The sequence below is a fragment of the Enterobacter sp. kpr-6 genome (assembly GCF_900116015.1).
Taxonomy (GTDB): Bacteria; Pseudomonadota; Gammaproteobacteria; order Enterobacterales; family Enterobacteriaceae; genus Enterobacter_D.
In genome coordinates this window covers 1-57,671 of record NZ_FOYH01000014.1, presented here as the reverse complement: position 1 = coordinate 57,671, position 57,671 = coordinate 1, and the positions used below count along the sequence as shown (strand labels likewise).

Annotated in this window: 52 protein-coding genes, 1 tRNA gene and 2 rRNA genes (1 of these 55 running past the window's edge); 25 read left to right on the top strand and 30 right to left on the bottom strand. The window is 54.2% G+C overall.

The annotated features are described in order from the left end of the window. The 6 genes from nanR to BM373_RS20780 all read right to left on the bottom strand — a co-directional run. Positions 1 to 405, bottom strand: partial view of a transcriptional regulator NanR gene (gene nanR, locus BM373_RS20805; RefSeq protein WP_090465967.1) — the 5' portion only. The gene continues 381 nt to the left of window position 1, outside the view; only the first 405 of its 786 coding nucleotides appear in the window; the start codon lies at positions 403 to 405; the stop codon falls past the left edge of the window. A 99-nt stretch (positions 406 to 504) separates the two neighbouring features. Next, on the bottom strand, positions 505 to 2,574 hold the full coding sequence (locus BM373_RS20800) for an FAD-dependent oxidoreductase (RefSeq protein WP_090465964.1): 2,070 nt from the start codon (positions 2,572 to 2,574) through the stop codon (positions 505 to 507). Positions 2,575 to 2,583: 9 nt separating this feature from the next. After that, positions 2,584 to 3,822 carry an MFS transporter gene (locus tag BM373_RS20795; protein WP_090465962.1) on the bottom strand — a complete coding sequence of 413 codons (1,239 nt, stop codon included), beginning with the start codon at positions 3,820 to 3,822 and terminating at the stop codon, positions 2,584 to 2,586. 57 nt (positions 3,823 to 3,879) lie between these two features. Beyond that, complete coding sequence (locus BM373_RS20790) at positions 3,880 to 4,713, bottom strand: sugar phosphate isomerase/epimerase family protein (protein ID WP_090465959.1); 834 nt, start codon at positions 4,711 to 4,713, stop codon at positions 3,880 to 3,882. Positions 4,714 to 4,722: 9 nt separating this feature from the next. Further along, on the bottom strand, positions 4,723 to 5,874 hold the full coding sequence (locus BM373_RS20785; protein ID WP_090465956.1) for a Gfo/Idh/MocA family protein: 1,152 nt from the start codon (positions 5,872 to 5,874) through the stop codon (positions 4,723 to 4,725). 15 nt (positions 5,875 to 5,889) lie between these two features. Continuing rightward, positions 5,890 to 6,678: a 3-ketoacyl-ACP reductase gene (locus BM373_RS20780; RefSeq protein WP_090465953.1), complete on the bottom strand. Its 789-nt coding sequence runs from the start codon at positions 6,676 to 6,678 to the stop codon at positions 5,890 to 5,892. A gap of 166 nt (positions 6,679 to 6,844) precedes the next feature. Here BM373_RS20780 and BM373_RS20775 point away from each other — a divergent pair, with 166 nt between their 5' ends. Continuing rightward, positions 6,845 to 7,480 (top strand): TetR/AcrR family transcriptional regulator, encoded by a 636-nt coding sequence (locus BM373_RS20775; RefSeq protein WP_090465950.1) that lies wholly within the window; start codon positions 6,845 to 6,847, stop codon positions 7,478 to 7,480. A gap of 28 nt (positions 7,481 to 7,508) precedes the next feature. On the opposite strand, the gene sspB is transcribed toward BM373_RS20775, so the two are convergent. The 5 genes from sspB to zapE form a co-directional block, all read right to left on the bottom strand. Further along, positions 7,509 to 8,006: a ClpXP protease specificity-enhancing factor gene (gene sspB, locus BM373_RS20770; RefSeq protein WP_090465948.1), complete on the bottom strand. Its 498-nt coding sequence runs from the start codon at positions 8,004 to 8,006 to the stop codon at positions 7,509 to 7,511. Between the two features lie 5 nt (positions 8,007 to 8,011). Next, positions 8,012 to 8,650: a stringent starvation protein SspA gene (sspA, locus tag BM373_RS20765; RefSeq protein ID WP_090465945.1), complete on the bottom strand. Its 639-nt coding sequence runs from the start codon at positions 8,648 to 8,650 to the stop codon at positions 8,012 to 8,014. Positions 8,651 to 8,961: 311 nt separating this feature from the next. After that, the gene (gene rpsI / locus BM373_RS20760; RefSeq protein ID WP_003025138.1) at positions 8,962 to 9,354 is read right to left on the bottom strand and encodes a 30S ribosomal protein S9; all 393 of its coding nucleotides are present in this window, start codon (positions 9,352 to 9,354) and stop codon (positions 8,962 to 8,964) included. Between the two features lie 14 nt (positions 9,355 to 9,368). Next, positions 9,369 to 9,797 carry a 50S ribosomal protein L13 gene (gene rplM / locus BM373_RS20755; protein ID WP_024551131.1) on the bottom strand — a complete coding sequence of 143 codons (429 nt, stop codon included), beginning with the start codon at positions 9,795 to 9,797 and terminating at the stop codon, positions 9,369 to 9,371. A 309-nt stretch (positions 9,798 to 10,106) separates the two neighbouring features. After that, a complete protein-coding gene (gene zapE / locus BM373_RS20750; RefSeq protein WP_090465943.1) occupies positions 10,107 to 11,231 on the bottom strand; it encodes a cell division protein ZapE in 1,125 nt (374 codons plus the stop codon). Positions 11,232 to 11,424: 193 nt separating this feature from the next. Between zapE and zapG the strand changes: the two genes are divergently transcribed. The 3 genes from zapG to degS all read left to right on the top strand — a co-directional run bounded on the left by zapG (position 11,425) and on the right by degS (position 14,515). Next, complete coding sequence (gene zapG, locus BM373_RS20745; RefSeq protein ID WP_090465940.1) at positions 11,425 to 11,823, top strand: Z-ring associated protein ZapG; 399 nt, start codon at positions 11,425 to 11,427, stop codon at positions 11,821 to 11,823. Positions 11,824 to 11,992: 169 nt separating this feature from the next. Next, positions 11,993 to 13,360, top strand: a complete 1,368-nt coding sequence (degQ, locus tag BM373_RS20740; RefSeq protein WP_090465937.1) for a serine endoprotease DegQ — start codon at positions 11,993 to 11,995, stop codon at positions 13,358 to 13,360. Positions 13,361 to 13,447: 87 nt separating this feature from the next. After that, positions 13,448 to 14,515, top strand: coding sequence for an outer membrane-stress sensor serine endopeptidase DegS (gene degS, locus BM373_RS20735; protein ID WP_090465935.1), 1,068 nt, complete (start codon positions 13,448 to 13,450; stop codon positions 14,513 to 14,515). A 54-nt stretch (positions 14,516 to 14,569) separates the two neighbouring features. Here degS and mdh read toward each other — a convergent pair whose 3' ends face one another. After that, positions 14,570 to 15,508 carry a malate dehydrogenase gene (gene mdh / locus BM373_RS20730; RefSeq protein ID WP_090465931.1) on the bottom strand — a complete coding sequence of 313 codons (939 nt, stop codon included), beginning with the start codon at positions 15,506 to 15,508 and terminating at the stop codon, positions 14,570 to 14,572. Positions 15,509 to 15,930: 422 nt separating this feature from the next. Between mdh and argR the strand changes: the two genes are divergently transcribed. Further along, positions 15,931 to 16,401, top strand: coding sequence for a transcriptional regulator ArgR (gene argR, locus BM373_RS20720; RefSeq protein WP_090465929.1), 471 nt, complete (start codon positions 15,931 to 15,933; stop codon positions 16,399 to 16,401). Positions 16,402 to 16,779: 378 nt separating this feature from the next. After that, the gene (gene yhcN, locus BM373_RS20715; RefSeq protein ID WP_090465927.1) at positions 16,780 to 17,043 is read left to right on the top strand and encodes a peroxide/acid stress response protein YhcN; all 264 of its coding nucleotides are present in this window, start codon (positions 16,780 to 16,782) and stop codon (positions 17,041 to 17,043) included. A gap of 57 nt (positions 17,044 to 17,100) precedes the next feature. On the opposite strand, the gene BM373_RS20710 is transcribed toward yhcN, so the two are convergent. The 5 genes from BM373_RS20710 to aaeX all read right to left on the bottom strand — a co-directional run bounded on the left by BM373_RS20710 (position 17,101) and on the right by aaeX (position 22,059). Continuing rightward, a complete protein-coding gene (locus tag BM373_RS20710) occupies positions 17,101 to 17,373 on the bottom strand; it encodes a barstar family protein (RefSeq protein WP_090465924.1) in 273 nt (90 codons plus the stop codon). Between the two features lie 33 nt (positions 17,374 to 17,406). Further along, on the bottom strand, positions 17,407 to 18,861 hold the full coding sequence (locus BM373_RS20705; RefSeq protein ID WP_090465921.1) for an NAD-dependent succinate-semialdehyde dehydrogenase: 1,455 nt from the start codon (positions 18,859 to 18,861) through the stop codon (positions 17,407 to 17,409). 81 nt (positions 18,862 to 18,942) lie between these two features. Continuing rightward, positions 18,943 to 20,910 (bottom strand): p-hydroxybenzoic acid efflux pump subunit AaeB, encoded by a 1,968-nt coding sequence (gene aaeB / locus BM373_RS20700; protein WP_090465919.1) that lies wholly within the window; start codon positions 20,908 to 20,910, stop codon positions 18,943 to 18,945. 5 nt (positions 20,911 to 20,915) lie between these two features. After that, complete coding sequence (aaeA, locus tag BM373_RS20695; protein ID WP_090465916.1) at positions 20,916 to 21,848, bottom strand: p-hydroxybenzoic acid efflux pump subunit AaeA; 933 nt, start codon at positions 21,846 to 21,848, stop codon at positions 20,916 to 20,918. 7 nt (positions 21,849 to 21,855) lie between these two features. After that, on the bottom strand, positions 21,856 to 22,059 hold the full coding sequence (aaeX, locus tag BM373_RS20690) for a p-hydroxybenzoic acid efflux pump operon protein AaeX (RefSeq protein ID WP_090465913.1): 204 nt from the start codon (positions 22,057 to 22,059) through the stop codon (positions 21,856 to 21,858). 179 nt (positions 22,060 to 22,238) lie between these two features. On the opposite strand from aaeX, the gene aaeR reads away from it, so the two are divergent. Next, positions 22,239 to 23,168 (top strand): HTH-type transcriptional activator AaeR, encoded by a 930-nt coding sequence (gene aaeR / locus BM373_RS20685; protein ID WP_090465910.1) that lies wholly within the window; start codon positions 22,239 to 22,241, stop codon positions 23,166 to 23,168. Between the two features lie 123 nt (positions 23,169 to 23,291). Here the strand turns inward: aaeR and tldD are convergent, their stop codons facing one another. From tldD to csrD, 8 genes are all read right to left on the bottom strand, one after another. Then, the gene (gene tldD / locus BM373_RS20680) at positions 23,292 to 24,740 is read right to left on the bottom strand and encodes a metalloprotease TldD (RefSeq protein WP_090465907.1); all 1,449 of its coding nucleotides are present in this window, start codon (positions 24,738 to 24,740) and stop codon (positions 23,292 to 23,294) included. A 114-nt stretch (positions 24,741 to 24,854) separates the two neighbouring features. Next, a complete protein-coding gene (gene yhdP, locus BM373_RS20675; RefSeq protein WP_090465904.1) occupies positions 24,855 to 28,655 on the bottom strand; it encodes an AsmA2 domain-containing protein YhdP in 3,801 nt (1,266 codons plus the stop codon). A 46-nt stretch (positions 28,656 to 28,701) separates the two neighbouring features. Further along, positions 28,702 to 30,171: a ribonuclease G gene (gene rng, locus BM373_RS20670; protein ID WP_090465902.1), complete on the bottom strand. Its 1,470-nt coding sequence runs from the start codon at positions 30,169 to 30,171 to the stop codon at positions 28,702 to 28,704. Continuing rightward, entirely contained in the window at positions 30,161 to 30,754 is a 594-nt protein-coding gene (locus BM373_RS20665; protein WP_090465899.1) for a Maf family protein, read from the bottom strand. Before BM373_RS20665 ends, rng begins: the two co-directional genes overlap by 11 nt. A 9-nt stretch (positions 30,755 to 30,763) precedes the next feature. Then, positions 30,764 to 31,252 (bottom strand): rod shape-determining protein MreD, encoded by a 489-nt coding sequence (gene mreD / locus BM373_RS20660; protein ID WP_090465896.1) that lies wholly within the window; start codon positions 31,250 to 31,252, stop codon positions 30,764 to 30,766. After that, a complete protein-coding gene (gene mreC, locus BM373_RS20655) occupies positions 31,252 to 32,247 on the bottom strand; it encodes a rod shape-determining protein MreC (RefSeq protein WP_090465893.1) in 996 nt (331 codons plus the stop codon). The genes mreD and mreC overlap by 1 nt, the downstream gene beginning before the upstream one ends. Before the next feature lie 67 nt (positions 32,248 to 32,314). Continuing rightward, positions 32,315 to 33,358: a rod shape-determining protein MreB gene (mreB, locus tag BM373_RS20650; protein ID WP_006818047.1), complete on the bottom strand. Its 1,044-nt coding sequence runs from the start codon at positions 33,356 to 33,358 to the stop codon at positions 32,315 to 32,317. 305 nt (positions 33,359 to 33,663) lie between these two features. Further along, on the bottom strand, positions 33,664 to 35,604 hold the full coding sequence (gene csrD, locus BM373_RS20645; RefSeq protein ID WP_090465890.1) for an RNase E specificity factor CsrD: 1,941 nt from the start codon (positions 35,602 to 35,604) through the stop codon (positions 33,664 to 33,666). Positions 35,605 to 35,880: 276 nt separating this feature from the next. On the opposite strand from csrD, the gene msrP reads away from it, so the two are divergent. The 12 genes from msrP to BM373_RS20585 all read left to right on the top strand — a co-directional run bounded on the left by msrP (position 35,881) and on the right by BM373_RS20585 (position 46,865). Further along, complete coding sequence (gene msrP / locus BM373_RS20640) at positions 35,881 to 36,882, top strand: protein-methionine-sulfoxide reductase catalytic subunit MsrP (protein WP_090465888.1); 1,002 nt, start codon at positions 35,881 to 35,883, stop codon at positions 36,880 to 36,882. Next, positions 36,883 to 37,482, top strand: a complete 600-nt coding sequence (msrQ, locus tag BM373_RS20635; RefSeq protein WP_090465886.1) for a protein-methionine-sulfoxide reductase heme-binding subunit MsrQ — start codon at positions 36,883 to 36,885, stop codon at positions 37,480 to 37,482. Between the two features lie 234 nt (positions 37,483 to 37,716). After that, positions 37,717 to 38,169 carry a type II 3-dehydroquinate dehydratase gene (gene aroQ, locus BM373_RS20630; RefSeq protein ID WP_090465885.1) on the top strand — a complete coding sequence of 151 codons (453 nt, stop codon included), beginning with the start codon at positions 37,717 to 37,719 and terminating at the stop codon, positions 38,167 to 38,169. Between the two features lie 21 nt (positions 38,170 to 38,190). Next, the gene (gene accB, locus BM373_RS20625; RefSeq protein ID WP_090465883.1) at positions 38,191 to 38,661 is read left to right on the top strand and encodes an acetyl-CoA carboxylase biotin carboxyl carrier protein; all 471 of its coding nucleotides are present in this window, start codon (positions 38,191 to 38,193) and stop codon (positions 38,659 to 38,661) included. A gap of 11 nt (positions 38,662 to 38,672) precedes the next feature. Further along, the gene (gene accC, locus BM373_RS20620; protein WP_090465880.1) at positions 38,673 to 40,022 is read left to right on the top strand and encodes an acetyl-CoA carboxylase biotin carboxylase subunit; all 1,350 of its coding nucleotides are present in this window, start codon (positions 38,673 to 38,675) and stop codon (positions 40,020 to 40,022) included. A gap of 107 nt (positions 40,023 to 40,129) precedes the next feature. Beyond that, complete coding sequence (locus BM373_RS20615; RefSeq protein ID WP_090465877.1) at positions 40,130 to 40,372, top strand: YhdT family protein; 243 nt, start codon at positions 40,130 to 40,132, stop codon at positions 40,370 to 40,372. After that, positions 40,362 to 41,813: a sodium/pantothenate symporter gene (panF, locus tag BM373_RS20610; protein ID WP_090465874.1), complete on the top strand. Its 1,452-nt coding sequence runs from the start codon at positions 40,362 to 40,364 to the stop codon at positions 41,811 to 41,813. The genes BM373_RS20615 and panF overlap by 11 nt, the downstream gene beginning before the upstream one ends. Before the next feature lie 11 nt (positions 41,814 to 41,824). Beyond that, positions 41,825 to 42,706, top strand: coding sequence for a 50S ribosomal protein L11 methyltransferase (gene prmA / locus BM373_RS20605; RefSeq protein ID WP_090465872.1), 882 nt, complete (start codon positions 41,825 to 41,827; stop codon positions 42,704 to 42,706). Positions 42,707 to 43,029: 323 nt separating this feature from the next. Further along, positions 43,030 to 43,995 (top strand): tRNA dihydrouridine synthase DusB, encoded by a 966-nt coding sequence (gene dusB, locus BM373_RS20600; protein ID WP_090465869.1) that lies wholly within the window; start codon positions 43,030 to 43,032, stop codon positions 43,993 to 43,995. Between the two features lie 25 nt (positions 43,996 to 44,020). Next, complete coding sequence (gene fis, locus BM373_RS20595) at positions 44,021 to 44,317, top strand: DNA-binding transcriptional regulator Fis (protein WP_003855228.1); 297 nt, start codon at positions 44,021 to 44,023, stop codon at positions 44,315 to 44,317. A gap of 164 nt (positions 44,318 to 44,481) precedes the next feature. Beyond that, positions 44,482 to 44,646: a DUF2556 family protein gene (locus BM373_RS20590; RefSeq protein ID WP_090465866.1), complete on the top strand. Its 165-nt coding sequence runs from the start codon at positions 44,482 to 44,484 to the stop codon at positions 44,644 to 44,646. A gap of 161 nt (positions 44,647 to 44,807) precedes the next feature. Next, the gene (locus BM373_RS20585) at positions 44,808 to 46,865 is read left to right on the top strand and encodes a putative bifunctional diguanylate cyclase/phosphodiesterase (RefSeq protein ID WP_090465863.1); all 2,058 of its coding nucleotides are present in this window, start codon (positions 44,808 to 44,810) and stop codon (positions 46,863 to 46,865) included. Between the two features lie 47 nt (positions 46,866 to 46,912). Here the strand turns inward: BM373_RS20585 and BM373_RS20580 are convergent, their stop codons facing one another. Then, entirely contained in the window at positions 46,913 to 50,023 is a 3,111-nt protein-coding gene (locus BM373_RS20580) for an efflux RND transporter permease subunit (protein ID WP_090465860.1), read from the bottom strand. A 26-nt stretch (positions 50,024 to 50,049) separates the two neighbouring features. Continuing rightward, the gene (locus tag BM373_RS20575) at positions 50,050 to 51,213 is read right to left on the bottom strand and encodes an efflux RND transporter periplasmic adaptor subunit (RefSeq protein ID WP_090465857.1); all 1,164 of its coding nucleotides are present in this window, start codon (positions 51,211 to 51,213) and stop codon (positions 50,050 to 50,052) included. Between the two features lie 365 nt (positions 51,214 to 51,578). Here BM373_RS20575 and BM373_RS20570 point away from each other — a divergent pair, with 365 nt between their 5' ends. The 6 genes from BM373_RS20570 to BM373_RS20545 all read left to right on the top strand — a co-directional run bounded on the left by BM373_RS20570 (position 51,579) and on the right by BM373_RS20545 (position 57,161). Then, on the top strand, positions 51,579 to 52,259 hold the full coding sequence (locus BM373_RS20570; protein ID WP_090465853.1) for a TetR family transcriptional regulator: 681 nt from the start codon (positions 51,579 to 51,581) through the stop codon (positions 52,257 to 52,259). A gap of 126 nt (positions 52,260 to 52,385) precedes the next feature. Further along, positions 52,386 to 52,607: a putative periplasmic lipoprotein gene (locus BM373_RS20565; RefSeq protein ID WP_090465850.1), complete on the top strand. Its 222-nt coding sequence runs from the start codon at positions 52,386 to 52,388 to the stop codon at positions 52,605 to 52,607. A 384-nt stretch (positions 52,608 to 52,991) separates the two neighbouring features. Then, the gene (locus BM373_RS20560) at positions 52,992 to 54,017 is read left to right on the top strand and encodes an amino acid ABC transporter substrate-binding protein (protein WP_090465847.1); all 1,026 of its coding nucleotides are present in this window, start codon (positions 52,992 to 52,994) and stop codon (positions 54,015 to 54,017) included. A gap of 82 nt (positions 54,018 to 54,099) precedes the next feature. Continuing rightward, positions 54,100 to 55,281, top strand: coding sequence for an amino acid ABC transporter permease (locus BM373_RS20555; RefSeq protein WP_090465844.1), 1,182 nt, complete (start codon positions 54,100 to 54,102; stop codon positions 55,279 to 55,281). A 9-nt stretch (positions 55,282 to 55,290) separates the two neighbouring features. Further along, positions 55,291 to 56,394 carry an amino acid ABC transporter permease gene (locus tag BM373_RS20550; protein ID WP_090465842.1) on the top strand — a complete coding sequence of 368 codons (1,104 nt, stop codon included), beginning with the start codon at positions 55,291 to 55,293 and terminating at the stop codon, positions 56,392 to 56,394. An 8-nt stretch (positions 56,395 to 56,402) separates the two neighbouring features. After that, positions 56,403 to 57,161 carry an amino acid ABC transporter ATP-binding protein gene (locus BM373_RS20545; protein WP_090465840.1) on the top strand — a complete coding sequence of 253 codons (759 nt, stop codon included), beginning with the start codon at positions 56,403 to 56,405 and terminating at the stop codon, positions 57,159 to 57,161. Between the two features lie 166 nt (positions 57,162 to 57,327). On the opposite strand, the gene rrf (BM373_RS20540) is transcribed toward BM373_RS20545, so the two are convergent. The 3 genes from rrf (BM373_RS20540) to rrf (BM373_RS20530) all read right to left on the bottom strand — a co-directional run. Beyond that, positions 57,328 to 57,443 (bottom strand): 5S ribosomal RNA (rrf, locus tag BM373_RS20540). Positions 57,444 to 57,481: 38 nt separating this feature from the next. Continuing rightward, positions 57,482 to 57,557: transfer RNA gene (locus BM373_RS20535), tRNA-Thr, on the bottom strand. Between the two features lie 14 nt (positions 57,558 to 57,571). Beyond that, a 5S ribosomal RNA gene (rrf, locus tag BM373_RS20530) occupies positions 57,572 to 57,671 on the bottom strand; the annotation flags it as partial.

Genomic DNA, 57,671 nt, shown 5'->3' with positions numbered 1-57,671 from the left:
GCGTACCAGACTGGATTCAAAGAACAGGCGCAACTGCTCGAAATGCGCAATGCCGTCCGGGTGGGTCATGAAATCCTTCGCCATGCCGGAAAGCTCGCCAATGATGGTATCGGCGGAGGGACGGGAGACGCGGGCGCGCTCACCGTTATTGATCTGTACCAGGCCTTTGCGCTTCAGCGCGGCGAGCGCTTCACGCACGGAGGGGCGACCAACGTTAAAAAAGGTCATCAGTTCGCGCTCTGACGGAAGCTGTTCCCCTTCGGCAAACTCGCCACGGCGGATCATCTGCTCCAGCTCTTCTTCCACCATATCGGACAACTTTTTACGTGCCAGCGGGCGCTGACGCAGGGTTCGTCCAATGATTGCTGAGTTTTTTTCAGTCTGATCTTCGCCGGAATGACTCATAAGCGCCGTATTAAATGGAGTAACAGAACGAATTGCATAATAACACAATAAGCGGCGCGAAAAGCAAAACGGGCCCGTAAGGGCCCGGAGGGGTGCTGGTCAGTCGCGGCGGTAAATTTGCCCGGTGAGAAAATCAGGCCAGTTCTTTTCAAAGAAGATGCTTTGCAGATCGCCGCAGTTGCGCAGCGGTTTGCTGTAAATCGCAAATTCGTTGTTGCGCCAGGTTACGCACAATTGTTCTTGCCGCAGGCTGGTTTTCTCGGAGAGAAAACGAAATTGCCCGAGCGGTTCTTCCCGGCTCTCCGGCTGAACGTCGCCCTGTTCGGAACACATTACGCGCGCGCCGCGACTGCCGCCGCCCTGCCCGATGTAAGTCTCCAGCGCCGCCAGCATCGCTTCTGATGCCAGCGCCATTTGCCGCCACTGAAAGCTGAACGCCGCCTGATTCGGATGGGTTATCGCCACGCCGTCGCGGGCGATCCGCTGATTCAGCGCGCACGCCTCCTGACGCGCTTCCCCTACCCGGCTGGTATTGCAGATAAATCCTGCCCGATCGCTCATCCGCTGCTGCACCTGAGCGCGAACATCCTCAATGCGCAGGGCCTCCGGGTGGCGGCTGTCGCGCTGGATTTGCGCCAGCACCGCCGTCAGTTCGTTCTCAAACAGGCTGTTCACCGGCTCGCGTGGCGTGGCGGCAATGTGTTTGGCGCAGCGTAAGCCAAAAACCTGCCCGGCATTGAGCGCCGCGCCGCCTGGCCGCGTCACGCCGTGGGTCCCCGCCGCCTCGCCAACCGCGTAGCAGCCGTTCAGCGACGAGTGCCCCCAGGTGTCCACCGCAATGCCGCCGTTCATGTGCTGATGATTGACGTTAAACGCCAGCGGATGCTGCGTGAGATCGTAGCCGTGGTGTTTATAAAGCTCGATAGCCAGCGGATTCATGTGCCGCAGCCGGTCGATGGGCTGTTCCAGACAGGCGTTGTTGTTGCAAAGGTACTGGTAAACATCGTCGTCGAGATTATCGAGCGAAAATGGCGCATCCCCCGGCACGGGCAGCGGGTTGCGGTTGAAATCCATGTACACCGTGCGCCCGGCCTGCGACTCGTTATAAATCGCCAGATCCACCAGGCTTGAACCAAAGTTCAGCATCCGCGTGGCGTGGATCGGCCACTGGTAACCTTTGCGGAAAATGTTCGATACCAGCTCGCGGGTGGTGCGGTAATAGCGCGCCAGAAAGTTGTGCTCGTCGCCGTGATCATCCACTGAATAGATGTAAGGCATGCTTTGCACATAGGTGCCGGACAGATTCCACGGGAAATCGTCGCGGCGGGTGCCGATGCCAAACTGGTGCTCGGTTAAATTGACGGTTTCGATGCCCGCCTCCAGCGCCAGGCCCAGCGATCCGAAGCAGCGTTTCGGGTAGACGCTGTCGCGGAACAGTTCGCCCGGGCCGCCGGAGGCCAGCACGACGCTGGCGCTGCGCAAAAGGCAGAGTCCCCACGGGTTGTCTGTACCCCGCGCGCCTTTCACGATGGCAATGGCACCCACGATGCGACGGGCATCGCCCTCGCCTTCGGTGAGCAGGCGGATCACCGTGGCGTGATCGACAAAAGGCACGTCCAGCAGCACCGCCTCTTCTGCCAGCACTTTGACCATCAGGCGCGAGGTGCGCGGCCCGCAACTGGTGGCGCGCCCTACTTCATCATGATCGGTCTGATAGCGCAGCACCGCGCCGTATTCATCCTCCGGCAGCGGCAGGCCGATACTTTTCAGGCCGATAAAGGCTTCCACCGATCCCACCGCTTCCACGTAGGCGGTATCACCGTCCATCGCGCCGCCTGCGCCGATGGCGCTCGCCAGCCGGGTGAAATCATCACCGTGAAAGCTGGTGGAGGCGGTGTGCAGCGTTTGCTTATCGGACCCGGAACAGGCCGACGTTCCCCAGAACAGCGTTTGCGTGGCGACCAGCACATCCACACGACGGCGACGCAATTCCACCGCTGCCCGCAGTCCCGCCGCTCCGCTGCCCACCACCAGCGCATCGCTGTGGTACACCGGAATACGGTAGTCGCCCAGCGTCAGCGTGCTGTGCGCCTGCGCCGCCCGTACCGGGTGCGGCATGGTGACATTCGTGAGATTGTCGAGGATCGCCTGCGGGATCGTCGTTGTCATCGCTTACCTCTACTGTTTACTGGTGGAAATGGGGGATGCCAGCCCGGAAAGGGTGCGTTTTTCGGTGCTCTGCACGCTTTTACGCACGCCCAGCAACAGCACGCTGCTGACCAGCATCACGCAGGCGGCCACGAACCAGACCGTGCTCATGGAGTATTTGTCGGCAAAATACCCCGCCAGCACCGGCGAGATGCCGCCTGCGGTCATGCCGATGTTCATCACCAGCCCAATCGCCGAGCCGCGCAGTTGCTCCGGCACCAGTTCAGCAGTGAACGACAGCACCAGCGGCGTGATCGGATACCCAAGCAGGCCGAGGAACAGCACCAGCACAATTACCACGAAGACCGGCAGTTGCATCACCATCGCCGCCATCAGCAGGCTACTGAGCAGGGTGACGCCAATCAGCACCCGGCGCTTGCGGGCAAAGTCGCCCTTATCGCAGTAACGCCCGAGTAAGAATCCGCCCAGTGCGCCGGTCAGCCCCAGCAGGCTGGCGATGGTTCCCGCCACGCCGATGGAGAGTTGCTTCATGTTCATCAGGAAGGTCGGGGCCCACAGCAGCACGATCCACCAGCCGCTCAACAGCAGGAAGTAGTAGAAGGCGATCAGCATGACGGCGCGGTTTTTGAACAGCAGTTTTAGCGGCACTTTTTCTTTGTGCGCCACGGCGACGACTTTTTTCGGTTCCGATTTGACCAGCAGCGCATAGGCTAATGCCACCAGCAGACCGAGCCCACCCGCCACGTAAAACACCACGCGCCAGCCGTACAGCGGCCCGAGCATCGCCCCAAGCCAGGTACCGAAAAAGCCGCCTATCGGGTAGCCCATCCAGTACAGTGACATCACGGTGGTGCGTTGTTTCTCACTGGTGACGTTCGCCACTTCCAGCGAGGCCGCAGGCCAGAAAACCCCTTCGCCAATGCCGGTCATGACGCGGTAGAAAATCAGCGACGTCATGCTCCCCGCGATGCCCGTGAGCATGGTGGCCAGCGAGAACATCACCAGCCCTAAAATCAGCACCGGTTTGCCGCTGAGCTTGTCGGCGATAATGCCGGAGATAAACAGAAAGCCGATAAAGCCATAAAAGAAAGAACTGAGCAGAATGCCTGACTGCCCTTTTTCCAGCCCGAAATCGCTGGCGATAAGACCTATCGCGGATGAAACGGTCATACGGTCTACGGAGTACATCATGTAGCCTAATCCGCAGAGTATGGAAACCAGCACCATCCTTTTCGTATCTGTATGCATAATGCCCTCGACTAACCTGATGAGACTGACGAGAAATCAGATACCGCTTTATTCTGACTAACAGTGACTCTGGTGACGCGCTTTGCAGGTTTCCAGCACCTCGTCGGGATCGCGCTGCCACCAGTTGTGCGCAGAAAAGATCTCCACCTCGTGTGCGCCCGTAAAGCCGAGCGCTTCGACAGCAAGCCGTGCCGCGCGGATGTCGATGACGCCATCGCCCATCATGCCGCGATCGTTTAGCAGATCGCGCGTCGGCACCAGCCAGTCACAGAGGTGAAAAGCCAGAATGCGCTTGCGCCCGGCGCGTTCGAGCTCGGCGTAAAACTTCGGGTCCCACCAGGTGTGGTAGAGATCGACGGCGATACCCAGGCCGTCATCACCCAGTTCGTCGCAGAGATCGTTGGCCTGCTCCAGCGTGTTCACACAGGCGCGATCCGCGGCATACATCGGGTGCAGCGGTTCAATGGCCAGCGGCATGCCAACGTTTCTGGCGTACTCCAGCAGGCGTCCCAGCCCGTCCCGCACCTGGCTGCGCGCACCCGCTAAATCTTTCGATTCTCCGGGCAGGCCACCGACCACCAGCACCAGACAGGCGGCGTTGAGCGCCAGCGCTTCATCCACCGCGCGGCGGTTATCCTCATCCGCCGCGCGGCGCGCCTGCGCATCGACACCGGGGAACATGCCGCCCCGGCAGTAGCCGCTGACAAACAGCTCGTTGCTGCGAATACGCTGCGCGGTCTGTTGCAGGCCGAGCGCCTGCACCTGATCGCGCCAGGGAGAAATGCCGCGAATGTTGTGGCGGGCGCAGCCATCAATAATTTGTTCCAGGTTCCACTGCTGGCGAACCGTGGCGGTATTGATTGATAAACGGTTTTTATCCGGCGCTTGCATAGTTTTTCCTTAACGTAACAGGGAGGGAACATCGAGCCAGCGGCGCTCTTTCCAGCTTTGCAGCGCCAGTTCCACCAGTTGCACGCCTTTCGCGCCTTCCAGCAGGTTCCAGCGGAAATCGATTTCGCCATGCACGTGGCGCAAAAACAGTTCCCACTGCACTTTGAACGCGTTGTCATAGGAGGTGGTGTCCGGCACCGGCACCCAGTCGTTAAAGAAGTTATGCGTCTGGCGCACGTCCGGGTTCCAGATCGGTTTTGGCGTGTTGACGCGCGATTGCGTCAGGCAGTCGGTGAGACCGGCAACCGCCGAGCCGTTTACGCCGTCCACCTGGAAGGTGACCAGATCGTCGCGGCGCACGCGCACGCACCAGGAACTGTTGATCTGCACGATGGTGCCGTTGTGCAGTTCAAACGTCGCGTAAGCGGCGTCGTCGGCGGTGGCGGTGTAGGCGTTGCCCTGCTCGTCAAAGCGCTCCGGGATGTGGGTTGCGCCCAGGCAACTGAGGCTTTTGATTTCGCCAAACAGGTTGTCGATCACATAGCGCCAGTGGCAAATCATGTCGAGAATGATGCCGCCGCCGTCTTCCTGACGGTAGTTCCAGGAGGGGCGCTGCGTTGGCTGTAAATCGCCTTCAAATACCCAGTAGCCAAATTCGCCGCGTACTGACAGCACCTTGCCAAAAAAGCCCGCGTCGTTAAGCATTTGCAGTTTTCGCAGGCCTGGCAGCCAGAGTTTGTCCTGCACCACGCCGTGGCAGACGCCATGCTGCTCTGCGAAGTAATAGAGTTCCATCGCCTCGTCTAAGCTGACAGCGACCGGTTTTTCACAGTAGATGTGTTTACCGGCGGCAATGGCTTTTTTCAGCAGCGCCGGGCGCGCCTGGGTGGTGGCCGCATCGAAAAAGATGGTGTCACTGGGGTTGGCGAGCGCCGCGTCCAGATCGGTACCAAAGCGTTCAACGCCGTACTCTTTTGCCAGCGCAGCGATTTTGTCAGCGTTGCGGCCAATCAGGATTGGGTCCGGGATCAGGCGATCGCCGTTTGCCAGTGTCACCCCGCCCTGATCGCGGATAGCAATAATCGATCGGATCAGATGCTGATTTTTACCCATCCGCCCCGTTACACCGTGCATGATGATGCCAACTGAATGTGTCGCCATGTGCTTGCCTCTGCGTTAAAAGTGGGATTTCGTCAGGCCGCCGTCGATATCAATGATTTGTCCGACGGTGAAAGGAAGTTTGCCGCCCGCCAGCGCATCCACGGCGGTGGCGATATCTGCGGGCTGTCCCCAGCGTTTCATCGGCACCAGCCCGCCGCTGATCAACTGGTCATATTTGGGCTTCACGCCGCTGGTCATATCCGTTTCAATGATGCCGGGGCGGATTTCGTACACGCCGATCCCCTCTTCCGCCAGACGCAGGGCAAACAACTGCGTGACCATGCTGGCCGCCGCTTTGGAAACGCAATATTCGCCGCGCGAGATGGAAAGGCTGTAGGCGCTACAGGAGGTGATATTGATGATGGAGCGGTGCTGTTCGCCGATTTGCCCCTGTTGCAGCATGATTTGCGCAGCCCGCTGGCTGAAGAAAAACATGGCGCGGGTGTTCACATCCTGGCAGTAGTTGTAGTTTTCCGGCGTCACTTCCAGCAGGTCGCCGCGCTGTTTTGCCGCCGTCCCCGCATTGTTCACCACACAATCCAGTCGCCCCCAGCGCGCGATGACGGACTCAAGCATCGCTGGCTGACGGTCAAGATCGGCGACATCGCCCGGAATCGCCATTGCTTCAATGCCAAACTGTTGCAGTTCGGCTACCATGGCCTGCTGACGCGCCCGGCCTTCTTCACTGTCGCGGCCATTAATCGCCACATTAAATCCGGCCTGGGCCAGTGCCTGTGCGCAGGCTTTGCCAATTCCCCGGGTCGATCCTGTGACGACGGCGACCGGGCGTTGTGAATTGCTCATATACGGCTCCCTGACTGTGGACAGTCTGTTTCAACTACCTAGTTGATAACTACGAAGCAGTATAGAAAGTGCGCGATAAAAAAATAATGATCGACTTCTCAAAATCAACCAATTGGTTAATAATTAATTTATTGCCGAATAAGCGAATGATTTAAATGGAGAAATTATGAAGGATAACAAGGCGAAGCGCAGACATGACCCGGAGCTTACGAAATGCCTGATCCTTGCAGCAGCAAAAAAAGAGTTTGCGGAAAAGGGATTTGACGGTGCGCGCGTTGATGAGATCGCTGCCACCGCGCAGGTTAATAAGCAGCTCATTTACTACTATTTTGACAATAAAGACACGCTGTTTACCCATGTGCTTCAGGCCGCTTATCAGGATATTCGCGCTAAAGAGGCGGCGCTGGAACTGGATCATCTGCCTGCAAGAGACGCGATCCTCGCGCTGGTGGATTTTACCTGGCACTACTATCTGGCGAACCCGGAATTTATTCGCCTGCTCAACAGCGAAAACCAGCTTAAGGCGCGCCATCTGAAGGAGCTGGATAGCATTGTGCCGATCAACCGAAGCTGGGTCACCATCACTCAGCGGATTCTGGAGCGCGGGAAGGAGGATGGTTCTATCCGGCCAGACATTGATGCGATGCAGCTGAACATCAGTATTTCCGCGCTGGGGTTTTTCTATCTGATTAACCAGTCCACGTTGTCGATTCTTTATCAGCAGGATTTGAAGTTGCCGGAAGCGCTGGATAAGCGCCTGGTGGTGATGCGGGATACGATTGAAAGCTGGCTGAGGCCATAAAAAAACAGGCCCTAAAGGGCCTGTCAGATTATTTTACGACGCGCAATGCGGGACGTCCCCCGCGCGGTGGCGGTTCGTCGTCAGGATCGTTGTCATCCTGATGATCCGGTTTATCACCGTCGATCACCGACATCACTGTTTCGCTTTCTGCGGTGACAGTCTCTTCATCATCGTTAAGACTGACCGCGTCACCATCATAAGCCGCTTCCGGCTCAAACATGGTGCCAGCGCCATTTTCACGCGCGTAAATAGCCAGTACGGCTGCCAGCGGAACATAGACCTGGCGCGGTACGCCGCCAAAGCGCGCGTTAAAACGCACTTCGTCATTGGCCAGTTCCAGATTGCCAACGGCGCGCGGCGCGATATTCAGTACGATTTGCCCGTCGCGCGCGTATTCCATTGGCACACGCACGCCGGGTAACGTCACATCTACCACCAGATGCGGCGTGAGCTGGTTATCCAGCAACCATTCGTAGAATGCGCGCAGCAGATAAGGACGTCGTGGAGACAGTTGTGACAAATCCATACAGATTAACCCCGGCCAAGGCGCATTTCGCGTTCGGCTTCTGTCAGTGAAGCCAGGAAGGAATCGCGTTCAAACACACGTGTCATGTAGCCTTTCAGCTCTTTCGCCCCTGCGCCGCTGAGTTCGATACCCAGTTGCGGCAGACGCCATAACAGCGGTGCCAGATAGCAATCCACCAGGCTGAACTCATCACTCAGGAAGTAAGGTTTTTGCCCGAATACCGGTGCGATAGCCAGCAGTTCTTCACGCAGTTGCTTACGTGCGGTATCGGCCTGAGCGCCCGTGCTGTTGACGATGGTATTCATCAGCGTGTACCAGTCTTTCTCGATACGCAGCATGTACAGGCGGCTTTCACCACGCGCAACCGGATAAACCGGCATCAGCGGCGGATGCGGGAAACGCTCATCCAGGTATTCCATAATAATGCGAGATTCCCAGAGGGTCAGCTCGCGATCTACTAATGTCGGTACGCTTTGATTCGGGTTGAGGTCAATCAGATCCTGAGGCGGATTATCCTTTTCCACGTGCTCAATTTCGAAACTAACACCTTTTTCGGCCAGCACGATGCGGACTTGGTGGCTATAGATGTCAGTAGGACCAGAAAACAGCGTCATTACCGAACGTTTGTTGGCAGCGACAGCCATGAAAACCTCCAGGTATATTCAGAATATTACTACTGCAAGTCACACAGTGACGAGCCAGATGTAAGTAACCCATCCACCCGCGAACATTTCATTGTTCAACATTTAAACAAAAAATGAACTATCCCCGGCATTTGGGCAGAAAATTGGATGATAGTTTACCAGATTTTGCGGCCTTTGTGGTGAGGGTATTCCGGAAATGCTGAAAAAGAGGTGGGAATCAATCTATTACTGTGGATATCTTGATTTTTGTGCATAAAAAAACCCGCCGGAGCGGGTTTTTTCGCCAATCGTTCTGCGTAAGCAGAAACAGATTAACGTTTGGAGAACTGAGGACGACGACGTGCTTTACGCAGACCGACTTTCTTACGTTCAACCTGACGAGCATCACGAGTAACGAAGCCAGCTTTACGCAGTTCGCCACGCAGGGACTCATCATACTCCATCAGAGCGCGGGTGATACCGTGACGGATCGCACCAGCCTGACCAGAGATACCACCACCTTTAACGGTGATGTACAGATCCAGTTTCTCAACCATGTCGACCAGTTCCAGCGGCTGACGAACTACCATGCGGGCAGTTTCACGACCGAAGTACTGTTCCAGAGAACGTTGGTTGATAACGATTTTGCCACTGCCCGGTTTGATGAAAACGCGAGCTGCGGAACTTTTGCGGCGACCAGTGCCGTAGTATTGATTTTCAGCCATTGCCATAATCCCGATTAGATGTCCAGAACTTGCGGTTGCTGTGCCGCGTGGTTGTGCTCGTTACCCGCGTAAACTTTCAGTTTACGGTACATAGCACGACCCAGCGGGCCTTTTGGCAGCATGCCTTTAACCGCGATTTCAATCACACGCTCAGGACGGCGGGCAATCATCTCTTCAAAGGTCGCTTGTTTGATACCACCGATGTGACCGGTGTGATGGTAGTACACTTTGTCAGTACGCTTGTTGCCGGTTACAGCAACTTTGTCAGCGTTCAGAACGATGATGTAATCACCAGTATCTACGTGCGGAGTGTATTCCGCTTTGTGCTTACCGCGCAGGCGACGAGCCAGTTCGGTAGCCAGACGGCCCAGAGTTTTACCGGTCGCGTCAACAACATACCAGTCGCGTTTTACGGTTTCTGGTTTAGCTGTAAAAGTTTTCATTAAAAGCTTACCCAAATAATAAGTTACACGTTGGTGAACACCCAAACGTTTGTCAGTTGAGGTTCACACGACATTGTCCAGCAAACCTACCCCTTCGAATAGCCTATGCCGGCACATAGAAAGTTTTGGGAAAAAAACCTTCTCGTAACGTGGGGTCGCAAGATTATAGAGAAGTCGGGGCTAAAGATCGACCCCTTTATGTGATTAGCATAATAGTTTTCCCCTCACCCCGACCCTCTCCCGTGGGGAGAGGGGGAAAAGGCACGAGCGGTTCCCTCTCCCTGGGGAGAGGGTTAGGGTGAGGGGGCGTTACGCCAGATGCTCGCGCTTCAAATACTCCTCGCTTTGCATCTCCTGCAAACGCGACAGGCAGCGCTGGAACTCAAACTTCAGCCGCTCGCCTTTGTAAATCTCATGCAGCGGGGTCTGCGCGCTGATCACCAGCTTCACGTGGCGCTCATAGAACTCATCGACCAGGGCGATAAAGCGCCGCGCCTCGCTCTCCATCAGCGGCGTCATGACTGGCACGTCGAACAGCATCACCGTGTGGAACAGTTTTGACAGCGCAATATAGTCATGCTGACTGCGCGCATCGACGCACAGGGTGGTAAAGGAGACGGCCAGCGTCTGGTTCTCGACACCCAGTGTCGGCAGCGGACGGTGATTAATCTCAAGCTCAGGCTGATTTTCCCGCGTGGTGCCCGCCAGCGCCTGCCAGAGTTTTTCCATTTTCTGCGCGGTTTCATCGTTAAGCGGTGAGAGCCACAAATGCGCCTGCGTCAGGGTACGCAGGCGGTAATCCACGCCCGCATCCACGTTCATCACATCGCAATAGTGCTTAATGGCATCGATAGCCGGAAGAAAGCGCGCGCGTTGCAGCCCGTTGCGATACAGCTCGTCAGGCGGAATGTTGGAGGTCGCCACCAGCGTAATGCCGCGCGAAAACAGCGCTTTCATCAGGCCGCCGAGCAGCATCGCATCGGTAATGTCAGAAACAAAAAATTCGTCAAAGCACAGCACGTCGGTTTCCGCTTTAAAACGGTCGGCGATAATCTCCAGCGGATCGCTCTGCCCCTGCAGCGCGGTCAGCTCTTCATGGACGCGCAACATAAAGCGATGGAAGTGCAAACGCTGTTTCCGCGTTCCCGGCAGGCTTTGATAGAAGAGATCCATCAGCCAGGTTTTCCCGCGCCCCACGCCGCCCCACATATATAAGCCGCGCACGGGCGTCACCGCAGACTCTTCTTTTTTACCCAGAAACTGGCCCAGCTTCGCCATCAAACCACCGCGTGATGCGGAAGCGGGCCGGGTTTGCGTCAATTCCTGATAAATCGCATCCAGTCGGGTAACGGCTTCGCGCTGGACGTCATCCGGCTGGTGGCTGCCCGCGTCAAGGGCGTGCTGATAGCGCGACAGAGGGGTAGAGCTTTGCATGATGTCGTTGTTATTCCTTGAAAATCGGTATGCCGCAGGTCACGATTGGTGAAAAAAAGGCCGTTCTACACTACGTGATGCCGCGCCAGGATTCCACTTATACGGAATTAGCGGTTATAGTGGCATAATCAGGTACAGGCAAGGAGCCTCACCGCCAACACCCTACGGAACCACAAGACAACGGGAGATGTTCATGACCTGGGAATATGCGCTAATTGGTTTAGTCGTCGGCATCGTTATTGGTGCTGTAGCCATGCGTTTTGGTAATCGCAAATTACGCCAGCAACAGGCTTTGCAGTACGAGCTGGAAAAAAACAAAGCAGAACTGGAAGAGTATCGTGAAGAGTTAGTCAGCCATTTTGCCCGTAGCGCTGAACTGCTCGATAACATGGCAGATGATTATCGTCAGCTTTATCAGCATATGGCGACCAGCTCCACACAGTTGCTGCCAGAGATGTCAGCCGAGATGAATCCGTTCCGCAACCGCCTGGCTGAATCCGAAGCGGGCAACGATCAGGCACCGGTGCAGATGCCGCGTGACTATTCTGAAGGTGCTTCTGGCCTGCTTCGCGGCGCGTCAAAACGCAAATAATTGCCTCTTCGTCATAATTTTTACGGGCGTACCGGTTACGCCCGCCTCTTCTTATTTATCCCAGCTATTATTTAGTCAATATCCTCATTGTTACCCGGTTAAAAATTCAATAACATCAAATTGTTTTGGGCCATTTTTCCTACACTTCAGGTTACGAGAGCCAGCATCAATGAAGAAACAAACCCAGTTGTTGAGTGCGTTAGCGTTAGGTGTCGGGTTATCTCTCTCGGCACCCTTTCAGGCAACTGCGGCCCTGCCGTCGCAGGTTCCGGGCCAGGCGGCCATTCCCAGTCTCGCACCCGTGCTGGAAAAAGTTCTTCCTGCTGTCGTGAGCGTGCAGGTTGAAGGCACCGCCGTACAGGGGCAGAAAGTGCCTGAAGAGCTCAAAAAATATTTCGGTGAGGAGTTGCCTGAACAGCAGGCGCAGCCCTTTGAAGGCCTCGGCTCAGGCGTCATTATCGACGCCGCCAAAGGTTACGTCCTCACCAACAATCATGTGATTAACCAGGCGCAGAAAATCAACGTCCAGCTCAATGATGGTCGTGAGTTTGAAGCCAAACTGATTGGCGGCGACGATCAGAGCGATATCGCCCTTCTGCAATTGCAGAACCCCTCCAACCTGACACAAATCGCCGTGGCTGATTCCGATACATTGCGCGTTGGCGATTTCGCCATTGCCGTGGGCAACCCGTTTGGCCTCGGGCAAACCGCCACCTCGGGGATTGTTTCCGCCCTCGGACGCAGCGGGCTGAACCTGGAAGGACTGGAAAACTTTATCCAGACTGACGCCTCGATTAACCGGGGTAATTCCGGTGGCGCGCTGCTTAACCTGAAAGGTGAGTTGATCGGTATTAACACCGCGATCCTCGCTCCCGGCGGTGGCAGCGTTGGTATCGGGTTTGCGATCCCCAGCAATATGGCGCAAACACTGGCAAAACAGTTAATTCAGTTCGGTGAAATTAAACGCGGTCTGCTTGGGATTAAAGGCATGGAGATGAGCGCAGATATCGCCAAAGCCTTTAACCTGAACGTGCAGCGCGGGGCGTTCGTCAGCGAAGTGTTGCCGAACTCTGGCTCAGCAAAAGCCGGGATTAAATCGGGCGACGTGGTGGTCAGCCTGAACGGTAAACCGCTCAACAGCTTTGCTGAGTTGCGCTCGCGGATTGCCACCACCGAGCCGGGCACAAAAGTGAAACTTGGCCTGTTGCGCGACGGTAAACCGCTGGACGTAGAAGTCACGCTGGATAAAAGCACCTCGTCGTCCGCCAGCGCGGAAATCATCTCCCCTGCGTTGCAGGGCGCATCGCTCAGCGACGGGCAGTTGAAAGACGGAACCAAAGGCATCGTGCTGGATGAGGTGGAAAAAGGCAGCGCCGCTGCCCAGGCCGGTCTGCATAAAGAGGATGTGATCATTGGCATCAACCGCGAGCGCGTGCAGTCGATTGCGGAGATGCGCAAAGTGCTGGAGGCGAAACCGGGCATCATTGCACTGCATGTGATGCGCGGGAATGACTCGCTGTATCTGTTATTGCGTTAACGGTTACCATCCGGACATCATCACCGCGTGTGATGTCCGGATAACTCATGCTATGCTGCCCCTTCTCTTTTTAATGACGCCTGCATCATGCTTGTGAAGCTTCTACGCTCAGTTGCAATCGGTTTAATTGTTGGTGGCCTGCTTCTGGCTGCCATGCCTTCTTTACGTCAATTCAGCCCCCTGTCAGCGCCCCAGTTTGATAGCGCTGATGAAACGCCGGTTAGCTATAACCAGGCCGTGCGCCGCGCTGCGCCCGCGGTGGTCAACGTCTATAACCGCAGTATGAGCACCTCATCGAATAACCAGCTTGAGATCCGCACGCTGGGTTCCGGGGTGATTATGGACGAGCGTGGTTACATCATTACCAATAAACATGTGATCAACGATGCCGACCAGATTATCGTGGCGTTGCAGGATGGTCGCGTGTTTGAAGCGCTGCTGGTGGGGTCGGATGCCTTAACCGATCTGGCAGTGCTGAAAGTCAACGCCACCGGCGGTTTGCCGGTTATTCCCATTAACCGCAAACGGATGCCGCATATCGGCGACGTGGTGATGGCGATCGGTAACCCGTATAACCTCGGGCAGACCATTACCCAGGGGATCATCAGCGCCACTGGTCGCATCGGCCTGAACCCTTCAGGCCGGCAGAACTTCCTGCAAACCGATGCTTCTATCAACCATGGTAACTCCGGCGGGGCGCTGGTTAACTCGCTTGGCGAGCTGATGGGGATCAACACCCTCTCCTTCGATAAGAGTAACGATGGGGAAACGCCGGAAGGCATTGGTTTCGCGATTCCATTCCAGTTAGCAACCAAAATCATGGATAAGCTGATCCGTGATGGTCGGGTGATCCGTGGCTACATCGGGATCGGTGGTCGGGAAATCGCGCCTCTGCACACGCAGGGTGGCGGCATCGATCAAATTCAGGGCATCGTGGTCAATGAAGTCGCCCCGGATGGCCCGGCAGCCCGCGCGGGCATTCAGGTCAATGACGTGATCGTCTCGGTGAACGGTAAACCGGCTATATCTGCGCTGGAAACCATGGACCAGGTGGCGGAGATCCGTCCGGGCTCAGAAATTCCGGTCGAAGTGATGCGGGAAGATAAAAAGCTGTCGCTGAAAGTGACCATTCAGGAATACCCGGCCACCAACTAGCAGGCATAAAAAAGCCGGAAACGCATGTTCCGGCTTTATTAACTGGCGCTCAGATTATTTGTTCACAAACTCTTCGCCAAGCTGAATATCTTTACGCAGCGTATCCAGCATCCCTTCCATCGCCTGTTGCTCAAACGCACTCAGCGTGCCGATAGACTGACGCTCTTCCACGCCGTTTTTGCCCAGCAGCAGCGGCTGAGAGAAGAAGCGCGCATGTTCGCCGTCGCCTTCCACATAGGCACATTCCACAATGCCTTTCTCGCCTGACAGCGCACGAACCAGCGACAAACCGAAGCGCGCCGCCGCCTGCCCCATGGACAGGGTTGCGGAACCGCCACCGGCTTTCGCTTCTACTACTTCGGTACCGGCGTTCTGAATACGTTTGGTCAGGTCAGCCACTTCCTGTTCGGAGAAGCTCACGCCCTGAATCTGCGACAGCAGCGGCAGAATGGTCACGCCAGAGTGACCGCCAATAACCGGCACTTCAATATCGGTCGGCTGCTTGCCTTTCAGCTCAGCAACAAACGTGTTGGAGCGGATAATGTCGAGCGTGGTCACGCCAAACAGTTTGTTCTTATCGTAAACACCGGCTTTTTTCAGCACTTCGGCCGCAATGGCTACCGTGGTGTTAACCGGGTTGGTGATGATGCCAATACAGGCTTTAGGGCAGGTTTTCGCGACCTGGCTGACCAGATTTTTGACGATCCCGGCGTTGACGTTAAACAGATCGGAACGATCCATGCCGGGCTTACGGGCCACACCCGCGGAAATCAGCACCACGTCAGCGCCTTCAAGCGCAGGCGTCGCATCTTCGCCGGAAAAACCTTTGATGTTCACAGCAGTAGGGATATGGCTCAGATCAACGGCCACGCCAGGCGTTACCGGGGCGATATCATACAGCGAGAGTTCTGAACCTGAGGGCAATTGGGTCTTGAGAAGAAGGGCTAGCGCCTGGCCAATACCGCCTGCCGCGCCGAGGACTGCAACTTTCATCCTAAACTCCTTATTATGGTGAGGTAAAGATACTGAGACTCCGTTGCTGGCGACCTTAAAACATCAGTGAAGCGTAGCAATTCTCATGACAAAAGAATGCGGCTTAGCACACTTTTAGCATAATTCACTTCCTGTTGCCCTTTGAGGCGCGATGGTCATCTTTTATCATATACAGCAACTTAGGGACTGGCGCTTACAATACACCCTGTAAAGCCATCAAAACAACATCATTTTGATAACATTTAATTTACTTTTAACCTAATTATAGACACGTGACGCAGGCATGTTTATCGATAACGGATTTTGATAAAATTGCCCCCTTTCATCACATTATTTCAGCCTTTAACATGGCAGATCATTTGCATAAAAATTCATATATATGCATAATAATGTCGTTCAATTCGCCATTTCATGGGTGACTTATGCGAAGTTCAGCAAAACAAGAAGAATTAGTGAAGGCGTTTAAAGCCCTTCTCAAAGAAGAAAAATTTAGCTCTCAGGGCGAAATTGTTCTGGCATTGCAGGAGCAAGGGTTTGATAACATTAATCAATCCAAAGTCTCCCGCATGCTGACAAAATTTGGCGCAGTGCGCACACGCAATGCCAAAATGGAGATGGTCTACTGCCTGCCTGCAGAGCTTGGCGTCCCGACCACCTCCAGCCCGTTGAAAAATCTGGTGCTGGATATCGATTTCAACGATGCCGTGGTGGTAATTCACACCAGTCCTGGTGCGGCGCAGTTGATTGCACGTCTGCTGGATTCCCTGGGGAAATCAGAAGGTATTCTGGGAACCATCGCCGGTGACGATACTATTTTCACCACGCCTGCTAACGGCTTTACCGTTAAAGAACTGTATGAAGCTATCCTCGTGCTCTTCGAGCAGGAGCTGTAAGTTCTCTTCCCCCTCAGTCGATGAGGGGGAATCTTCTCCTTTTCACCCTCTTTCCCCCGATTATCCACCGGTAATTCTTTAACACTCCGTGCGATTTACGGCGTTTAACCATTCACCCAGTGAATATCACCAGTCAAAACCGCACAAAAAATCAAATTCACCTAATCCTTTGATTTATCTGCCTATAAACTAAAAATGTTACGCTTGAATGACCGTTTTTATGCATTTATGTAATAAGAGAGGGGAGTTTTTGTAACAGAGTGGCGATTGATATCATTAGCATGGTATTAATTAATCGCGTGATTAGTGTATACTTGATTTTGTGATGGCGGTCACGAAACAGGACCCCTAATAAAAGAATTCGACGAGGTAGATATCATGAAAATCAAAACCACTGTAGCAACTCTGAGCATCCTTTCCGTTCTGTCCTTTGGTGCATTTGCAGCCGACTCTATTGGTGCCGATCAGGCGCAAGGCCGTCAGGCTATCGGTACCGTTTCTGTTGGTGGCGTAAGCACTTCTCCAATGGATATGCGTTCCGCGCTGGATAAAAAAGCGCAACAAGAAGGCGCATCGTCTTACCGCATTATCGAAGCCCGTACCGGTGACAACTGGCACGCGACTGCAGAACTCTACAAATAATCCCTCGTCGTAGTCGTCCTACGACTTGCCCCTGCCATGCAGGGGCTTTTTTATATCTTAATGCCGGACATTAAAGCGCAGCATCCCTTCCAGCTCTTCCTCTGCTTCATCAAACAACAGAATGAGCGCGCCAAAACGCCGTCGCTGTTTCTCCGTCAGGTGAACAAACTCAATTTCCAGCGGTAGCGGCAGCGTCTCCCCCGTAACGACCTCCCAGAGCGAATCCAGATCGTTCACCGTAGCCCGCTCAATACCAAAAGCGATGGCAAATTCCCGATAGAAATCAGTCTGTTCTTCTATTTCGTCAAAATCAAAGGTGTAGATATTCATTGCCAGCCACCCAGCCTGAAGCGCCCATTATGTTTATAACCCGCCAAGGTGCAGGGTTTTCACTTCCAGATACTCTTCCAGCCCCAGAACAGATCCTTCGCGGCCCAGTCCCGACTCTTTCACCCCGCCAAACGGCCCCAGTTCGGTCGATACGGCGCATTCGTTAATGCCTATCATGCCGCTTTCGATGGCCTGCGAGACACGAAACACGCGCGCTAAATTCTGCGTATAGAAATAGGCGGCGAGGCCGAACGGCGTATCGTTGGCGCGTTTGATCACCTCATCTTCCGAGGTAAAGCGGAAACAGGCGGCAACCGGGCCAAACGTCTCTTCCTGCGCCAGCTTCATGCCGTCGCTACAGTCGCCAAGCACCGTGGGCTCCCAGAAGTTTCCACCCAGCGAATGCGCTTTACCGCCTGCCAGCACGGTTGCGCCTTTCGCCACGGCGTCTTCCACATGCTCCCGCACTTTATCGACGGCCGCCTTTTCGATTAATGGCCCGACAATCACGCCCTCGTCCATGCCGTTGCCCACTTTGAGCGCTTTTACTGCGCTGGCGAGCTTATTCACGAAGGTGTCGTAAATGGATTCATGAATATAAAAACGGTTAACGCTGACGCATACCTGCCCGGCGTTACGGAATTTGTTGGCGACCGCACCCTGCACCGCCGCGTCGATATCCGCATCATCAAACACGATATAAGGCGCGTTGCCGCCCAGTTCCATGGAAACTTTTTTCATGGTTTCTGCGGCGTTACGCACCAGCGTTTTGCCCACCGCCGTCGAGCCGGTAAAGGAGATTTTACGCACCGCGTGGCTGGCCATAATCGCGTCGCTGATTTCGTGGGTATTCCCGGCCACCGCGTTCAGTACGCCGTCCGGCACACCCGCTTTTTTGGCGAGCTGCACTAAGGCAAACGCACTGAGCGGCGTGTTGTTCGCCGGTTTAATGACGCCGGTACAGCCTGCGGCCAGCGCCGGGCCGAGTTTGCGGGTGAGCATCGCCATCGGGAAGTTCCACGGCGTAATGGCGGCCACCACACCCACCGGTTCACGGGTGGCGAGGATGCGCGATCCCGGTTTGGCGGGCACGATAATCTCGCCGTTGGCGCGTTTGGCTTCTTCCGCAAACCATTGAATAAAGCTGGCGGCGTAATCCACTTCGCCTTCGGCTTCTTTCAGCGGCTTGCCCTGCTCGGCGGTCATCAACTGACCAAGCCAGGTTTTATTTTCAATAATCAGTTCATACCAGCGATAGAGGATCGTGGAGCGTTCTTTCGCGGTTTTGGCACGCCAGGCGGGGAAAGCACGGCTGGCGGCAGCAATGGCGTCTTCGGTTTCTTTGGTACCGGCTTTCGCGACTTTTGCGATAACCTCGCCCGTCGCCGGGTTGGTGACATCAAAGGTGGTTTCCAGCGTTTTCCATACGCCATCAACAAAGTAACCGGTCTGAAAAAGTGCGTTATCCTGCAATGCCTGCGTTGCCATATGTCCTCCTGATCTTAGGGTTAGATCGACTGAGATAAGTATAGCTACAAAAAAACCGACGCTTTTGGCGTCGGCTTTATCTCAACTGTCGGTCAGCGCATGCTGGTATTTATGCAGCATCCCCACCAGCCGCTTCACCGGCTGCGTCACCTGATCAGAGGCATCCCAGATGCGCAGTTTCTCCTGATAGACATCGAGTTCTTCGAGCAACTGCGTGAAATAACGTCGCCGTTTATCGTCGCTGGACGCGGAGATCACATGATCGGCCGTGCGCCGCAACTGACGATGGAAAGCGGAGAGATCGTCATTCACCGGCACGGGCGCGTCGCGCAGGCGCTGGTGCGCGATGATAAGCGTCAGCGCAAGGCGAAACTTCGCCACGTCGCCCGGGAATTTGGTCAGCAATAAAAACAACTGCTGGTAGAGCGCAGGCAGGTGATTCTCTTTACGCCGGGCGCTGTTGGTAGTCATCGCCGAAACCGCAGCGGAAACGAACTGGTTTAACAGCGTCCGTCCGGTTCGCGCCCGCGAGTTATCGCGCACCACCACAATCACCGTTAAGGCCAGTAAACAGCCGACAATCTGCCCCAGCGCGCTGTCGAGAAAGCGGCTGAACTCAAAGGTCATCGGGTTATCCAGCACAATAATGTTGATGGTACTGGCCAGCGCCCCCAGCGAGCCGAGACGCCGTTTTTGCACCTCAATGCCAATAAAGAACGCCATCACCGCAAGGCTGATGCACAGCAATAACATGCTTTGCTGGGTGGCAGGGATCACCACCAGGAAATAGAACGCGCCAAGCGGCAGCGCGGCCAGGGTGCCGTAGACAAAATCAATCGCCACCATTTTCGGATTGGGCAGGCGCATCGCCAGTGCCGTCACCACCGCGATCATCACCATCGCCCCGTTGCCCGACGTCCAGCCCGTCCACAGCCAGAACAGCGTGCCGAGAATACAGGAGATCGTGGTGCGCCAGAAGTTAACCATCGCATGATGACGCTCCGCCGATTCAACTTTTACCACCGCCTCGCCGCGCAGCACGTCCTCTTCTGTGGCGCTGATTTTGGTATTGCTGATGACGCCGCGCTTGAGCAGCAGGTAACGCGTCGCCGCGCCCACCCAACTGGAGAGCGTCACGGGCGTATCACGTTCGCCCGTCCAGGCCATCACCCGGCGCATTCTTTTAAGCTGTTTATGCACGTCCTGCACGGTTTCGACCGGCGGTTCAAACAGCTCACGGAAGGTGTCGGTGATCAATTCCGGGCGGGAGTTTTGAATCAGATACGTCTCGCAGGCCTGGGTGATCAGCGTCAGTGACAGCGTGTTAAGCGCCTTCAGGCGGCGATTAGCCCGCGCCCAGCGCGAGGACTCCATGTTCAGGTTACTGCGCATCCCTTCCAGCGCCGTAGTACGACGCACCAGTGCGCCCCAGGCGTTGTCCACTTCTTCACTGCTGCCATGCTTAATGCAGAGCTGCATTAACTGGTATTGCGCCACCAGCAGGCTGTCCAGCTCGCGGTCAATCTCGCGCTTGATGGAACGCGGGGAAAACAGCAGATCGGCGACGATGGCACAGACAATCCCAAGGACAATTTCGCTACAGCGCTCCACGGCAAACTGCGGCGTTAGCAAAGGTTCGGTCTGGATGGTGATGACGATGATCAGCGCCGTATACCCGGCCAGTCCCCACGCATAAGAGTTTTCAACGCGTACCAGCGAGGAAACCCAGGTGCAGAACCCGGCCCAGATACAACAGACGATCAGCATTAACAGCGGTGCGCGGATCATCAGAATGATGATGGTGAGCGCGGCGATACAGCCGATAAAGGTGCCGACGATACGCAGCATCCCACGATAGCGGATCGCCCCCGACCAGGGCTCACCGCCAGCGGCAAACGCAGGACCTGCGGCGACCAGCGCCGCCGTCAGCACCGCCCAGCGCGGGGTTTCAAGCTGGAAATGAAAGCCAACAAACAGCGCAAGAACGATCGCGCACGCCAGTTTAACGGCAAAACGCACATGCTGAGTGGCGATAGTAAAAATGCCCATTACGCTTAACCAAACTCACGCAGGCGGTGGGCCAGCTTGCGGAAGAAGGAGTCCTGGCTTTCGTCGCGATCTTTCTCGCCGGTGATCACGACCGTGGCCGTGGTGCCCGCAGGCCACAGATTGCCCTGCTGATTATCCAGATGAATACGCACCGGCACGCGCTGCGCCAGTCGCACCCACTCCAGATTGGAATCAATCGTCGCCATGCCTTTGCCGTCAACGCTGCTGCTGGCATTGGTGACGCCCGCCGCCACGCTGTCCACCGTGCCCTTTAAGACCCGGTTACTGCCAAGCGGGGTGATTTCTGCCCGGAAGCCCGCGCGAACGCCTTCGAGCTTGGTTTCTTCCATATAGGCCAGCACGTAGAAGGAATCCTTTTTCACCAGCGCAACCGCCGTCGATCCCCGGGTAATAAACTCGCCGGTATAGACGTTAAGGTTGGTGACCCATCCCGCTGCCGGTGCGCGGATGATGGTACGTTCCAGATCGAGCTTAGCCAGATCCAGTGTCGCCTGCGCTTTCGCCAGTTGATGTAACACGGTTTGCAGCACGTTGTTGGCCTGGTCGATCTCTTCACGGGACATCGCCTGAATGCCTAACTTGTTACGACGTCCGGCTTCACGGCGCTTTTCGTTGGCCAGCGCCTGATAATAGGCCACGTCAGCTTCGGCTTCTTCTACGGCCTTCTGGTAGCGCGGCCTGTCGATGGTGAACAGCACCTGGTTTTTTTGCACCAGCTGGTTATCGTGCACATTTACATCAGTGATAAGCCCGGCGACATCCGGCGCGATGGCGACCACATCGGCGCTAAAGCGCGCATCGCGCGTCCACGGCGACTCGGTGTAATAGACCCATGCGCGAAAAATGGCGATAAAGGCCAGTAGCACCAGCACCAGGGTGATGGCCGTGCGGGAGATATTTCTTGTTAGCGTTTTCACATCAACCTCAAACAAACAGGCGCGACAGTAAATAAAATAAGCAGCAATAAAGCGCCGTATTAAACAATGCCGGATGCCAGACGAAGTCGTAAATCCCGGTGGGGACCAGCAGGCGGCGCACCAGCCAGAAAACGGCCAGCGATAAAAGTAATTCAAAGAATATCGGTGGGAACGATAAACCGAACACCACGATCACAGGAAACAGACTCATGTTGACCTTGTCAGAGCGGGTACAGGTGGTAATGCTTTATTCACGTCACCGCAGTAATAGGGGCCAGAAAGACCAGGCAGGAGTGACGTATCTCTTATTCAGCTAACAGTATATTAACGTAACTGTTATACTGTTATCTATATAATGTGATCTAAATCACTTTTAAGCCAGAGTGAACAATGGAACGATTAAAACGCATGTCGGTGTTCGCCCGCGTGGTCGAACTCGGCTCTTTTACCGCTGCCGCCCGCCAGTTACAAATGAGCGTTTCATCCATCAGCCAGACCGTATCAAAACTGGAAGATGAGCTTCAGGTGAAACTGCTTAACCGCAGCACACGCAGTCTGGGGCTGACCGAAGCCGGTAAAATTTACTATCAGGGCTGCCGGCGAATGCTGCATGAAGTGCAGGATGTGCACGAGCAGCTTTACGCCTTTAACAACACGCCTATCGGTACGCTGCGCATCGGCTGTTCTTCAACCATGGCACAAAATGTCCTCGCCAACATGACCGCGCAGATGCTCAAAGACTACCCCGGTCTGACGGTGAATCTGGTCACCGGCATCCCCGCGCCCGATCTGATTGCAGACGGGCTGGACGTGGTGATCCGCGTCGGCGCATTGCAGGATTCGAGCCTCTTTTCCCGGCGACTCGGCACGATGCCAATGGTGGTGTGCGCGGCAAAAAGCTATCTGGCGCAGTACGGTATCCCGGAAAAACCCACCGATCTGGCAAACCATTCATGGCTTGAGTATAGCGTGCGCCCGGACAATGAATTCGAGTTGATCGCGCCCGAGGGATTATCCACCCGGCTGATCCCGCAGGGGCGTTTTGTCACGAACGATCCGATGACGTTAACACGCTGGCTGAGCGCCGGAGCAGGTGTGGCTTACGTGCCGTTGATGTGGGTGATCGAGGAGATCAATCGCGGCACGCTGGAGATCTTATTCCCGCGCTACCAGTCGGATCCGCGCCCGGTGTATGCGCTATATACCGAAAAGGACAAGCTGCCGCTGAAAGTGCAGGTGTGTATTAATTATCTGACGGATTATTTTGTTGAGGTGGCGAGTCTGTTTCAGGAGATGCGCGGTCGGGCGAAGGAGAAGTGAGGCTGGTTGAGGATTACCCCCTCACCCTAACCCTCTCCCTGAGGGAGAGGGGACAGATCGAGCACGGACTTGCCCTTCCCCCTCTCCCTCAGGGAGAGGGCCGGGGTGAGGGTCACTAAAAACCTACGCCGTACCACCCACCGTCAAATTATCCACTTTCAGCGTTGGCTGGCCGACGCCAACCGGCAGGCTCTGGCCTTCTTTGCCACACACGCCCACGCCGCTGTCGAGTTTGAGATCGTTACCCACCATCGAAATCTGCTGCATCGCTTCAATCCCGGAACCGATCAGCGTCGCGCCTTTCACCGGGGTCGTCACTTTGCCGTTCTCGATTAAGTAAGCTTCTGAAGTAGAGAACACAAATTTACCGGAGGTGATATCCACCTGGCCGCCGCCAAAGTTCGGCGCGAAAATGCCGTACTCAACGGATTCAATGATCTCCTGCGGGGTGGATTTCCCGGCGAGCATATAGGTGTTGGTCATACGCGGCATCGGCATATGCGCGTAGGATTCTCGGCGGCCGTTACCGGTCGGCGCAACACCCATCAGGCGCGCATTGAGCTTGTCCTGCATATAGCCTTTCAGCACGCCGTTTTCGATAAGCGTATTGTACTGACCCGGCGTGCCTTCATCGTCAATCGCCACGGAACCACGGCGGTTGCTCATGGTGCCGTCATCCACCACGGTGCAGAGTTCAGAGGCGACCAGTTGGCCCATCTGTCCGCTGAATACCGAGGTGCCGCGACGGTTAAAGTCCCCTTCCAGGCCGTGACCCACCGCTTCATGCAGCAGTACGCCCGGCCAGCCTGCACCTAATACGACAGGAAGCGTCCCGGCAGGTGCCGCAACCGCATGGAGATTGACCAGCGCCATACGCACCGCTTCTTTCGCCCAGGCGTCAGCGCGCACGTCGCCGTCAACATCGGCGAGGAACCACTCATAGCCGAAACGACCGCCGCCGCCGCTGGAGCCACGCTCGCGCTTACCTTCATCTTCCACCTGCACACTCACCGACAAACGCACCAGCGGGCGCACATCGGCGGCCAGCGTTCCGTCAGTTGCTGCCACCAGAATCAGTTCGTACACACCACTCAGGCTGGCAGTCACTTCCTGCACGCGCTTGTCGGCCGCACGTGCGGCGCTGTTTACGCGACGCAGGATGTCGAGCTTCTCTTCACGGCTCATGCTTTGCAGCGGATCGACCGTGGTATACAGCGAGCTGTACTCCACCGCGCCAAGGGTTTTCACCTTGCCATCTCCCGCATCACGCACGATGGTACGCGCGGCCTGCGCGCTCTGTTCTAATGCCAGCAGGCTGATTTGATCCGCGTAGGCAAATCCGGTTTTCTCACCGCTGACTGCCCGCACGCCAACGCCCTGGTCAATGTGCCAGGAGCCGTCTTTAATAATGTTGTCTTCTAAAATCCAGGATTCGTGGTAGCTCGACTGAAAATAGAGATCGCCATAGTCAACCCGGCGCTCTGCCAGTTGACCAAGAATGGAAAACAGATCCTGATGATTCAGGCCATTCGCTGTTAGCAATTGTTCACTAACCAGATTCAAACTCGTCATTTTGCTACTCTTCGGTTGCCGCCAGATTAGCGGTAGAAATCTTATCTATTGAGAGTGAGGCAATTGTTCGCCCCCGTCAAATCATTGCGGAGCCTCTTACGGCTCCGCGTCTGCTTATTTGGCGTTTTCAGTGCGCGGCTTACGCAGCACTTCGTTGACCTGCGGCTTATCCATCGGCCCGGTAATGCGGTAGCGCAGAATGGAGACTTTATTCCACAGCGGCCCCAACACTTTGCTGGCGGCAAACACCGCCGCACCGACAATCGGGTTGACAGCAAACGCCGCGGCCACCCCAACCGTGGCGGAAATTTCCGGGGCGACGACCGCTTCAACATCGAGTTCGCGGCGCACCAGATTTACCGATCCTTTCATGGCGATATCTGCTTCGAGGCCATCCACCAGCGTATCGTCGGTATGCAGCACACCATCTTTAATCCACGCCGTACTTTTGATGGAGTCGAAATAGAACCCTTCGCTGAAGGTATCGCTGAAGTCAAAACGCAGCTTGCGCAGCAGGGCATCCACGCTCAACAAGCGCAGCAGTTGCCCGGCGCGACCGGTACTGACATCGATAATTTCGCCTTTACCCAGCCGGGTGTGCAAAATGCCGTTCAGCGTGGCTTCATCCGGGTCCCACGGCGGGTTGCGCCAGTGCAGATCGTAATCCAGATTCAGCGGAGCATCGCGTACCGGGGTTGAGACGCCAAAGAAATTCATCGCCGAATCAATTTTTTCGGCGTTGATTTTACCTTTCAGCGAGGTGCGTTCCGCCCCCGTCCGGTTGACCCATTCCCCACTGGCGGTCAGGCGGGCAAATCCGCTATCCAGCAGGCCGTTGCTCAGGCTCAGCGTATCGCCGTTAATGGCAAAATCGCCATCAATGCGCCCATATTTTTGCCCCCAGAACCAGCACTCTGCACAGCGGAGTTGCAGATCCGGCCAGCCGGTGAAATCAATCGCCCGCTTGCCGGTGAGCAGCGACGTGGGTGACAGCGGATCGCTTTCCTGTGCCGCCGCCGGGTTGTAATAGAGATAGCGGATCGCCGCCTGCCACGGGGCGTTATCGCGCATCGTCAGCGTGCCGTTTACTTCGCGTCCCTGGGCTTCAATTTTTGAACCGCCCGCAACCGACTGCGAAACGATGCTGAGATTGTTCCACTGCTGGCCGCCAAGCGTCAGGGCTGGCGTACGCAGGGTCACGTTTTTCGGGAATTCAGTACTGTTGCTGACGTTATTCGCCACGCCTTTCTGGAACAGCGCCAGCCATTGCGCGCCGTCCATCGGCGGCAGGTTAAGTTCCACGCCAGCCGTGTCAGGCAATGGCGGGAGAGTACGGCTTTCTGACGCCCAGATCGCCCGATCCAGCGTGAGCTTATTATTCAGCAACCAGCGGCTGTTAAAGTGGTTTTCGCTCCCCGCCTTGCCGGTCAGAGTGAAATTACGCAGGTTCCCGTCAACGTTGATTTTTACGGGTAGCGACTTGCCCGCCGGTTTATCCAGCGGCGACGGCAGACGGCTGGCGATGTTTTTGAGATCGCCATTAACATCGACGTTGTAGCGCGCGCTGCCGTTGTAAGGCAGTTCGATACCCACTTTACCGTTCCACGCCACGCTGCCGCTGATTGACTGGCTTAACGCTTCCGGCAGCACATCAATGCGTGCGGGCTGCCAGTTACCGTTCAGATTGATCGCGACGCCGTAGGCTTTATCGCCCTCGGTGGTGGAGAAGTCGAGATTAAGCGGCTGATTAAACCAGCTTGCGGTTAATGGCTCGCTCGACAGATTACCGTTCACAAAGCTGAACTGGCCGCTCAGGTTGCGCACCGTGGTATTCAGCGGCTTAATAAAGAGGCTGTTGTTATGCAGCCGGACGTCGCCTTCCGCCGTCGTCATCTGCCCGTCCAGCGGGATATTAAGATGTAAGCGAGCATTCACATCGCCATCAAGCTGGAGCTCCTCTAACGCCGCGCCAAGAGAATCGTTTAATGGCGTGTCGTTGAAGTACGGTCCCACCGCTTTTCCCGGCCCGTTAATGTCGGCGTCAATCAACAGTGTTTCTTTCAGATAATCGGGGATGACCGCCGACAGGTTGCGGCCTTTGACGCCGCCAAGATTCACCTCGTCGGTCTTCATCCACAGGCCATCGTTGATGAAGTCGAGTTCAATATCGAGATTTTTTAGCGCAGGCCAGTCAGGCTGGAAAGCAAAGGTGGCGTTGCGCAGCGGCACCAGCACTTCAAACTGGCCTTCGTTGTGCTTATAAGGGAACAGATGCGGGTTGCCGCCATACACCAGTGTGGCGTTATCTACCTGACCGCCCTGAATCGCGCCGCTTAAATAATCGACCAGCGCTTTACCCATCAGATTTTCCGGGAAATAGCGCCACGCCTGCCCGGCGTCGCTGGTGCTGATCCCGGCGAGAATGCCCAGCCAGGGTTCGTCGCCGACCGGTTGCAGGTAACGGAAATCGCCGCGCGCCCGCACGCCCGTGGCCTTAACGTCTATCTGGCGGCCATCAAGCTGGAAGCCTTTGTCGTTTTTCAGCCAGTTCAGCGTGGCGACGCCGTCTTCGATTTCCAGCGGCGCACGAAACACGGTTTTATAGTCCATTTTCGCCTGCGCGATATGGGTGGTTAGCCTGCCGTTTTCCATACTCCCGGAGAGCGTCCCGGAAAGGTTTTGCACGCCAGGCAGAAGTTCCCATTGCTGCCAGGCGATGTTGTCCCAGTTCGCCTGAAAGCGGGTTTTTTCCGTCGCCTGAAGCGGAATATCCAGCGCCAGTTTATCCACTTCACCGGAAGGCTGCATGATGCGCCAGACTTCACCCAGTGACGGCGAGATCTTTTCTGCGATGGGCAGTAATCCGTCGAGGCCGTCCAGCGCCAGATGGCTGGCACGCACGCGCAGTTCGTCGCTGCGAATGCCGTTCGCTCCGCCCGCTTCCTGCGCCGGAACCCATGCCAGCGACAGCGCGCCATCCGGCCAGGGTTTTTTATCCATGGTGATGCGTGTTTCAGGGATATCAAACTGCCAGCCCTGCTGCTGACGCGTAATGTGTGCCGTCAGGTTATCCACCGAAAGCTGGTGAGTCTGGTTATCGCCCTTCCAGCTTGCGCCGCCCTTTTTCAGCCAGACATCGCCGCCCGACACTTCGCCTCTATTCAGCGTCACCCAGCCCTCAAGACTGAAGCGGGCGCTTTCCAGCGCGACGTTATCCTGCATCCATTTACCCAGCCAGGGTTTCACGTCAATGTCGTCAGCCTGAAGCCACAGCCGTCCGTTATTGAGTAAGCCGTTGTCGTCGCGCAGATCCATCCGCACTTTCATCACGCCATGCTGGCCGGTAAGGCTGGAAAGGTTAAGTTCGCCCTCGGCGCGGTGCCGATCTTTACCGTTAAGCCAGGTGAGTTGCGGGATCGCCAGCTCCGCGCGCTGCCCGGATAACGTCAGAAAACTGATATGGCTGTCACGCAGATCGAAATGATCGAACTGGCGAAGGAAGAGATCGCTCAGGCGGTTAGTTTCAACGCCCTCGCTATCACCGCCCTGAAGCAGGGGCGTATTGGTGTTTGCCTGAAGCTGATAGAAGGTGAGATCGCGGAACTGCCAGCGCAGATGCAGCAGGCTTTGCCAGACATCCAGCGCCAGCGTCAGCCGTTTAACGGAGAGTTCGCCGCCATCGCTAAGGCCGGCTTTAATATCACGCACATCAAGCGTCGGGCCGAAGTTTTCCCAGCGGGCGCTGATGTGGCTGGCCGCAACCGGCATACCGGTCGCCGATTCGATTTTCGCCAGCAATGCCGGACGCCAGGTGTCGAGATGCGGCAGGATCAGACGCAGCCCGCTTACCGCCAGCGCAATAATGACAATCAATGTCGCGCCAGTGAGCAACAATATTCCCGGCAGTCGCCTCACGCATCTCTCCTTGTCAGCCCCAAAAACAGGCCTTGATCGTGTCGAATTACATCATTACCACGTCGAACTGCTCCTGATTATAGAGCGGTTCAATTTGCACCTTAACCTGTTTGCCGACAAAGATTTCGACTTCTGCCAGGGCGTGTGACTCGTCGCTTTTCAGTGTTTCCGCCACCGCCGGGGAAGCATAGACCAGGAAGCGATCGGAGTCGTAGGCATGATGTACGCGCACAATCTCACGCATGATTTCGTAGCAGACGGTTTCAACCGTTTTTACCGTGCCGCGTCCATGGCAGGTGGGGCATTCGTTGCATAACACATGCTCAACGCTTTCGCGCGTGCGTTTGCGGGTCATCTCCACAAGACCCAGCTGTGAGAAACCGTTGATGCTGGTTTTCACACGATCTTTACTGAGCGCCTGCTCCAGTGAATGCAGCACGCGGCGGCGGTGGTCTTCATTACTCATGTCGATGAAATCGATAATAATGATCCCGCCCAGATTGCGCAGCCTGAGCTGGCGGGCAATCGCCTGCGTCGCTTCGATGTTGGTATTAAAGATGGTGTCATCAAGATTGCGGTGGCCGACGAACGCCCCGGTGTTGATGTCTACGGTGGTCATGGCTTCGGTCTGATCGATGATCAGATAGCCGCCCGATTTCAGCTCTACCTTGCGTTCCAGCGCTCGCTGAATCTCGTTTTCGACGTCAAAGAGATCGAAAATCGGCTGGCGACCGCTGTAATGCTCAAGTTTGCTGGTCATTTCCGGGATGTATTCCGCGGTAAATTCCAGCAGGGCTTCGTAGGTCAGACGGGAATCGACACGGATGCGATCCAGGTGCGCGTCGGCAAAATCACGCAGCACACGCTGGGCCAGCGCCAGTTCGCCGTACATCTGGTAGCGCGTTTGCGGGCGTTTTTTGCGCTCCATCACTTTTGTCCACACGCGCTTCAGGTAAGCGGCATCGGACGCCAGATCTTCTTCGCAAACGCCTTCGGCGGCGGTGCGAATAATAAATCCGCCCTGCTCATCGCAGTATTCCGCGACAACGCGCTTTAAGCGATCGCGTTCCGTTTCGCTTTCAATGCGCTGGGAAACGCCAACGTGGGAGGCACCCGGCATAAAGACCAGGTAACGCGACGGCAGCGTGATGTCAGTGGTCAGGCGCGCGCCTTTGGTGCCGAGCGGATCTTTGACCACCTGCACCATTAAATCCTGGCCCTGGCGCACCAGCTCAGAGATATCGCGGACGGTGAAGTTTTTTTGCTCTTCGCCCGCCACACACTCGGTATGCGGCATGATGTCGGAGGCGTGAAGAAACGCGGCCTTATCCAGACCAATATCTACAAAAGCCGCCTGCATTCCGGGCAGTACTCGACTCACACGCCCTTTGTAGATATTGCCTACGATCCCACGTCGCGCTTCACGTTCAATGTGAATTTCCTGAAGGATACCCCCATCAATGTAAGCGACACGTGTTTCTGATGGCGTTACGTTAACCAGCAATTCAGCCGTCATCTTTGTCCCTTCCCTCACGCAGTGCGTTAAAATTGCCCAGCAATTCCCAGGTTTCTACCAGCGGTAAACCGACAACGGCGTGATAGCTGCCGTCAATCCGGCGGACAAAGCAGCCTCCCAGCCCCTGAATGCCGTAAGCACCCGCTTTGTCCATCGGCTCGCCACTGGCGATATATGCCGTGATCTCGTTATCCGAAAGCACTCTGAATGTCACTTCTGTAACGACCAGACAATCCAGCGTTTGCTGGCGATCTGCCAGCGCAACGGCGGTCATCACCTGATGCGTCTGCCCCGACAACTGATGAAGCATCTTAGCAGCATGGGAGCTATCCTGCGGTTTTTCCAGCACTTCGCCATTAAGAATGACGATAGTGTCTGCGCCCAGTACCGGTAAATCCTGCGCAGCCAGTGCCACGCCCGCCTGCGCCTTTTCCCGCGCCAGACGCACCACGTACTGTTGTGCGCTTTCGTAAGAAAGACGTTGTTCTTCAACACCCGGCACGATGCGCTCAAACGAGACGCCCAGTTGAGTGAGGAGTTCCTGACGACGCGGAGAGCCGGAAGCGAGATAAAGATCTGTCATAACACCCTTTTATTGCACCGCAAACTGCTGACGGATTTTGCGCATCAGCAGGAAAAGCCATGGCCACAGTACGCCGTTGACGACGCTACTCCAGAACACTTCCGGTCGGAAAGAGACGTTGATAACTAAAAACTCCGCCCAGAAGACAATGACTTCCGTGGCGAGCGATAACAACATCACCACCAGCGCCTGCTGCCAGAGCGCCAGATTGCGGAAAAGCTGGAATTTGAGTGCCACGAGGTAAGCGATAATACTCAGTGACAGGGCGCGAACACCCAGCGTTGAGCCGCTAATGAGATCCAGTATGGCACCCATTGTTAAACCCGTGCCGACATTTACGCGGTGGGGTAACGCAAGGATCCAGTACAGCAGAATCAACAGCACCCAGTTTGGCCGGTAAGCAATAATGTCATCCGGCCAGGGCATAATTTGCAGCAATAACGCAATGAGAAACGAGAGCCAGATCACCCAGCGCCCCTGGCTACGATAGCTCGCCACTATTGCCCTCCCGGTGCGGGTTCGACCGCATCGGTCAAGCCGGTGGCGGGTGCAGGGACAGGGGCTGGCGGCCCCATGGCATCTGGCGCTGGCAGTACCTGAGGCATCATTTGCATCAGACGCTCATTCGCCACCCGGTGCACATCTTCCGGCGTCATCGGGTTTGCGCCGTTACGATCGGCACCCCAGAGCAGCAGCAAATAGCGCAGGCGCTGTAAACCTGCCGTCGGGCGGGCCTGGATCACCGTGTACGCGCGCTGCGTATCAAGTTTCACTGATGAGACAACGCCGACCGGATACCCTTCCGGGAAACGCCCGCCAAGACCGGATGTCACCAGCACATCACCAACACGGATATCCGTGTTCGCAGGCAGATGCTCCAGTTGCAGGTCGTCCGTACAGCCATTACCGGCGACGATAACGCGAATATCGTTGCGTAACACCTGGATGGGCAGCGCATGGGTGGCGTCACAGATCAGCAGTACGCGGCTGGTGAGTTTAGCCACGGCCACAACCTGACCGACCACGCCTTTATCACTGATCACAGGCTGGCCTTCATAGACGCCGTTCACGCTGCCTTTATCGATGACGACCTGATCGCTGTAAGGATCGTTAACCGCAGAGATAACCTGGGTTACCATTTTTTGTTCGTCCTGGCGCAGCGGGGAACCCAGCAGCTCACGCAGACGCGCGTTCTCCTGTTTGTACTGCCCAAGCATCAGCAGTTCGCTGTTTTTCAGCAGCAGTTCCTGGCGCAATGCCCGGTTTTCAAGTTCGATTTGGTCACGCGAGGCCAGCGTTTGTGACACGCTGTCGAGTAATGCGCGCGGCCCGTTGGAGATAAAATAGAAAGGACTGACGGCAGTATCCATGTACGTTCGAATCTGACTGAACGCACCGAGGCGGCTGTCGGCGATAATGACACCAAGCGCAACCAGCACCGCCAGAATAAGGCGAATCTGTAGCGACGGGCCACGGCTAAAAATTGGCTTCATAGGCTTTGCGTATTCTCAGGCTGGACAAAGCTGGGGCGGCCCTTCGGTCGCCCCACTCTGACGCAGACTATTCTTCGCTGAACAAGTCGCCGCCGTGCATGTCGATCATTTCCAGCGCCTTGCCGCCGCCGCGCGCCACACAGGTCAGCGGATCTTCAGCAACCACGACAGGAATACCGGTCTCTTCCATTAACAGGCGGTCAAGGTTGCGCAGCAGTGCGCCACCACCGGTTAATACCATACCGCGCTCGGAGATATCGGAAGCCAGTTCTGGCGGACACTGTTCCAGGGCAACCATGACCGCGCTAACGATCCCGGTCAGAGGTTCCTGCAACGCTTCCAGGATTTCGTTGGAATTCAGAGTAAAGCCACGCGGGACACCTTCAGCGAGGTTACGACCACGCACTTCGATTTCGCGCACTTCGTCGCCCGGATAAGCGGAACCAATTTCATGCTTGATGCGCTCAGCGGTTGCTTCACCGATCAGCGAGCCATAGTTACGGCGCACATAATTAATGATGGCTTCATCAAAACGGTCACCACCGATACGCACGGAGGAGGAATACACCACGCCGTTCAGGGAGATCACCGCCACTTCCGTGGTACCACCACCGATGTCAACAACCATGGAACCGGTTGCTTCGGATACCGGCAGGCCCGCGCCAATCGCCGCAGCCATGGGTTCTTCGATCAGGAAGACTTCACGAGCACCCGCACCCTGCGCGGATTCACGGATCGCACGACGTTCAACCTGCGTTGCACCAACCGGTACGCAAACCAGAACGCGCGGGCTTGGACGCATGAAGCTGTTGCTGTGCACCTGCTTGATGAAGTGCTGAAGCATTTTTTCCGTGACGAAGAAGTCAGCGATAACGCCGTCTTTCATCGGGCGGATAGCCGCGATGTTGCCCGGAGTACGGCCAAGCATCTGTTTAGCTTCATGACCTACCGCAGCGACGCTTTTCGGAGAACCGGCACGATCCTGACGAATAGCCACTACAGAAGGCTCATTCAATACGATGCCTTGTCCTTTTACATAAATAAGGGTATTCGCGGTACCCAGGTCAATGGACAAGTCATTGGAAAACATGCCACGAAATTTTTTCAACATACTAAGGGATAATCCTGAAAGCTGGGGCGGAAAACAAAATCCGCTTACTTTACCAACCACACGCAGCAGCGACAAGGCGGAAAAATCATCTGCTACGGTGAAAATTAGTGCAGATCGTGTCCTTTGTTACAAATCGACCTGACTCCTTCAGGACTGAGTGTGTTACTGCATTCCCTGCAATCACTTTGCAACCTGATAAAGGCCATTCACTGGCTTACTCGCTGCAATAAACTGGCGGGCAGACACGCACACCCCCATGATAGACAGCGCGCGTTATTCTACGTGAAATCACAGTAAACGGCAGGTCAAACCGAATATCTTTGCGAATATTTTTTCACATGGGTGTCGAGTAGTTGGGACGCAGCAAAAAAATCGCCCTGTCCACCCGTTACCCCGCGTTCGATTAAGGTCTGCCATTCTCCTCGTCCGAGGATACCTGTGGCAAAAACGCGCGTCCGTGTGCCCTTACAGGCTTCCACCAGACTCTGTACCAGCAGCTGATTTTCGGGACGCTTTTCAATATTTCTTACCAGGCTCGGATGCAGCTTAAGTAATTCCGCATCCAGCGCCTTAATCCAGCTGGTGCTAACCAGCGTTAAACCCGCCTGAGTGACCGCCACCCGGGCACCCAACGCGTTGATCAATCGCACCACCGGTTGTAACCGACTGATGTGTTGACAAACATCCGCCTCAGCAAGTTCAAAAATAATCCTTTTTCGTCGAGATTTTTCACATTGCATTAAAGTATCACGCAGCCAGCGCTGAAAACGGGGCCGGATAAGTGACTCGACGGTGACCTGCAACGCCAGACTTTCTTCGGGCCAAAAGGTCAGAAAAGGCATTAAACGGGTGATCTGCTGACGGTCATACTCTTCAGCCAGGCCGAACTGCAACACCATCGGCATATACTCGGCAGCAATCACCTCCTGATCGCCATCAAAAATACGGCACATCAATTCACGGTGATGCACCTGGCCGTCAAGATTGACCGCCGGTTTCTGATAGACGCGTGGCCCGCCGCGACTGAGTGTTTGTTCAATCAAGGTGCGCCAGCGGACATTGCCACGCCCCTTCTCCGGTAGGGTATCGTCATACACTGCCCAGCTATTGGCCCCCTGCAGAACAGCGTTGCGGGTTGCGGCTTCCGCATGTTCCATGACCTGCTCCGCCGATTGCCCGCTACGCCAGGCGCAGATACCAATATGCATGATGTCATCGCGGTCGAGCATTTTTGACGGCGGCAGAACATCCACTGATTTAAGTAGTTGCGCGGCAATACTTTCAGATTCTTTAAGGGTGCGATGCGAGAGCAGCACGGCAAAATCATTGCGGTGATATCGCGCCAGCAGCGCGCCGGGATAGCGCAGGATAAAAGTAGAAAGCAGATTAATGAGGATAAGCAGGTGCTCTTCAGTGGTCGCCGCCCCCCAGTTGTCGCGCAGTAGCTCAAAATCCGGCAGGCGGATCATCATCACCACGCCATGCGCGCCGACCTTTTCCTGATCTTCGAGCAGGGTCGCCAGCTGGCTGTCAAAAAAGAGCCGGTTGTTAAGCCCGGTTTTAGTGTCCTGCGCCGCATAGGAGCGGATCAGGGTATCCATGCGGCTGCGCTGCTCTCCGGCAAACTGGATTTCGGACAACAGCGTATCCAGCGCGCTACTGGTGCGCGACGGCCATTCGTAAACGGAACCGCGAACCTTCGGTCCCCGCTCGCCATTAAGAATCTTTATGGCCCGCATCTCCAGCAACTCCTGTCCGGCAAGCTGACGACGCAGCCAGCGAACCGCCACAAAGATAATGATGACCATAAAACCAATGGCGAACGTCAGCGGAGCGGTGGTCAGAAGGGAGTGAAAATAGTTCGCCATCGGGTCCTGCCAGGTCAGCCCAATGGTCATGCCGGGATTTTTAATCGATTTAACGCTCATTTCGCGCGTCTGCATCTGGCTACCCGCCGGGCGGTATCCTCCCGCAAGCGAATGACTGAGCAGCGTTTTTTCGCCCTGCATGATGTCGATGCGCACGATATCCAGCGGCACCATCATCTCATCAAGCTGCGGCACAAGGGATGCGAAAGGCATGGAAACCAGCCGGTTATCAATAACCGCCGCCACAGACTGTACCCGGTACGTCACTTTTTTCTGAATGGCGGAATAAAAACTGAACGAGCAGCCAATGAGCGTGACAAAAATTGCCAGCCCCGTCAGGAGGGTTACAAAAGCTGAAAATTTCGTCGTTAATCGCATCCTTGTGCTAACTCCGTTGGGTGAGAGAAACGTTTCGCGATGAATGTAAGTGAGCGCCAACTTTCAATACGAAACGGGATACTATCAGACACCGTGGAACAGGCAATAAATTGCATGAAGACGACATCGCCGTTTATCACGGGAGTATAGCCCGCAGAAATTTTTTGCCAATCACCCAACTTCCCTCGCCCGGCGAGTGGCCGGCAATTTTTGGTAACAAACTCGCACTAACGTCTCTCATCCATCATGCTTATATAAAGGCAGACGGAGGACGTAATGAAACAACGAAAATTAACCGAAGCAGATGTCACCGCTGAATCAGTGTTCATGATGGAGCGACGTAAAGTATTAAAAGCACTGGGGATCGGTGCGACCGCACTTTCTCTTTCGCCGCTGGCGCAGGCCGATCTGCTGGACTGGTTTAAGGGAAACGATCGTCCGAAACCGCCGCCGGGCAAACCTCTGGACTTCACTAAACCTGCTGAGTGGCAAAATTCGCTGGCCCTGACGCCTGAAGACAAGGTGACGGGCTATAACAACTTTTACGAATTTGGCCTGGATAAAGCCGATCCTGCTGCTAACGCAGGCGGGATGAAAACGGATCCGTGGACGCTGAAAATTGGTGGTGAAGTGGCCAAACCCTTAACCCTCGATCACGATATGCTGACCACCCGCTTCCCGCTGGAAGAGCGTATTTACCGGATGCGCTGCGTGGAAGCCTGGTCTATGGTCATTCCGTGGATTGGCTTTCCACTGCATAAACTGCTCGCCCTGGTGGAGCCCACCAGCAATGCGAAATATGTGGCATTCGAAACCTTATATTCACCGGAAGAGATGCCGGGCCAGAAAGACCGCTTTATTGGCGGCGGCCTGCAATACCCTTACGTTGAAGGATTGCGTATCGATGAAGCCATGCATCCATTGACCCTGCTTTCCGTTGGCGTCTATGGCAAAGCGATGCCGCCGCAAAACGGCGCGCCGGTGCGCTTAACGGTGCCATGGAAATACGGTTTTAAAGGGATTAAATCCATCGTCAGCATTAAGCTCACCCGCGAGCGGCCGCCAACGACATGGAATTTATCCGCCCCAAATGAATATGGCTTTTTTGCTAATGTGAATCCGCACGTCGATCATCCGCGCTGGTCGCAGGCGACCGAACGCGTGATTGGTTCAGGTGGCGTACTGGACGTTAATCGCCAGCCGACGCTGCTGTTTAATGGTTACGCCGATCAGGTGGCGTCGCTGTATAAAGGAATGGATTTGCGGGAGAATTTTTAAGTGCGCTTAACGGCAAAACAGATAACCGGGTTAAAAGTAGTGTTGCATCTGGCAGGGCTGTTGCCTTTTATCTGGCTCTTTTGGGCCGCCAGCCAGGGGTACTTCAGCGCCGATCCGGCAAAAGATATTCAGCATTTTACCGGCAGGATGGCGTTGAAATTCCTGCTGGGATCGCTGCTGATCACACCGCTGGCGCGCGTCGCTAAACAACCGCTGTTGATTCGTACCCGCCGCCTGCTGGGACTCTGGTGTTTCGCCTGGGCATCGCTGCATCTGGTGAGTTACTCGTTGCTGGAGCTGGGGCTCAATAATCTTGCGCTGCTCGGCCAGGAGCTGGTGACCCGCCCCTACCTGACCCTTGGCGTCATTAGCTGGCTCATTCTCTTTGCGCTGGCGGCAACCTCCACGCAGGCGATGCAGCGAAAATTAGGCCGTAACTGGCAGCGTCTGCATAACTTCGTCTATGTGGTCGCGATCCTCGCGCCCATTCATTACCTCTGGTCAGTAAAAGTGCTTTCGCCGCAGCCGCTACTCTATGCAGCGGCGGCAATTGTGCTTCTGGGCTGGCGTTACAAGAAGTTCCGCCAATGGTGGCGATAATGCTCTGTTCTGTGCAGTTAGCCGCAGAAACGTACACCTCCGCTACCATTTATCCAGGTCTGACGGATAATCTTCCCTGATAAGACCAGTATTTAGCTGCCAAATGCTACGAAATAGTTATAATGTGCGACTTTGGTTTTGCCGATGGGGGTTTTAAGACCCGCAAAAGGTGACAACCGGGCAATGAAGGTATATTTTGTTTTTTACCGAAGTATTGCAGGAGATAGCAGCACGATGGTGGACAAGTTGCACATTTTGCTCTTAAACGGCCCCAATCTGAACATGCTGGGTACACGCGAGCCGGAGAAGTACGGCACCCTGACGCTTAACGAAATTGTTACGCAATTAACGCAGGAAGCCGAGGCGCTGAACGTGACTCTCTCGCATTTACAGTCAAACGCGGAGTACGCACTCATCGACCGCATTCATCAGGCTAAAGACTCTGTTGACTATATCCTGATCAATCCGGCCGCGTTTACGCACACCAGCGTGGCGATTCGTGATGCGTTGCTTGCAGTGAGCATCCCGTTTATTGAGATCCATCTGAGCAATGTGCATGCGCGCGAGCCGTTCCGCCATCACTCTTATCTCTCCGATATCGCTGCTGGCGTCATCTGTGGATTTGGCGCTGACGGTTATTCATACGCTTTACAGACGGCGGTAAAACGCCTGTCACAATCACACTAAACAAGAGTACGGAACCCACTCATGGATATTCGTAAGATTAAAAAACTGATCGAGCTGGTTGAAGAATCAGGCATCTCGGAACTGGAAATCTCTGAAGGCGAAGAGTCTGTTCGTATCAGTCGTGCCGCACCTAACGCGGGTTATCCAGTGATGCAGCAGGCTTATGCTCTGCCTCAGATGCAGCAGCCCGCTCTGTCTAACGCTGTTGCCCCTGCCGCTGCACCGGCAATGGAAGCGCCAGCAGCCGCAGAAATCAGTGGTCACATCGTACGTTCCCCGATGGTAGGGACGTTCTACCGCACCCCAAGCCCGGATGCGAAAGCATTCATCGAAGTGGGCCAGAAAGTGAACGCGGGCGATACCCTGTGCATCGTTGAAGCCATGAAAATGATGAACCAGATCGAAGCAGACAAGTCTGGCGTAGTAAAAGCGATTCTGGTCGAAAGTGGTCAACCGGTTGAATTTGACGAGCCACTGGTCGTCATCGAATAACGAGGCGAACAATGCTGGATAAAATTGTTATCGCCAACCGTGGCGAGATTGCTCTGCGTATTCTTCGTGCCTGTAAAGAACTGGGCATCAAGACTGTCGCCGTGCACTCGACTGCGGATCGCGATTTAAAACATGTGTTGCTGGCAGACGAAACAGTTTGTATCGGGCCGGCACCCTCCGTAAAAAGCTATCTGAATATCCCGGCTATCATCAGCGCCGCTGAAATCACCGGCGCGGTGGCAATCCACCCGGGTTATGGCTTCCTGTCTGAGAACGCCAACTTTGCTGAGCAGGTTGAGCGCTCCGGCTTTACCTTCATCGGCCCGAAAGCTGACACTATTCGCCTGATGGGTGACAAAGTGTCGGCGATCACCGCGATGAAGAAAGCGGGCGTTCCGACCGTACCAGGTTCCGACGGCCCGCTGGGCGACGATATGGATGCTAACCGCGCGCATGCAAAACGCATCGGTTATCCGGTCATTATCAAAGCCTCCGGCGGCGGCGGCGGTCGCGGTATGCGCGTTGTGCGCAGCGACGCTGAACTGGCGCAATCCATCTCCATGACCAAAGCTGAAGCGAAAGCCGCTTTCAACAATGACATGGTGTACATGGAAAAATACCTTGAGAACCCACGCCACATCGAAATTCAGGTGCTGGCAGACGGTCAGGGTAACGCCATTTATCTGGCTGAGCGCGACTGCTCCATGCAGCGTCGTCACCAGAAAGTGGTTGAAGAAGCGCCGGCACCGGGCATCACGCCTGAACTGCGTCGTTTCATCGGCGAGCGCTGCTCAAAAGCCTGCGTGGAAATCGGCTATCGTGGCGCGGGTACCTTTGAGTTCCTGTTCGAAAACGGCGAGTTCTATTTCATTGAAATGAACACCCGTATTCAGGTTGAACATCCGGTAACCGAGATGATCACCGGCGTGGATCTGATCAAAGAGCAGTTGCGCATTGCTGCCGGTCAGCCGCTGTCCATCAAACAGGAAGACGTGATTGTTAACGGCCACGCTGTTGAGTGCCGTATCAACGCCGAAGATCCGAACACCTTCCTGCCAAGCCCGGGTAAAATTACGCGTTTCCACGCGCCGGGTGGCTTTGGTGTGCGCTGGGAATCGCACATTTACGCGGGCTATACCGTGCCGCCGTATTACGATTCCATGATCGGCAAGCTGATCTGCTTCGGCGAAACGCGTGAAGTGGCCATTGCGCGCATGAAAAATGCGTTGCAGGAGCTGATCATCGACGGCATCAAAACCAACGTTGATCTGCAGACCCGCATCATGAATGACGAGAACTTCCAGCACGGTGGAACCAATATCCACTACCTGGAGAAAAAACTCGGTCTTCAGGAGAAGTAATCGCGCAGTTCACGCCTAAGGCCGGGATCCCCGGCCTTTTTTATTTCTGGGGACAGGCCTGGCCCATCAGGTACAATCCCCGCTTTCTTCATCCGTAGGGGATAAAAATGGACATGCGTTTTGTTCAGGCCCATAAAGAAGCGCGCTGGGCGCTGGGGCTGACCCTTTTCTATCTGGCTGCATGGTTAGTGGCTGCTTACTTACCTGATTCGACGGCGGGCATTACTGGTTTGCCGCACTGGTTTGAGATGGCCTGCCTGCTGATCCCACTCCTTTTTATTTTGCTGTGCTGGGCCATGGTGAAATTTATTTACCGCGATATCTCCCTGGAGAATGACGATGCAGCTTGAAGTGATTCTGCCTCTGATTGCGTATCTTCTGGTGGTCTTTGGCCTTTCCGTTTATGCCATGAGGCAACGCACGGCAGGGACATTCTTAAACGAGTTTTTCCTCGGCAGCCGCTCTATGGGTGGCGTGGTGCTGGCGATGACCCTGACCGCGACTTATATCAGCGCCAGTTCATTTATTGGCGGACCGGGCGCGGCCTATAAATACGGGCTGGGTTGGGTGCTGCTGGCGATGATCCAGTTGCCCGCCATCTGGCTGTCGCTCGGTATTCTGGGCAAAAAATTCGCTATTCTGGCGCGCCGTTATAATGCGGTGACCCTCAACGATATGCTGTTTGGCCGCTATCAGAGCCGCCTGCTGGTGTGGCTGGCGAGCATCAGCCTGCTGGTGGCCTTTATTGGCGCGATGGCGGTGCAATTTATTGGCGGTGCGCGCCTGCTGGAGACAGCAGCGGGGATCCCTTACGAAACCGGCCTGCTGATTTTTGGTATCAGTATTGCGCTCTATACCGCGTACGGCGGCTTCCGTGCCAGCGTGCTGAACGACACGATGCAGGGCCTGGTAATGCTGATCGGCACGATTGTGCTGCTGGTGGGCGTGGTTCACGCCGCTGGTGGCGTCAGCAATGCCGTAGAGACGCTGCGTCATATCGATCCCAAGCTGGTCACGCCGCAAGGGGCCGACGATATTCTGTCGCCCATGTTCATGACCTCTTTCTGGGTGCTGGTCTGTTTTGGCGTGATTGGCCTGCCGCATACGGCGGTGCGCTGCATCTCTTATAAAGACAGCAAAGCGGTGCATCGCGGCATTATCATCGGCACCATTGTGGTGGCGATTCTGATGCTGGGAATGCATCTGGCTGGCGCGCTAGGCCGTGCGGTGATCCCGGATCTGACCGTGCCGGACCTGGTCATCCCAACCCTGATGGTCAAAGTCCTGCCGCCGTTTGCTGCCGGGATTTTCCTTGCCGCGCCGATGGCCGCCATCATGTCCACGATTAACGCCCAGTTGCTGCAAAGTTCCGCTACGATCATTAAAGATCTGTACCTGAACCTGCATCCTGAGCATATCCATAATGAAAAGCGGCTCAAGCGGATGTCATCGGTGATTACTCTGGTGCTCAGTGCGCTGCTGCTGCTGGCGGCATGGCGTCCACCGGAGATGATCATCTGGCTGAACCTGCTGGCTTTTGGCGGGCTGGAAGCGGTTTTCCTCTGGCCGCTGGTACTCGGTCTTTACTGGGAGCGCGCCAACGCAGCCGGTGCATTGAGCGCTATGATCACAGGCGGCGTACTGTATGCGGTGCTGGCGACGTTTAAGATCCAGTACCTCGGGTTCCACCCGATTGTGCCGTCGCTTTTATTAAGTTTACTGGCGTTTATTATCGGGAACCGCTTTGGTCGCCCCGTTCCCGATGCCAGCGTTATTACATCTGATAAATAAAGAGTTTTGCCATGCCGTGGATCCAATTAAAACTGAACACAACCGGGGCGAATGCCGAAGCGTTAAGTGACGCGCTCCTTGAAACGGGCGCAGTGTCGATCACCTTCCAGGATACGCACGACACCCCTGTATTTGAACCGCTGCCGGGGGAAACCCGTCTGTGGGGCGATACCGACGTTATCGGTCTGTTTGATGCCGAAACGGAGATGAACGAGGTGGTGGCGATGCTGGAACAGCATCCGCTGCTGGGCGCAGGTTTCGCGCACAAAATCGAGCAACTGGAAGACAAAGACTGGGAGCGCGAGTGGATGGAGAATTTCCACCCGATGCGCTTCGGTGAGCGTCTGTGGATCTGCCCAAGCTGGCGCGATGTGCCGGATGCGAACGCGGTCAACGTGATGCTCGATCCCGGCCTCGCATTTGGTACCGGGACGCACCCTACCACGTCGTTATGTCTGCAATGGCTGGATGGACTCGATCTGGAAGGTAAAACCGTGATCGATTTCGGCTGCGGCTCCGGCATCCTCGCGATCGCCGCGCTGAAGCTCGGCGCGGCTAAAGCGATTGGGATCGATATCGATCCGCAGGCGATTCAGGCCAGCCGTGATAACGCCGAGCGCAACGGCGTCTCAGATCGCCTGGCGCTTTACCTTCCTCAGGACCAGCCAGAGGAGATGAAAGCCGATGTGGTGGTCGCCAACATCCTGGCAGGCCCGTTACGTGAACTGGCCCCATTAATCAGCGTGCTGCCTGCTACAGGTGGTTTTCTGGGTCTTTCTGGCATTCTTGCCAGCCAGGCAGAAAGCGTATGTGAAGCCTACACTGAACGCTTTACGCTGGATCCGGTCGTTGAGAAAGAAGAATGGTGCCGTATTACCGGGCGTAAAAAGTAACAATACGCGTCGCGATCCTGTCCTGAAATGAGGCGGTGATCACATTACAGGAGGATAATTTGCTGATTAAATCAGCAGATTATCTGGCGATGATGGCGGCAATTTAAGAAAAATTGAGAAGTTACGCAAAATTGTAAGCGTATAAAAATTCAACATAAAATTATAACTTAATGATTTGTATGGTGAATTAAACAAGGCCAACTCTTTTAACCGCGATTCTTTGATCCACCTCAGAGGATTGTTCAAAGTTTGGCCTTTCATCTCATGAAAAAAATGCGTAATATACGCCGCCTTGCAGTCACAGTATGGTCATTTCTTAACTCATGCGAATCGGACACCACCAGCTCAGAAATCGCCTGATCGCAGCCCCGATGGCTGGCATTACTGACAGACCATTCAGGACGCTGTGCTACGAGATGGGAGCGGGTTTAACCGTATCCGAGATGATGTCATCTAACCCTCAGGTTTGGGAAAGTGATAAATCACGCTTACGGATGGTGCACGTTGATGAGCCTGGTATTCGTACCGTGCAAATCGCCGGTAGCGTGCCGGAAGAAATGGCGGAAGCCGCACGTATTAACGTGGCAAGCGGTGCCCAGATTATTGATATTAATATGGGCTGCCCGGCTAAGAAGGTGAATCGCAAGTTAGCAGGTTCAGCCCTTTTGCAGCACCCCGATCTGGTGAAGTCTATCCTGACGGCGGTGGTGGCAGCAGTGGACGTTCCTGTCACGCTTAAGATTCGTACGGGCTGGGCTCCAGAACACCGTAACTGCGTAGAAATTGCCCAACTGGCTGAAGATTGTGGTATCCAGGCTCTGACCATACATGGACGCACTCGCGCCTGTTTGTTCAACGGAGACGCGGAATACAACAGTATTCGGGCAGTTAAGCAGAAGGTTTCCATTCCGATTATCGCGAATGGCGACATTACTGACCCGCTTAAAGCCAGAGCTGTGCTCGACTATACAGGGGCTGATGCTCTGATGATAGGTCGCGCGGCTCAGGGAAGACCCTGGATCTTTCGGGAAATCCAGCACTATCTGGACACTGGAGAGCTGCTCCCCCCCTTGCCGTTGGCAGAGGTGAAGCGCTTGCTTTGTGCGCACGTTCGGGAACTGCATGACTTTTACGGTCAGGCAAAGGGGTACCGAATTGCGCGGAAACACGTATCCTGGTATCTCCAGGAACACGCTCCAAATGACCAGTTTCGGCGCACATTCAACGCCATTGAGGATGCCAGCGATCAGCTGGAGGCGTTGGAGGCATACTTCGAAAATTTTGCGTAAACAGAAATAAAGAGCTGACAGAACTATGTTCGAACAACGCGTAAATTCTGACGTACTGACCGTTTCTACCGTTAACTCTCAGGACCAGGTAACTCAAAAACCTCTGCGTGACTCGGTAAAACAGGCACTGAAGAACTATTTTGCTCAACTGAATGGTCAGGATGTGAGTGACCTGTATGAGCTGGTATTGGCTGAAGTTGAACAGCCATTGTTGGACATGGTGATGCAATACACCCGCGGGAACCAAACGCGCGCTGCCCTGATGATGGGCATCAACCGTGGTACGCTGCGTAAAAAATTGAAAAAATACGGCATGAACTGATACTAATCAGTTAAGTGTTTGTTTATAAAGGCGCTCACCGGCATGGGGAAGCGCCTTTTTTATTGCTAAAAATCCTGACAAAAATCATTGCGCCTTCATCTTTTCATTGGCTTTTTTTCAGGTATATTGCCTGCTCTTCACACCGTGGAAACAGAACTCTCAATATGATTCGTAAATATTTTTGGCTCATTGTTTTTGCCCTGACGGTATTCATTTTTGACGCCCTGATTATGCAATGGATCGAGTTCTTAACTACGGAAAGCGATAAGTGCCGTAATATGAATTCAGTTAACCCGTTAAAACTGGTTGATTGCGCTGAGCTTGATTAATCTGCTATTTGCATAAATAGATGAACTTGCCGCTATCCCTTTAATAAAGAAGGGATTTAAAAATATTTCACACGTCTTTTTACAGTGATACTGTCTCAGCTTTCCTGGCCTGCACGACTGTACTCATGCATAACGTTTTTAATGAATAAGTTGATGACATCATGCTGGTTAACCAATACGACCAAATCCTTGTTGTTATTTCTTTTATTGTCGCCATCCTGGCTTCATATACCGCGCTAAATATGGCGGGCCGGGTCACGACCCTGTCCGATAAAACGGCCTGGTACTGGCTGGCAGGCGGCGGTGTGTCCATGGGTATTGGTATCTGGGCGATGCATTTTATCGGCATGCTGTCCATGGAACTGACCATGCGCATGAACTACGACCCGCTCATCACCGGCCTGTCGATGGTTATCGCCATTAGCGCCTCACTGTTCGCGCTATGGCTGGTTAGTGCGCCACAGTTGCATCTGCGCCGGTTAATTCCAGGCTCACTGGTGATGGGCTCAGGGATCGCGGCAATGCACTATACCGGCATGGCAGCGCTGCAGGTCTCACCGGCTATTGTCTGGGACATGCGCTGGGTTGCCGCGTCGCTGGTCATCGCTCTTGCCGCATCCTGGGCCGCGCTGTGGCTGACGTTCCGTTTACGCCGGGAAGCGGCGCAGGTGGCGTTACTGCGCGCCGGTGCGGCCATTTTAATGGGCGTGGCGATTGCGGGTATGCACTACACCGGAATGAAAGCCGCACTTTTTCCCGAGCAGCATCACTTAATGCATCACGGGGTCAACGGAAGCTGGCTGGCACTGCTGGTGAGCGTTGTCGCGCTCTCTATTTTGGGTATTACGCTGCTGGTTTCAATGCTCGATGCCCGTCTACAGGCTCGCACTTCGCTTTTAGCCAGTTCCCTTGCTGAAGCGAATCGTGAGCTGGCACAACTGGCATTGCATGACACGCTAACCCGGCTGCCCAATCGCGTTCTGCTGGAAGATCGACTCGATCAGGCGATAAATAAAGCCCGGCGCGAAGGCAGTTTTTTTGCCCTGATGTTTATGGATCTGGATGGCTTTAAGGCGGTAAACGACGCGTACGGTCATGACACCGGCGACCGGCTGTTAGTGGCTGTGACCGAGCGGCTGCAAAAGCCGTTAAAAGGGCAATACACCCTGGCTCGCATCGGGGGTGATGAGTTTGTTTTGCTGGCGGAAGTGAGCGCACCTGACGAAGCGGCTACGCTTGCCAGTGCGCTGGTGCGCGCCATTGACCATCCCTATACCCTTGAGCCGTATGAACTGATCGTCACCCTGAGCGTTGGGATCGCGCTGTATCCCCATGACGGTAAAAATGAACGCGAATTGATGTTCAATGCTGACGCCGCGATGTATCACACCAAACATATGGGGCGCAACGGCTATCACTTCTTCCAGCCATCGATGAACACGCTGGCCCAGACACATTTACAGCTAATGAATGACCTGTGGCAGGCGCTGGATCGTAATGAGCTGCACTTGCTTTATCAGCCAAAATTCCAGGCTCCGGCAGGCCCGACGGTAGGCTTTGAGGCGCTGTTACGCTGGCAGCATGGTAAGCGGGGATTATTAACGCCTGATGTATTTCTTCCGCTGGCAGAGAAAACCGGTTTGATCGTGCCGATTGGAAACTGGGTGATTGATGAAGCCTGCCGACAGTTGCGGGAATGGCATCTACAAGGCAATACCACATGGTCTGTCGCGGTCAATTTATCCACGCTGCAATTTGAGCAACCCGGCCTGATTGATCACGTCCTCGGCAGTTTGCAGAAGCATCAATTACCTGCGGATAAACTGATCCTGGAAGTGACTGAAACCACGGCGATGAGCAACCCGGAAGAAAGCGTGCGCGTTCTGACCGAGTTGACCAACGCAGGGATTAAAGCGTCGATCGACGATTTCGGCACTGGCTATTCCAGCCTGCTGTATCTGAAACGTTTGCCCGCTTGCGAACTTAAAATTGATCGGGCATTCGTAAAAGATCTGAGTCGTGAGGGTGGCGACGCCACTATTGTGTCGGCGATTGTGGCCCTGGCGAAGACGTTAAATTTGAAAGTTGTGGCGGAAGGTGTGGAAACCGAAGAACAGCAGGCGTTTCTGACCGAACTGGGCTGCAACACTTTGCAGGGGTATCTGCTCGGTAAACCCATTTCTGCAGATGAGGCCACAAGGCTGGGCTGCACGGGATAATAAAAAGCCCCACCCGCTACGGTGCGGATGGGGCGCGTTCATTGCTATCAGGCTTTTTTGAAGAAGTACTGCCCAATCACGATAAAGAATACGGGCACGAAGAATATCGCCAGCAAGGTTGCCGTCAGCATTCCCCCCAGTACCCCGATACCCACCGCATTCTGTGCGCCACTCCCTGCCCCGGAACTTATCACCAGCGGCATAACACCGAGAATAAAGGCCAGTGAGGTCATCAGGATCGGGCGAAGACGCATACGCACGGCCGCAAGGGTGGACTCCGCCAGCCCCATGCCTTCTTTGTCCATCAAATCCCTGGCAAATTCGACAATCAAAATGGCGTTCTTTGCAGACAAACCGATTGTGGTTAACAGCCCCACCTGGAAATAAACGTCATTGCTCATTCCCATTATTGCCGCAGCGAGCAGTGCCCCAATAACACCCAGCGGGACCACCAGCATGACGGAAAATGGAATGGACCAGCTTTCATACAGCGCTGCAAGACAGAGGAAAACCACGATTAATGAAATGGCGTATAACGCAGGTGCCTGATTGCCGGACAACCGTTCCTGATAGGACATACCTGTCCAGTCATAGCCTATTCCGGCAGGCAGCTTAGAGGCCAGTTGTTCCATCAGGAGCATGGCATCACCGGTACTCTTACCTGGTGCGGCTTCCCCGAGGATTTCCATCGACGGTAAACCGTTGAAACGCTCAAGGCGCGGTGAACCGTACACCCAGCGCAACGTGGTAAAGGCTGAGAATGGCGTCATTTCACCTTTGTTATTACGCACATAAAGGTTCTTCACATCGGACGGCAACATGCGGAATTTGGCATCTGCCTGCACGTACACTTTTTTAACGCGTCCATGATCGATGAAGTCATTGACGTAAGTACCGCCCAGCGAGGTCGAGATCGTCTGGTTGATATCGGAAAGACTGACGCCTAACGCCTGCGCTTTTTCGCTATCCACATCAATTTTAAACTGGGAAGTATCCTGCAGCCCGTTGGCACGTACACGCACCAGTTTGTCTGGATATTGCTGCACCATGCCCAGCAGTTCATTACGCGCTTTCGTCAGCGCCTCGTGACCGAGGTTCGCCTGATCGATAAGCTGGAAGTCAAAACCTGTTGCGGTACCCAGCTCAAGGATCGCAGGCAGGTTAAACGGGAATACCATGCCATCTTTGATCTTGCTGAACGCGGCGGTTGCCCGCTGGACAACACCAAATACGCTGTTTTCTTTACCGGGACGTTCTTCCCATGGTTTCAGGCTGATAAACGCCATCCCTGTGTTTTGCCCCTGACCACTAAAGCTGAAGCCGTTAATCGACAGTACCGACTGAACGTTCTCTTTCTCATGAGTAAGGTAATAATCTGTCACCGTATCCAGCACCTTTTGCGTCCGGGCCTGCGTCGCGCCGGGAGGAAGCTGAACCATCGTCATAAATACACCCTGATCTTCCTCGGGCAGAAACGAAGTGGGAAGACGCATAAACAGCACGGCCATACCGGCAACAATCAGCACATACACCACCAGATAGCGTCCGGTACTTCTGATAATGCCACTGACGCTTTCGGTGTAATGGTTTGTGCTGCGATCAAAGACCTGATTAAACCAGCCAAAAAAGCCGCTTTGCTGACCATGCGTTGCAGGATCTACCGGTTTTAGTAATGTCGCGCAGAGTGCTGGCGTCAGAATTAAGGCCACCAGCACGGAGAGCGCCATGGCTGAAACGATGGTAATCGAGAATTGCCGGTAAATTTCCCCTGTTGAACCACCAAAGAAAGCCATGGGAATAAATACCGCCGAGAGCACCATGGCAATCCCGACCAGTGCCCCCTGAATTTGACTCATCGATTTTTGTGTAGCGGCCTTTGGCGGCAGATGCTCCTCTGCCATCACACGTTCAACGTTTTCAACCACCACAATGGCGTCATCGACCAACAGACCAATGGCTAACACCATACCGAACATGGTCAGTGTATTGATGGAATAGCCAAACGCGGCCAGTACAGCAAATGTGCCGAGCAGTACGACAGGAACAGCAATGGTTGGTATCAGGGTCGCGCGAATATTTTGCAGGAACAGATACATGACCAGGAAAACAAGAATGATGGCTTCACACAGCGTTTTTACCACTTCATGAATAGAAATCTGCACGAACGGCGTGGTGTCGTAGGGATAAACAACGCTAAGCCCTTGCGGGAAGAACGCAGAAAGATCGTTTAGTTTTGCTTTGATCGCTTTGGCTGTATCGAGCGCATTCGCCCCGGTCGCAAGTTTGATACCTATCGCTGCGGTATCCTGACCGTTTATTTTGGTGACGACATTGTAGTTTTCGCCACCGAGCACAATACGTGCGACATCTTTCAGACGCACCATAGAACCATCCGCATTAACGCGCAGCGTAATGTTTCCAAACTCTTCAGGATCTTTTAATCGGGTTTGCGCAATGATTGACGCGTTAAGCTGCTGATTACCTACGGCGGGGGTCGCACCTAACTGTCCGGCAGCAATCTGCCCGTTTTGCACTTTGATTTGGTTAATAACGTCAATCGTTGTCAGATTGTATTTATTCAGGAAATCCGTATTCAGCCAGATACGCATGGCATATTGCGCACCAAAAAGCTGAACATCCCCCACGCCATTAATGCGGCTGATCGTATCTTTAAGGTTTGACGCAATATAGTCCGCGATATCTTCCTGCGTCAGCCCTTTATTTTCCGAGGTGAAACCTACCACCATCAGAAAGTTACTGCCCGCTTTCTCGACGCTGATCCCTTGTTGCTGCACTTCCTGCGGTAACAGTGGCATCGCCAGTTGCAGCTTATTTTGCACCTGCACCTGAGCAATATCCGGTTCAGTGCCGGACTTAAATGTCAGGGTGATCGTCACGCCACCTGCCGAATCACTGGTGGAGGACATATACATCAGGTTGTCGAGGCCATTCATGTTCTGTTCGATAACCTGCGTCACCGTGTCCTGAACTGTCTGGGCATCCGCGCCAGGATAGTTCGCGCTCACGGCAATTGCTGGCGGCGCAATCGTGGGATATTGCGCGACGGGCAGTTGCATAATAGCCAGTACGCCAGCAATCATTAATATAATCGCCAGCACCCAGGCAAAAATCGGACGATCGATAAAAAACTTAGCCATTTTTTGCTCTCATTACGTGTGTGCGATTACTGCGCTGCCGTTTTTTGTTCAGTCGCGGTTTCAGGTGCAACGTTCACTACCGTCCCCGGACGAGCGCGCTGTAAGCCACTGACAATGACCTTCTCGCCTTCTTTTAGCCCTTCGGCAATCAGCCACTTATCGCCAATCGCCTGCGTAGCAACGACATTGCGGGCCTCTACCTGGTTTTTCTCATTGACCAGCAGGACGGTCGCTTCACCGCGCGCGTTACGCGTGACACCTTGCTGCGGAACCAAAATGGCGTTTGGCTGAGTGCCCTCGTTTATGCGGGCACGGACAAACATTCCCGGTAATAACCGGTGATCAGGATTAGGGAACACTGCGCGGAGAGTAATTGACCCGGTACTTTGGTCGACGGTGACGTCGGAGAATGCAAGCGACCCGGTTAGCGGATAGTCTTCACCGTTTTCAGTGAGTAACTGAACATCCGCTTTCCCGTCTTGTTTGAGTAAGTTTCCTTGCTCAACGGCCTGACGCAGCCGCATAAAATCGCTGCTGGATTGCGTGACGTCTACATAGATAGGATCGAGTTGTTGTACGGTGGCCAGCGCCGTGCTTTGACCGCTCGTCACCAGCGCCCCTTCGGTCACGGAAGATTTACCGATTCGCCCGCTGATTGGGGAGCTGACGCGGGTATACGCCAGATTAATTCTTGCCGCTTCAACCGCGGCTTCAGCGGCTTTAATTTCAGCCTTCGCACCACTGGCATTCGCTGCGGCGGTATCATAATCCTGACGACTAATGTATTGCGTGCCCAGCAAAGGCTGATATCGCTTCACCGTCAGAGCCGCAATATTCGCCGCCGCCCGGGCTTTGGCTAATTCGCCTTCCGCGCTGGAAAAAGCCGCCTGATAGGTTGCAGGATCAATCTGATATAGCGATTCACCCGCAGTGATATCGCTACCTTCAACAAAATTACGCTTTAAAATAATACCGCTGACCTGGGGGCGAACTTCTGCAATACGAAACGCCTCTGTGCGCCCGGGAAGTTCTGTTGTGATAACAAGCGGAGCGGACTTCACCTGCCAGACGCTCACTTCAGGCGCTGACATTACAGCCGCCGTCTTTTCGTTATCATTACAGCCGCCAAGTAAACCAAGTGATAATAATATCAATGATGGCAGGTAAAAATATTCACCAAACTTATTCATTGCAGTTCCTTAAAACACAATGCGCGGCATTTACCGCCAATAAAGACAGAAAAATAAACATCAGGGGGTCGGGTATCCTACAAATAATTTGCTGGTACTGTAAATCAGCCCTCAGCCAGCCCTCGTAGTAATGGCACTCAGAACTAAAAAAGACGTAAATTAATTTAATTAAAACGGTGTATTTTTTGTTATGACATTCATTTCATCAATGAAATACGGTAATTAATTCACCCAACCAATTAATTGCACGGCAACAGTAAAATATCAGCGCTATATTGTATGAACACTCAAAAAATGCAAGGATAGTTGCGTCTTTTAAAAATCACCCCCTCTGCCACTATAACGTTTATCAGAAGTCATTACCCATGGTCAGGAAAACAAAAGAAGATGCGTCCAGAACGCGAGAGCTTTTAATTAATTCAGCAATTTTAACGTTTTCCCGGCGTGGGTATTCGAACACGTCGCTGGATGATATCGCACAAGCGGCAAATATGACGCGCGGCGCTATTTACTGGCACTTTAAAAACAAAGGCGAATTATTTAATGCTATCTGGCAACAGCAGCTAACGCTTAAAGATAAAATTAGCAGCAAAGTGGCAATATATTACAATGACACCGCCGAAGTATTTTTACGGCATTCGTTAATAGAGGCGCTTCGACTGATCGCTCGCGATACTATTGAACAGGCACTGGTAGAAATTCTTTATCACAAATGCGAATTCACCGCAGACATGACGCCTGAAGCAGAAATTCGTGCACGCCTTTTTTTCGATCGTGAAAGCATGGCGCTGCTGTTAAAACGATGCATGAGTGAGAACCCATTATTTATGAGCGGCGATATAGAACTGGCGCTTATTATTATTCAGGCCTATATGAGTGGAATCATTAAAAACTGGCTTATGCTTAATAAAAGTTTTGATCTTTATAATTTTGCCCCGCGCCTGGTTGACAGTCTTTTAACGATGCTCCGCGTGACGCCCGGTAACAATACAGGTAACATAACTCAACCTCAGTACAGCACCTCTGAATCCATTATTTCTTCATAATCTCCCTGGTTTGCGCTTTTTCCTCCATGGTTTTTACATTCGACATGCTTTGTAAAACTCGACCGCTTGGGGCCGTACAAACTGATGGTAGAATGAGCGTATTCACATAGAGAGGTAAATGTGATCATGAAAAAGTTAATTGCTGTTGCACTACTGTCTTCTGTTCTCGCCGGGTGCGCTCACGACTCTCCCTGCGTGCCGGTTTATGATGACCAGGGGCGTCTGGTTCATACCAATACCTGTATGAAAGGGACGACTCAGGATAACTGGGAAACGGCAGGCGCTATTGCAGGCGGTGCCGCTGCTATTGCAGGTTTGACCCTGGGTATTGTTGCCCTGACCAAATAATCTCCGGGCGTGGCCTGACCGTCACGCCTGCTTTTGCTCCTCCCCGGTGCAACTCTTCTAATTTGTTAAAATTGATTCTCATAATGGATCATCACATCTTCTTTAAATTTCCGCGTTAATCATTCTCTCTTTCAATGCTTCGCCTGCTATGAAAATTTTTTGCTCTAATTTGTGGCACAGGTTTCAGTTTCGCACCAAACCAGGGCGCTGACTTTATTTTTCCCTGTCTACACTCTCCCTATTACGGGCAATTCTTAATGTTCTTCTGCCCCGTAAACCTGGCACTACCTTTGCTTTAAAAAGGATGGCCAATGCCACAGACAGGTTCAGGGCGTTTCCCGGACGCCTTTATATAACGATAATTTTTGCCACACAGGATGCATTATGAAAAAGATGATGATCGCCAGCCTGGCCGCTGCCGGTGCACTGTTTGCTGTTGTAAATCAAGCGCACGCTGGCGCAACTCTGGATGCCGTGAAGAAAAAAGGTTTCGTACAATGCGGTATCAGTGACGGGCTGCCTGGTTTCTCTTACGCAGACGCCGACGGTAAATTTACCGGTATTGATGTGGATGTTTGTCGTGGGGTTGCCGCTGCCGTATTCGGCGATGACACGAAAGTAAAATATACCCCGCTGACGGCGAAAGAACGTTTCACCGCATTACAGTCCGGTGAAGTTGATGTGCTGTCACGTAATACCACCTGGACCTCTTCCCGCGACTCAGGCATGGGCATGTCATTTACTGGCGTAACCTATTACGACGGTATCGGCTTTTTGACCCATAACAAAGCCGGTCTGAAAAGTGCTAAAGAGCTGGATGGCGCAACCGTTTGTATTCAGGCCGGTACTGATACCGAGCTGAACGTGGCTGACTATTTCAAATCCAACAATATGAAATACACGCCGGTCACTTTCGACCGCTCTGATGAATCAGCAAAAGCGCTGGAATCGGGTCGCTGCGATACGCTGGCGTCCGATCAGTCGCAACTCTACGCACTGCGTATCAAACTGAGCACGCCGGGTGAATGGATCGTTCTGCCGGAAGTGATCTCTAAAGAGCCGCTGGGCCCGGTGGTACGCCGTGGCGATGATGAGTGGTTCTCAATTGTTCGCTGGACGCTGTTCGCCATGCTGAACGCCGAAGAAATGGGCATCACCTCCAAAAACGTTGATGAGAAAGTGGCAAATCCGGCGACGCCAGATATGGCTCACCTGCTCGGGAAAGAAGGCGATTACGGCAAGGACCTGAAACTTGATAACAAATGGGCTTATAACATTATCAAGAAAGTCGGTAACTATGCGGAAGTGTTTGAACGTAACGTGGGTTCCGAAAGCCCGCTGAAAATCAAACGTGGCCAGAATAACCTCTGGAACAACGGCGGTATCCAGTACGCGCCGCCAGTTCGCTAAGACGATTGTTTTAAACATCGTGTAGTAACGGGCACCGCATTTGTGGTGCCCAGCCCAGAGTCATGGTTACCGAGGTTTTCTTATGTCCCATCGACGCCCAGCCGTTAAAGGATCGCTTTCCTTCTCCAACCCTGCGGTTCGCGCCTGGCTGTTTCAAATCATTGCTATCCTGGCGGTGGTTAGCGTAGCCATCTATTTGATACATAATACCGTTACTAATCTGAGTAACCGCGGTATTACTTCCGGTTTCGCCTTTCTCGATCGTGGCGCTGGCTTCGGGATCGTCCAGCACCTGATTGATTATGAACAAGGCGATACCTATGGTCGGGTATTCCTGGTAGGTTTACTCAATACGCTGCTCGTCTCTGCGCTGTGTATCGTTTTTGCTTCCTTCCTGGGGTTCTTTCTCGGTCTTGCGCGCCTGTCAGAAAACTGGCTACTGCGTAAGCTGTCGACAATTTATATCGAAACCTTCCGTAATATCCCGCCGTTACTCCAAATCTTTTTCTGGTACTTCGCGGTGCTGCGCAATTTGCCGGGGCCTCGCCAGGCGGTCAGTGCGTTTGATTTGGCTTTCCTGAGCAATCGCGGGCTCTATATTCCGGCTCCCGCTTTTGGGGAAGGATTACTGGCATTTCTTGTCGCTGTCATCCTGGCGATGGGGATTTCCGTCGGACTGTTTCGCTTTAATAAGACGCATCAAATTAAAACGGGGCAGCTGCGCCGGACCTGGCCGACCGGACTGGGGCTGATAATTGTACTTCCGCTGCTGGCCCACTGGCTGTTCGGGGCGGCATTGCACTGGGATGTTCCGGAGCTGCGCGGTTTTAACTTCCGTGGTGGAATGGCGCTGATCCCTGAACTGGCGGCGCTGACCCTGGCACTTTCGGTTTATACCTCTGCTTTTATTGCCGAAATCATCCGCTCCGGTATTCAGTCAGTCCCCTTTGGCCAGCATGAAGCGGCGCGTTCTCTGGGACTACCTAATCCGGTTACGCTGCGTCAGGTCATCATCCCGCAGGCGCTGCGAGTGATTATCCCGCCATTGACCAGCCAGTATTTAAATATCGTGAAAAATTCTTCGCTGGCAGCGGCGATTGGTTATCCCGATATGGTGTCACTGTTTGCGGGTACGGTACTTAACCAGACCGGGCAGGCAATCGAAACTATCGCCATTACCATGTCGGTTTACCTGATTATCAGTTTGAGCATTTCTCTGCTGATGAATATCTATAACCGCCGCATTGCACTCGTGGAACGCTAAGGAATCATGATGACAAAAGCGATACTGTCTCAACCCTCGCGTCCGGCCAGTGCAGGCACCGGACGTTATATGGGTTGGGTACGCAAAAACCTCTTTTCCAGTTGGTCGAACAGTTTACTGACGCTGGTATGCCTGTGGCTCATGTGGGAGCTTATTCCCCCTTTACTGAGCTGGGCGTTCTTCCAGGCTAACTGGATTGGCTCTACACGGGCCGACTGTACGAAAGAAGGCGCATGCTGGGTCTTTATCCATCAGCGCTTCGGCCAGTTTATGTATGGCCTTTACCCCCATGATGAGCGCTGGCGCATCAACCTTGCGCTAATTGTGGGCCTGCTTTCCATTGCGCCTATGTTCTTAAAATCCTTACCGAAAAGAGGACGCTATATTGCCTGCTGGGCGGTCATTTATCCGATCGTGGTATGGTGGTTATTATATGGTGGATTTCTGGGGCTGGAGCGTGTGGAAACACGTCAGTGGGGCGGGTTAACGCTGACATTGATCATTGCGTCAGTGGGCATTGCGGGCGCTTTACCGCTGGGGATTCTTTTGGCGCTAGGACGCCGTTCGACCATGCCGGTCGTACGGATGCTTTCAGTGATCTTTATTGAATTCTGGCGTGGCGTGCCGCTCATTACCGTACTGTTCATGTCGTCGGTCATGCTGCCACTGTTTATGGCGGAAGGAACCAGTATCGATAAACTGATCCGGGCACTGGTCGGAGTCGTGCTATTCCAGTCAGCCTACGTTGCAGAAGTCGTGCGCGGCGGGCTTCAGGCGCTGCCGAAAGGTCAGTACGAAGCCGCTGAATCGCTGGCGTTGGGCTACTGGAAAACACAGGGGCTGGTAATTCTACCGCAGGCCTTAAAACTGGTGATACCGGGCCTGGTTAACACCATTATTGCGCTGTTTAAAGATACCAGCCTCGTCATCATTATTGGTTTATTTGATCTGTTCAGCAGCGTACAGCAGGCCACCGTCGATCCCGCATGGCTGGGAATGTCGACAGAAGGCTATGTCTTTGCCGCGCTGGTTTACTGGATTTTCTGTTTCAGCATGTCGCGCTATAGCCAGCATCTGGAGAAGCGTTTCAATACCGGGCGTACACCGCACTGAGGACCACCATGAGTAATATGATTATGCAACCAGACGACGCGATGATTACGCTCGACAACGTGAACAAATGGTACGGGCAGTTTCACGTGCTGAAAAATATCAACCTGCAGGTCAAACAGGGTGAACGTATTGTTCTGTGTGGCCCATCGGGTTCGGGTAAATCAACAACCATTCGCTGTATTAACCATCTTGAAGAACATCAGCAGGGACGAATTATCGTTGATGGTATTGAGCTCAATGAAGATATTCGCAATATCGAAAAGGTGCGCAAGGAAGTGGGCATGGTATTCCAGCACTTCAATCTGTTCCCTCACCTGACTGTTTTGCAAAACTGCACCCTCGCACCAATCTGGGTGCGCAAGATGCCGAAAAAAGAAGCCGAAGCGCTGGCTATGCATTACCTGGAAAGAGTGCGCATTGCTGAGCATGCGCATAAATTCCCTGGCCAAATCTCCGGGGGGCAGCAGCAGCGCGTGGCGATTGCCCGCTCATTATGCATGAAACCTAAAATCATGCTCTTTGATGAGCCAACCTCGGCGCTGGATCCGGAGATGGTCAAAGAAGTACTGGATACCATGATTGGCCTTGCCGAATCAGGCATGACCATGCTGTGTGTAACTCATGAAATGGGATTTGCCCGCACCGTGGCTGACAGAGTGATCTTTATGGATCGTGGAGAAATCGTTGAGCAGGCACCGCCGGACGAGTTCTTTGCAAATCCTAAATCGGAGCGAACCAGAGCATTTCTGTCTCAGGTTATTCATTAAGTTAAAAAATAATACAATTAAGCTCAGCCATATGGCTGGGCTTTTTTATACCTGTAGGATCTTCTAACAGAGGTACGTTTCAGTACGTGAGCGGTAACAACGTCATTTGCTTATCTGCATATAGCAAAAAGCCCAGTCTTTCGACTGGGCTTTTCACTTAATTGATGCCTGGCAATTCCCTACTCTCGCATGGGGAGACCCCACACTACCATCGGCGCTACGGCGTTTCACTTCTGAGTTCGGCATGGGGTCAGGTGGGACCGCCGCGCTAGTGTCGCCAGGCAAATTCTTTTAAATGCCGAACATTAACCGCTTAAAACTGGTGCTGATACCCAGAGTCGAACTGGGGACCTCACCCTTACCAAGGGTGCGCTCTACCAACTGAGCCATATCAGCACACTAAATTTGATGCCTGGCAGTTCCCTACTCTCGCATGGGGAGACCCCACACTACCATCGGCGCTACGGCGTTTCACTTCTGAGTTCGGCATGGGGTCAGGTGGGACCGCCG

Bases quoted from the DNA above. Each gene is read 5' to 3' on its own strand.
- BM373_RS20800 (WP_090465964.1), bottom strand. From the start codon at position 2,574: ATGACAACGACGATCCCGCAGGCGATCCTCGACAATCTCACGAATGTC.
- BM373_RS20795 (WP_090465962.1), bottom strand. From the start codon at position 3,822: ATGCATACAGATACGAAAAGGATGGTGCTGGTTTCCATACTCTGCGGA.
- BM373_RS20790 (WP_090465959.1), bottom strand. From the start codon at position 4,713: ATGCAAGCGCCGGATAAAAACCGTTTATCAATCAATACCGCCACGGTT.
- BM373_RS20785 (WP_090465956.1), bottom strand. From the start codon at position 5,874: ATGGCGACACATTCAGTTGGCATCATCATGCACGGTGTAACGGGGCGG.
- BM373_RS20780 (WP_090465953.1), bottom strand. From the start codon at position 6,678: ATGAGCAATTCACAACGCCCGGTCGCCGTCGTCACAGGATCGACCCGG.
- BM373_RS20775 (WP_090465950.1), top strand. From the start codon at position 6,845: ATGAAGGATAACAAGGCGAAGCGCAGACATGACCCGGAGCTTACGAAA.
- sspB (WP_090465948.1), bottom strand. From the start codon at position 8,006: ATGGATTTGTCACAACTGTCTCCACGACGTCCTTATCTGCTGCGCGCA.
- sspA (WP_090465945.1), bottom strand. From the start codon at position 8,650: ATGGCTGTCGCTGCCAACAAACGTTCGGTAATGACGCTGTTTTCTGGT.
- rpsI (WP_003025138.1), bottom strand. From the start codon at position 9,354: ATGGCTGAAAATCAATACTACGGCACTGGTCGCCGCAAAAGTTCCGCA.
- rplM (WP_024551131.1), bottom strand. From the start codon at position 9,797: ATGAAAACTTTTACAGCTAAACCAGAAACCGTAAAACGCGACTGGTAT.
- zapE (WP_090465943.1), bottom strand. From the start codon at position 11,231: ATGCAAAGCTCTACCCCTCTGTCGCGCTATCAGCACGCCCTTGACGCG.
- zapG (WP_090465940.1), top strand. From the start codon at position 11,425: ATGACCTGGGAATATGCGCTAATTGGTTTAGTCGTCGGCATCGTTATT.
- degQ (WP_090465937.1), top strand. From the start codon at position 11,993: ATGAAGAAACAAACCCAGTTGTTGAGTGCGTTAGCGTTAGGTGTCGGG.
- degS (WP_090465935.1), top strand. From the start codon at position 13,448: ATGCTTGTGAAGCTTCTACGCTCAGTTGCAATCGGTTTAATTGTTGGT.
- mdh (WP_090465931.1), bottom strand. From the start codon at position 15,508: ATGAAAGTTGCAGTCCTCGGCGCGGCAGGCGGTATTGGCCAGGCGCTA.
- argR (WP_090465929.1), top strand. From the start codon at position 15,931: ATGCGAAGTTCAGCAAAACAAGAAGAATTAGTGAAGGCGTTTAAAGCC.
- yhcN (WP_090465927.1), top strand. From the start codon at position 16,780: ATGAAAATCAAAACCACTGTAGCAACTCTGAGCATCCTTTCCGTTCTG.
- BM373_RS20710 (WP_090465924.1), bottom strand. From the start codon at position 17,373: ATGAATATCTACACCTTTGATTTTGACGAAATAGAAGAACAGACTGAT.
- BM373_RS20705 (WP_090465921.1), bottom strand. From the start codon at position 18,861: ATGGCAACGCAGGCATTGCAGGATAACGCACTTTTTCAGACCGGTTAC.
- aaeB (WP_090465919.1), bottom strand. From the start codon at position 20,910: ATGGGCATTTTTACTATCGCCACTCAGCATGTGCGTTTTGCCGTTAAA.
- aaeX (WP_090465913.1), bottom strand. From the start codon at position 22,059: ATGAGTCTGTTTCCTGTGATCGTGGTGTTCGGTTTATCGTTCCCACCG.
- aaeR (WP_090465910.1), top strand. From the start codon at position 22,239: ATGGAACGATTAAAACGCATGTCGGTGTTCGCCCGCGTGGTCGAACTC.
- tldD (WP_090465907.1), bottom strand. From the start codon at position 24,740: ATGACGAGTTTGAATCTGGTTAGTGAACAATTGCTAACAGCGAATGGC.
- rng (WP_090465902.1), bottom strand. From the start codon at position 30,171: ATGACGGCTGAATTGCTGGTTAACGTAACGCCATCAGAAACACGTGTC.
- BM373_RS20665 (WP_090465899.1), bottom strand. From the start codon at position 30,754: ATGACAGATCTTTATCTCGCTTCCGGCTCTCCGCGTCGTCAGGAACTC.
- mreC (WP_090465893.1), bottom strand. From the start codon at position 32,247: ATGAAGCCAATTTTTAGCCGTGGCCCGTCGCTACAGATTCGCCTTATT.
- mreB (WP_006818047.1), bottom strand. From the start codon at position 33,358: ATGTTGAAAAAATTTCGTGGCATGTTTTCCAATGACTTGTCCATTGAC.
- csrD (WP_090465890.1), bottom strand. From the start codon at position 35,604: ATGCGATTAACGACGAAATTTTCAGCTTTTGTAACCCTCCTGACGGGG.
- msrP (WP_090465888.1), top strand. From the start codon at position 35,881: ATGAAACAACGAAAATTAACCGAAGCAGATGTCACCGCTGAATCAGTG.
- aroQ (WP_090465885.1), top strand. From the start codon at position 37,717: ATGGTGGACAAGTTGCACATTTTGCTCTTAAACGGCCCCAATCTGAAC.
- accB (WP_090465883.1), top strand. From the start codon at position 38,191: ATGGATATTCGTAAGATTAAAAAACTGATCGAGCTGGTTGAAGAATCA.
- accC (WP_090465880.1), top strand. From the start codon at position 38,673: ATGCTGGATAAAATTGTTATCGCCAACCGTGGCGAGATTGCTCTGCGT.
- BM373_RS20615 (WP_090465877.1), top strand. From the start codon at position 40,130: ATGGACATGCGTTTTGTTCAGGCCCATAAAGAAGCGCGCTGGGCGCTG.
- panF (WP_090465874.1), top strand. From the start codon at position 40,362: ATGCAGCTTGAAGTGATTCTGCCTCTGATTGCGTATCTTCTGGTGGTC.
- prmA (WP_090465872.1), top strand. From the start codon at position 41,825: ATGCCGTGGATCCAATTAAAACTGAACACAACCGGGGCGAATGCCGAA.
- dusB (WP_090465869.1), top strand. From the start codon at position 43,030: ATGCGAATCGGACACCACCAGCTCAGAAATCGCCTGATCGCAGCCCCG.
- fis (WP_003855228.1), top strand. From the start codon at position 44,021: ATGTTCGAACAACGCGTAAATTCTGACGTACTGACCGTTTCTACCGTT.
- BM373_RS20590 (WP_090465866.1), top strand. From the start codon at position 44,482: ATGATTCGTAAATATTTTTGGCTCATTGTTTTTGCCCTGACGGTATTC.
- BM373_RS20585 (WP_090465863.1), top strand. From the start codon at position 44,808: ATGCTGGTTAACCAATACGACCAAATCCTTGTTGTTATTTCTTTTATT.
- BM373_RS20580 (WP_090465860.1), bottom strand. From the start codon at position 50,023: ATGGCTAAGTTTTTTATCGATCGTCCGATTTTTGCCTGGGTGCTGGCG.
- BM373_RS20575 (WP_090465857.1), bottom strand. From the start codon at position 51,213: ATGAATAAGTTTGGTGAATATTTTTACCTGCCATCATTGATATTATTA.
- BM373_RS20570 (WP_090465853.1), top strand. From the start codon at position 51,579: ATGGTCAGGAAAACAAAAGAAGATGCGTCCAGAACGCGAGAGCTTTTA.
- BM373_RS20565 (WP_090465850.1), top strand. From the start codon at position 52,386: ATGAAAAAGTTAATTGCTGTTGCACTACTGTCTTCTGTTCTCGCCGGG.
- BM373_RS20560 (WP_090465847.1), top strand. From the start codon at position 52,992: ATGAAAAAGATGATGATCGCCAGCCTGGCCGCTGCCGGTGCACTGTTT.
- BM373_RS20555 (WP_090465844.1), top strand. From the start codon at position 54,100: ATGTCCCATCGACGCCCAGCCGTTAAAGGATCGCTTTCCTTCTCCAAC.
- BM373_RS20550 (WP_090465842.1), top strand. From the start codon at position 55,291: ATGACAAAAGCGATACTGTCTCAACCCTCGCGTCCGGCCAGTGCAGGC.
- BM373_RS20545 (WP_090465840.1), top strand. From the start codon at position 56,403: ATGAGTAATATGATTATGCAACCAGACGACGCGATGATTACGCTCGAC.